General features: G+C 60.5%; 53 protein-coding genes and 4 tRNA genes (1 of these 57 cut by a window edge). 30 read left to right on the top strand and 27 right to left on the bottom strand.

Going from position 1 to position 56,479, the window contains the following annotated elements; genetic code table 11:
• Positions 1 to 90 precede the first annotated feature (90 nt).
• The 6 genes from msrQ to BMZ46_RS25545 all read right to left on the bottom strand — a co-directional run bounded on the left by msrQ (position 91) and on the right by BMZ46_RS25545 (position 6,078).
• Positions 91 to 714: a protein-methionine-sulfoxide reductase heme-binding subunit MsrQ gene (gene msrQ / locus BMZ46_RS25520; RefSeq protein WP_039771606.1), complete on the bottom strand. Its 624-nt coding sequence runs from the start codon at positions 712 to 714 to the stop codon at positions 91 to 93.
• Positions 714 to 1,727: a protein-methionine-sulfoxide reductase catalytic subunit MsrP gene (msrP, locus tag BMZ46_RS25525; protein ID WP_039771607.1), complete on the bottom strand. Its 1,014-nt coding sequence runs from the start codon at positions 1,725 to 1,727 to the stop codon at positions 714 to 716. The genes msrQ and msrP overlap by 1 nt, the downstream gene beginning before the upstream one ends.
• Positions 1,728 to 1,789: 62 nt before the next feature.
• Positions 1,790 to 2,647 carry a CDP-diacylglycerol--serine O-phosphatidyltransferase gene (gene pssA / locus BMZ46_RS25530; protein WP_039771608.1) on the bottom strand — a complete coding sequence of 286 codons (858 nt, stop codon included), beginning with the start codon at positions 2,645 to 2,647 and terminating at the stop codon, positions 1,790 to 1,792.
• Positions 2,648 to 2,794: 147 nt separating this feature from the next.
• Positions 2,795 to 3,811 carry a ketol-acid reductoisomerase gene (ilvC, locus tag BMZ46_RS25535; protein ID WP_007959661.1) on the bottom strand — a complete coding sequence of 339 codons (1,017 nt, stop codon included), beginning with the start codon at positions 3,809 to 3,811 and terminating at the stop codon, positions 2,795 to 2,797.
• Between the two features lie 48 nt (positions 3,812 to 3,859).
• A complete protein-coding gene (ilvN, locus tag BMZ46_RS25540; protein WP_003205610.1) occupies positions 3,860 to 4,351 on the bottom strand; it encodes an acetolactate synthase small subunit in 492 nt (163 codons plus the stop codon).
• A gap of 2 nt (positions 4,352 to 4,353) precedes the next feature.
• Complete coding sequence (locus BMZ46_RS25545) at positions 4,354 to 6,078, bottom strand: acetolactate synthase 3 large subunit (protein ID WP_039771990.1); 1,725 nt, start codon at positions 6,076 to 6,078, stop codon at positions 4,354 to 4,356.
• A 400-nt stretch (positions 6,079 to 6,478) separates the two neighbouring features.
• Here BMZ46_RS25545 and BMZ46_RS25550 point away from each other — a divergent pair, with 400 nt between their 5' ends.
• Positions 6,479 to 6,895, top strand: a complete 417-nt coding sequence (locus BMZ46_RS25550; RefSeq protein ID WP_039771610.1) for a DUF4124 domain-containing protein — start codon at positions 6,479 to 6,481, stop codon at positions 6,893 to 6,895.
• Positions 6,896 to 6,913: 18 nt separating this feature from the next.
• Here the strand turns inward: BMZ46_RS25550 and BMZ46_RS25555 are convergent, their stop codons facing one another.
• From BMZ46_RS25555 to mrcB, 3 genes are read right to left on the bottom strand one after another with little or no spacing between them, the layout of a single operon-like run.
• Positions 6,914 to 7,249, bottom strand: coding sequence for a YqcC family protein (locus BMZ46_RS25555; protein WP_064599443.1), 336 nt, complete (start codon positions 7,247 to 7,249; stop codon positions 6,914 to 6,916).
• On the bottom strand, positions 7,249 to 7,998 hold the full coding sequence (locus BMZ46_RS25560; protein WP_039771613.1) for a tetratricopeptide repeat protein: 750 nt from the start codon (positions 7,996 to 7,998) through the stop codon (positions 7,249 to 7,251). The genes BMZ46_RS25555 and BMZ46_RS25560 overlap by 1 nt, the downstream gene beginning before the upstream one ends.
• A gap of 16 nt (positions 7,999 to 8,014) precedes the next feature.
• Complete coding sequence (gene mrcB, locus BMZ46_RS25565; RefSeq protein ID WP_074691444.1) at positions 8,015 to 10,339, bottom strand: penicillin-binding protein 1B; 2,325 nt, start codon at positions 10,337 to 10,339, stop codon at positions 8,015 to 8,017.
• Positions 10,340 to 10,457: 118 nt separating this feature from the next.
• On the opposite strand from mrcB, the gene BMZ46_RS25570 reads away from it, so the two are divergent.
• The 4 genes from BMZ46_RS25570 to BMZ46_RS25585 all read left to right on the top strand — a co-directional run bounded on the left by BMZ46_RS25570 (position 10,458) and on the right by BMZ46_RS25585 (position 13,752).
• Positions 10,458 to 12,014 carry a bifunctional aminoglycoside phosphotransferase/ATP-binding protein gene (locus tag BMZ46_RS25570; protein WP_074691446.1) on the top strand — a complete coding sequence of 519 codons (1,557 nt, stop codon included), beginning with the start codon at positions 10,458 to 10,460 and terminating at the stop codon, positions 12,012 to 12,014.
• Positions 12,015 to 12,105: 91 nt separating this feature from the next.
• Entirely contained in the window at positions 12,106 to 12,450 is a 345-nt protein-coding gene (locus tag BMZ46_RS25575) for a pentapeptide repeat-containing protein (RefSeq protein WP_007959639.1), read from the top strand.
• 222 nt (positions 12,451 to 12,672) lie between these two features.
• Positions 12,673 to 12,945 (top strand): TfoX/Sxy family protein, encoded by a 273-nt coding sequence (locus tag BMZ46_RS25580; protein WP_003228231.1) that lies wholly within the window; start codon positions 12,673 to 12,675, stop codon positions 12,943 to 12,945.
• A 15-nt stretch (positions 12,946 to 12,960) separates the two neighbouring features.
• Entirely contained in the window at positions 12,961 to 13,752 is a 792-nt protein-coding gene (locus BMZ46_RS25585) for a Crp/Fnr family transcriptional regulator (RefSeq protein ID WP_074691448.1), read from the top strand.
• 224 nt (positions 13,753 to 13,976) lie between these two features.
• Here BMZ46_RS25585 and BMZ46_RS25590 read toward each other — a convergent pair whose 3' ends face one another.
• Genes BMZ46_RS25590 through BMZ46_RS25605 form a run of 4 tightly spaced genes read right to left on the bottom strand, consistent with a single transcriptional unit; the run spans position 13,977 to position 17,523 of the window.
• Positions 13,977 to 14,828, bottom strand: a complete 852-nt coding sequence (locus BMZ46_RS25590) for a ChaN family lipoprotein (RefSeq protein WP_074691450.1) — start codon at positions 14,826 to 14,828, stop codon at positions 13,977 to 13,979.
• Positions 14,829 to 14,849: 21 nt separating this feature from the next.
• A complete protein-coding gene (locus BMZ46_RS25595; protein WP_074691452.1) occupies positions 14,850 to 15,617 on the bottom strand; it encodes a heme ABC transporter ATP-binding protein in 768 nt (255 codons plus the stop codon).
• The gene (locus tag BMZ46_RS25600; protein ID WP_170844944.1) at positions 15,617 to 16,600 is read right to left on the bottom strand and encodes a FecCD family ABC transporter permease; all 984 of its coding nucleotides are present in this window, start codon (positions 16,598 to 16,600) and stop codon (positions 15,617 to 15,619) included. Before BMZ46_RS25600 ends, BMZ46_RS25595 begins: the two co-directional genes overlap by 1 nt.
• A gap of 50 nt (positions 16,601 to 16,650) precedes the next feature.
• Positions 16,651 to 17,523: a heme/hemin ABC transporter substrate-binding protein gene (locus BMZ46_RS25605; RefSeq protein ID WP_074691456.1), complete on the bottom strand. Its 873-nt coding sequence runs from the start codon at positions 17,521 to 17,523 to the stop codon at positions 16,651 to 16,653.
• A gap of 162 nt (positions 17,524 to 17,685) precedes the next feature.
• Between BMZ46_RS25605 and BMZ46_RS25610 the strand changes: the two genes are divergently transcribed.
• A complete protein-coding gene (locus BMZ46_RS25610; protein WP_039771628.1) occupies positions 17,686 to 18,003 on the top strand; it encodes a Rieske (2Fe-2S) protein in 318 nt (105 codons plus the stop codon).
• Here the strand turns inward: BMZ46_RS25610 and sfsA are convergent.
• Both sfsA and BMZ46_RS25620 read right to left on the bottom strand, forming a co-directional pair.
• Entirely contained in the window at positions 18,000 to 18,713 is a 714-nt protein-coding gene (gene sfsA, locus BMZ46_RS25615) for a DNA/RNA nuclease SfsA (protein ID WP_039771629.1), read from the bottom strand. The two genes, BMZ46_RS25610 and sfsA, sit on opposite strands and share 4 nt — an antisense overlap.
• A complete protein-coding gene (locus tag BMZ46_RS25620) occupies positions 18,713 to 19,885 on the bottom strand; it encodes a pyridoxal phosphate-dependent aminotransferase (RefSeq protein ID WP_074691458.1) in 1,173 nt (390 codons plus the stop codon). Before BMZ46_RS25620 ends, sfsA begins: the two co-directional genes overlap by 1 nt.
• Before the next feature lie 334 nt (positions 19,886 to 20,219).
• Between BMZ46_RS25620 and dksA the strand changes: the two genes are divergently transcribed.
• The 14 genes from dksA (at position 20,220) to BMZ46_RS25690 (ending at position 39,599) form a co-directional block, all read left to right on the top strand.
• On the top strand, positions 20,220 to 20,663 hold the full coding sequence (dksA, locus tag BMZ46_RS25625; protein WP_039771633.1) for an RNA polymerase-binding protein DksA: 444 nt from the start codon (positions 20,220 to 20,222) through the stop codon (positions 20,661 to 20,663).
• A 180-nt stretch (positions 20,664 to 20,843) separates the two neighbouring features.
• Positions 20,844 to 21,731 (top strand): tRNA glutamyl-Q(34) synthetase GluQRS, encoded by an 888-nt coding sequence (gene gluQRS, locus BMZ46_RS25630; RefSeq protein ID WP_074691460.1) that lies wholly within the window; start codon positions 20,844 to 20,846, stop codon positions 21,729 to 21,731.
• Between the two features lie 77 nt (positions 21,732 to 21,808).
• Complete coding sequence (locus BMZ46_RS25635) at positions 21,809 to 21,985, top strand: hypothetical protein (RefSeq protein WP_003176118.1); 177 nt, start codon at positions 21,809 to 21,811, stop codon at positions 21,983 to 21,985.
• Complete coding sequence (locus tag BMZ46_RS25640) at positions 21,969 to 24,923, top strand: sensor histidine kinase (protein WP_166742304.1); 2,955 nt, start codon at positions 21,969 to 21,971, stop codon at positions 24,921 to 24,923. Before BMZ46_RS25635 ends, BMZ46_RS25640 begins: the two co-directional genes overlap by 17 nt.
• Before the next feature lie 22 nt (positions 24,924 to 24,945).
• Entirely contained in the window at positions 24,946 to 26,382 is a 1,437-nt protein-coding gene (locus BMZ46_RS25645) for a sigma-54-dependent transcriptional regulator (protein WP_011335968.1), read from the top strand.
• Positions 26,383 to 27,115: 733 nt separating this feature from the next.
• Positions 27,116 to 28,516, top strand: coding sequence for a polynucleotide adenylyltransferase PcnB (locus BMZ46_RS25650; protein ID WP_064599472.1), 1,401 nt, complete (start codon positions 27,116 to 27,118; stop codon positions 28,514 to 28,516).
• Positions 28,517 to 28,519: 3 nt separating this feature from the next.
• On the top strand, positions 28,520 to 29,005 hold the full coding sequence (folK, locus tag BMZ46_RS25655; RefSeq protein WP_074691462.1) for a 2-amino-4-hydroxy-6-hydroxymethyldihydropteridine diphosphokinase: 486 nt from the start codon (positions 28,520 to 28,522) through the stop codon (positions 29,003 to 29,005).
• Positions 29,006 to 29,325: 320 nt separating this feature from the next.
• On the top strand, positions 29,326 to 30,126 hold the full coding sequence (gene panB / locus BMZ46_RS25660; protein ID WP_039771642.1) for a 3-methyl-2-oxobutanoate hydroxymethyltransferase: 801 nt from the start codon (positions 29,326 to 29,328) through the stop codon (positions 30,124 to 30,126).
• On the top strand, positions 30,123 to 30,983 hold the full coding sequence (gene panC / locus BMZ46_RS25665) for a pantoate--beta-alanine ligase (protein WP_007959604.1): 861 nt from the start codon (positions 30,123 to 30,125) through the stop codon (positions 30,981 to 30,983). Before panB ends, panC begins: the two co-directional genes overlap by 4 nt.
• 349 nt (positions 30,984 to 31,332) lie before the next feature.
• Positions 31,333 to 32,997, top strand: a complete 1,665-nt coding sequence (pgi, locus tag BMZ46_RS25670; protein WP_039771644.1) for a glucose-6-phosphate isomerase — start codon at positions 31,333 to 31,335, stop codon at positions 32,995 to 32,997.
• 190 nt (positions 32,998 to 33,187) lie between these two features.
• Positions 33,188 to 35,125: an acetate--CoA ligase gene (acs, locus tag BMZ46_RS25675; protein ID WP_074691464.1), complete on the top strand. Its 1,938-nt coding sequence runs from the start codon at positions 33,188 to 33,190 to the stop codon at positions 35,123 to 35,125.
• Between the two features lie 100 nt (positions 35,126 to 35,225).
• Positions 35,226 to 36,242: a class I SAM-dependent rRNA methyltransferase gene (locus BMZ46_RS25680; protein WP_074691465.1), complete on the top strand. Its 1,017-nt coding sequence runs from the start codon at positions 35,226 to 35,228 to the stop codon at positions 36,240 to 36,242.
• A 109-nt stretch (positions 36,243 to 36,351) separates the two neighbouring features.
• A complete protein-coding gene (locus tag BMZ46_RS25685) occupies positions 36,352 to 39,303 on the top strand; it encodes a DUF748 domain-containing protein (protein ID WP_074691467.1) in 2,952 nt (983 codons plus the stop codon).
• Complete coding sequence (locus BMZ46_RS25690) at positions 39,303 to 39,599, top strand: DUF2845 domain-containing protein (protein ID WP_074691468.1); 297 nt, start codon at positions 39,303 to 39,305, stop codon at positions 39,597 to 39,599. Before BMZ46_RS25685 ends, BMZ46_RS25690 begins: the two co-directional genes overlap by 1 nt.
• 167 nt (positions 39,600 to 39,766) lie before the next feature.
• On the opposite strand, the gene BMZ46_RS25695 is transcribed toward BMZ46_RS25690, so the two are convergent.
• Positions 39,767 to 40,123, bottom strand: coding sequence for a BON domain-containing protein (locus tag BMZ46_RS25695; RefSeq protein ID WP_011335977.1), 357 nt, complete (start codon positions 40,121 to 40,123; stop codon positions 39,767 to 39,769).
• Between the two features lie 295 nt (positions 40,124 to 40,418).
• On the bottom strand, positions 40,419 to 40,850 hold the full coding sequence (locus tag BMZ46_RS25700) for a pilin (protein WP_039771655.1): 432 nt from the start codon (positions 40,848 to 40,850) through the stop codon (positions 40,419 to 40,421).
• 226 nt (positions 40,851 to 41,076) lie between these two features.
• On the opposite strand from BMZ46_RS25700, the gene pilB reads away from it, so the two are divergent.
• From pilB to yacG, 5 genes are read left to right on the top strand one after another with little or no spacing between them, the layout of a single operon-like run.
• Complete coding sequence (gene pilB, locus BMZ46_RS25705) at positions 41,077 to 42,777, top strand: type IV-A pilus assembly ATPase PilB (RefSeq protein WP_074691469.1); 1,701 nt, start codon at positions 41,077 to 41,079, stop codon at positions 42,775 to 42,777.
• Between the two features lie 2 nt (positions 42,778 to 42,779).
• A complete protein-coding gene (locus tag BMZ46_RS25710; RefSeq protein WP_074691470.1) occupies positions 42,780 to 43,997 on the top strand; it encodes a type II secretion system F family protein in 1,218 nt (405 codons plus the stop codon).
• A gap of 1 nt (position 43,998) precedes the next feature.
• A complete protein-coding gene (locus tag BMZ46_RS25715; protein WP_074691471.1) occupies positions 43,999 to 44,871 on the top strand; it encodes a prepilin peptidase in 873 nt (290 codons plus the stop codon).
• Positions 44,868 to 45,491: a dephospho-CoA kinase gene (coaE, locus tag BMZ46_RS25720; protein WP_074691472.1), complete on the top strand. Its 624-nt coding sequence runs from the start codon at positions 44,868 to 44,870 to the stop codon at positions 45,489 to 45,491. The genes BMZ46_RS25715 and coaE overlap by 4 nt, the downstream gene beginning before the upstream one ends.
• A complete protein-coding gene (gene yacG / locus BMZ46_RS25725) occupies positions 45,488 to 45,688 on the top strand; it encodes a DNA gyrase inhibitor YacG (protein WP_011335983.1) in 201 nt (66 codons plus the stop codon). The genes coaE and yacG overlap by 4 nt, the downstream gene beginning before the upstream one ends.
• A 5-nt stretch (positions 45,689 to 45,693) precedes the next feature.
• On the opposite strand, the gene BMZ46_RS25730 is transcribed toward yacG, so the two are convergent.
• Complete coding sequence (locus tag BMZ46_RS25730) at positions 45,694 to 45,909, bottom strand: hypothetical protein (RefSeq protein WP_007959584.1); 216 nt, start codon at positions 45,907 to 45,909, stop codon at positions 45,694 to 45,696.
• 65 nt (positions 45,910 to 45,974) lie between these two features.
• Positions 45,975 to 46,664: an energy-coupling factor ABC transporter permease gene (locus BMZ46_RS25735; protein ID WP_074691473.1), complete on the bottom strand. Its 690-nt coding sequence runs from the start codon at positions 46,662 to 46,664 to the stop codon at positions 45,975 to 45,977.
• A 133-nt stretch (positions 46,665 to 46,797) separates the two neighbouring features.
• On the opposite strand from BMZ46_RS25735, the gene BMZ46_RS25740 reads away from it, so the two are divergent.
• The 5 genes from BMZ46_RS25740 (at position 46,798) to BMZ46_RS25760 (ending at position 50,152) form a co-directional block, all read left to right on the top strand.
• Complete coding sequence (locus BMZ46_RS25740; RefSeq protein WP_007959580.1) at positions 46,798 to 47,424, top strand: DUF1780 domain-containing protein; 627 nt, start codon at positions 46,798 to 46,800, stop codon at positions 47,422 to 47,424.
• Entirely contained in the window at positions 47,421 to 47,948 is a 528-nt protein-coding gene (locus BMZ46_RS25745) for an MOSC domain-containing protein (protein WP_039771669.1), read from the top strand. Before BMZ46_RS25740 ends, BMZ46_RS25745 begins: the two co-directional genes overlap by 4 nt.
• A 51-nt stretch (positions 47,949 to 47,999) precedes the next feature.
• Positions 48,000 to 48,173, top strand: coding sequence for a DUF3094 domain-containing protein (locus tag BMZ46_RS25750; protein ID WP_007909875.1), 174 nt, complete (start codon positions 48,000 to 48,002; stop codon positions 48,171 to 48,173).
• 63 nt (positions 48,174 to 48,236) lie between these two features.
• Positions 48,237 to 49,535 carry an NAD(P)/FAD-dependent oxidoreductase gene (locus tag BMZ46_RS25755; RefSeq protein WP_064599500.1) on the top strand — a complete coding sequence of 433 codons (1,299 nt, stop codon included), beginning with the start codon at positions 48,237 to 48,239 and terminating at the stop codon, positions 49,533 to 49,535.
• Between the two features lie 209 nt (positions 49,536 to 49,744).
• A complete protein-coding gene (locus BMZ46_RS25760; RefSeq protein WP_074691474.1) occupies positions 49,745 to 50,152 on the top strand; it encodes an HvfA family oxazolone/thioamide-modified RiPP metallophore in 408 nt (135 codons plus the stop codon).
• Between the two features lie 75 nt (positions 50,153 to 50,227).
• Here BMZ46_RS25760 and BMZ46_RS25765 read toward each other — a convergent pair whose 3' ends face one another.
• The 8 genes from BMZ46_RS25765 to rluD form a co-directional block, all read right to left on the bottom strand.
• Complete coding sequence (locus BMZ46_RS25765) at positions 50,228 to 51,853, bottom strand: methyl-accepting chemotaxis protein (protein ID WP_074691475.1); 1,626 nt, start codon at positions 51,851 to 51,853, stop codon at positions 50,228 to 50,230.
• A 160-nt stretch (positions 51,854 to 52,013) separates the two neighbouring features.
• Positions 52,014 to 52,090, bottom strand: a tRNA-Pro gene (locus BMZ46_RS25770).
• Positions 52,091 to 52,187: 97 nt separating this feature from the next.
• Positions 52,188 to 52,263: transfer RNA gene (locus BMZ46_RS25775), tRNA-Lys, on the bottom strand.
• Between the two features lie 5 nt (positions 52,264 to 52,268).
• A tRNA-Pro gene (locus BMZ46_RS25780) sits at positions 52,269 to 52,345 on the bottom strand.
• A gap of 9 nt (positions 52,346 to 52,354) precedes the next feature.
• Positions 52,355 to 52,430 (bottom strand) — tRNA-Asn (locus BMZ46_RS25785).
• Between the two features lie 298 nt (positions 52,431 to 52,728).
• A complete protein-coding gene (clpB, locus tag BMZ46_RS25790; protein ID WP_074691476.1) occupies positions 52,729 to 55,293 on the bottom strand; it encodes an ATP-dependent chaperone ClpB in 2,565 nt (854 codons plus the stop codon).
• Positions 55,294 to 55,422: 129 nt separating this feature from the next.
• Complete coding sequence (gene pgeF / locus BMZ46_RS25795; protein WP_074691477.1) at positions 55,423 to 56,145, bottom strand: peptidoglycan editing factor PgeF; 723 nt, start codon at positions 56,143 to 56,145, stop codon at positions 55,423 to 55,425.
• On the bottom strand, positions 56,142 to 56,479 hold the 3' end of the coding sequence (gene rluD / locus BMZ46_RS25800) for a 23S rRNA pseudouridine(1911/1915/1917) synthase RluD (RefSeq protein ID WP_011335991.1). It continues 625 nt past the right edge of the window; 338 of the gene's 963 nt are visible here — the last part of the coding sequence; the start codon falls outside the window, past its right edge — the gene reads right to left on this strand; the stop codon is at positions 56,142 to 56,144. Before rluD ends, pgeF begins: the two co-directional genes overlap by 4 nt.

A 56,479-nucleotide genomic window follows, 5' to 3' on the forward strand; every position in this document is an offset into this window, starting at 1 on the left:
TACTTAACTCATTGAATCTCAAGGAGTTTTCCGTTTCGACTGCGCCGGAAGTGGGGCGAATTATAGAGACTCAGAATCTGCCGTCAACACTTAATTTCGCTTTTCCTGAAAAACCTGCTTTTTACCCATCAAACGCGGGATCCGGCGGGTCAAGGGAGGAATCCGCAGCGCCAAAAGGAAAACACCTATAAAGGCATAGACTGCCCACTCCTTAAGATCGGCGCGCACGATCCACAACATATGCAGCAATCCCAACCCGAGAATCACATACACCAACCGGTGCAGCTTCTTCCAGCGGGTACCTAAACGGCGCTGGCTGTATCGGTTGGAGGTAACCGCCAATGCCAACAATCCCAGAAAACCCAGAGCACCCACAATGATGTAGGGACGCTTGCGCAGCTCGACACCCAGTTGCGACCAGTCGAAACCGAGAATGAACGCCATATAGCTGCAAAGATGCAGAACCACATAGGCAAAACACCAGAGCCCCAACTGACGGCGCACGGCAATCCACCCGGCCCACCCCGTAAGTTTCTGCAGCGGCGTCATACTCAGGGTGATCAACAGCAATACCAATGTCCCAAGCCCTAGCCGATCAACCAGGACTTTCCCCGGATCGGGTCCAAGCAGATCCGCAAAAGCCTGATAGAACCAGAACAGCGGCCAGATCGCCGCAGCCAGGAAAACACCTACGCGCCAGATCGGATATCGCATCAATAGTTCTTCCGCAGATCGAGCCCTGTATATAAAGAAGCGACCTCGTCCGCATAGCCGTTGAACATCTGCGTATCACGCACATTCGGCTTGAACAGGCTGTTGGGCAACCGCCTCTCCCGCGCCTGGGTCCAACGTGGATGGTCGACCGTAGGGTTCACATTCGCATAAAACCCGTACTCATCCGCCGCAATGCTCTGCCAGGTCGTCTTTGGCTGCTCGCTGACCAGACTGATCCGCACGATGGATTTGACGCTCTTGAATCCGTACTTCCAGGGCACCACCAGACGCAAAGGCGCACCGTTCTGATTTGGCAATTCGCGGCCATACATACCTACCGCAAGAATCGCCAAGGGATTCATCGCCTCATCCAGGCGCAAACCTTCAACATAGGGCCAGTCGATCAGGGCAAATCCCGAACGCTGTCCGGGCATGCTCTTGGGATCCTGCAAGGTTTCGAAGCGAATGTATTTGGCATTGGAAGTGGGCTCTACCTGCTTCAACAACGCCGAGATGGGGAAACCGATCCAGGGAATCACCATCGACCACGCTTCGACACAACGAAGACGGTAGATGCGCTCTTCCAGCTGGTAAGGTTTCATGAAGTCTTCCAGAGCATAACGCCCCGGCTTACCCACCTCCCCGTCCACGACAACACTCCACGGTTCGGTTTTCAACGACCCGGCATTGGCCGCCGGGTCGCCCTTGTCGGTACCGAATTCATAGAAGTTGTTGTAATGGGTCGCGTCTTTGAAAGGTGTGATCGCCTCATCCTTGACGTTCACCGCTCCCCATTTGACAGAAGGCAGTTTCTCGGCAAACCAGGCGGGCGCCTTTCCGGCTTCGACATCGGCATAGCGGGCGGCCTCTTCGGCACTGGCCCAGCGCGGCAGACTGCTCATGGCCAACCCGGCCGCAGTTGCTCCGAGCAATTGTCGGCGAGAGAGATAAATGGATTCAGGCGTGACGTCCGACTCATGGCAGTCGGACGCTTTGGGGACTTTGATCAGCATGGCAACTCCGCAGCTTTGGAGGACAGATGCACCATAGACTGCGGAGTATGAGGGAAATTACATCACTCGGCGTGTTTGTGACGACGAAGATGCAACAGATACTGCACCGGGCCCGACGCGGCATAAGCGAGGAACACCAGCAGCAGAATGCGAGGCGGATCGCTGAACACCACGGCAAACACCAGCACCACCGCCAGAATCGCCACGAAAGGCACGCGCCCCTTCAGATCCAGCTCCTTGAAGCTGTTGTACTTGATGTTGCTGACCATCAGCATGCCGGCGGCGGCCACCATCAGCGCAACCAGGAATGACATCTTCGAACCCTGGATCCCGTAATCGCTGAACGCCCAGACAATCCCCGCAACCACACCGGCAGCCGCCGGGCTGGCAAGACCGATGAAGTAGCGCTTGTCGGCGGTCCCCACCTGAGTGTTGAAACGCGCCAGACGCAACGCCGCACCCGCCACATAGATGAAGGCAACCATCCAGCCGACCTTGCCCATGTCACCCAGTGCCCAGCCGAAAGCCAGAAGCGCCGGCGCGACACCGAAAGCAACCATGTCCGACAACGAGTCGTACTCGGCACCGAACGCACTTTGGGTATTCGTCATGCGTGCCACGCGACCATCAAGGCCGTCGAGCACCATGGCGACGAAAATCGCGATGGCGGCAAAGGCGAAATACTTGCTCGCATTCGCCGCGTCCCCGGCACTCAAGGCAGCCTGGGCACTCATCGAGTTGATGATGGAATAGAACCCCGCGAACAGATTCGCAGTGGTGAACAGATTCGGCAGAAGATAGATACCGCGATGCCGGACTTTACGGCCTTCTGCGTCATGCCCTTCTTCGATGTGCTCATCGATGGGCAGCAGGCTTTCGGCGTCTGAAGCCTGGTTCGGCTCTTCGGGACGTTCGCTCATGGACAGTACCTTGCAACGGATTGGACATTTTCGACAGGTGTCTGGGACGACGGTTCGGCCACAAACGATGCAGCTTTATACCAGAACCGCCCGCCCATACGAAAAAACGCGGCCGAGGCCGCGTTTTTTCATACAAGGTTCGACGACTTAGTTTTTGGCTTTGTCGACGATCTTGTTGGCACCGATCCACGGCATCATGGAGCGCAGCTGCTCGCCGATGATTTCGATACCGTGAGCGGCGTTGTTACGACGCTTGGCGGTCATCGAAGGGTAGCCGGTTGCGCCTTCGCTGATGAACATTTTGGCGTATTCGCCGTCCTGAATACGTTTCAGGGCGTTGCGCATGGCCTGACGGGATTCGGCGTTGATCACTTCCGGACCAGTCACGTATTCGCCGTACTCAGCGTTGTTGGAGATCGAGTAGTTCATGTTGGCGATACCGCCCTCGTACATGAGGTCAACGATCAGCTTCAGTTCGTGCAGGCACTCGAAGTAGGCCATTTCCGGCGCGTAGCCAGCTTCAACCAGAGTTTCGAAACCGGCTTTTACCAGTTCAACGGTACCGCCGCACAGAACGGCTTGTTCGCCGAACAGGTCGGTTTCGGTCTCGTCCTTGAAGGTGGTTTCGATGATGCCGGTACGACCGCCACCCACGCCGGCGGCGTAGGACAGCGCGACGTTCTTGGCGTTGCCCGAGGCGTCCTGGTAGATCGCGATCAGGTCAGGGATACCGCCGCCCTTCACGAACTCGGAACGTACGGTATGGCCCGGGGCTTTCGGCGCGATCATGATCACGTCGAGGTCGGCACGCGGAACAACCTGGTTGTAGTGAATCGCGAAGCCGTGGGAGAAGGCCAGGGTGGCGCCTTTCTTGATGTTCGGCTCGATTTCGTTCTTGTACAGCTGGGACTGGAACTCGTCCGGGGTCAGGATCATGACCAGGTCGGCACCGGCAACAGCGGCAGCCACATCGGTCACTTTCAGGCCGTGGGCTTCAGCCTTGGCAACGGTAGCCGAACCTTTACGCAGACCGACGGTAACGTCGACACCGGAATCTTTCAGGTTGCACGCCTGGGCGTGGCCCTGGGAGCCGTAACCGATGATGGCAACTTTCTTGCCCTGGATGATCGACAGGTCGCAGTCTTTATCGTAGAAAACTTTCATGAATTTCCCCTTTATATCCAGGCCGTTCAGGCCATTCGCTAATTTGGTTTAGATGCTGAGTACTTTGTCGCCGCGGGCAATACCGGTGACGCCACTGCGGACGGTCTCCAGAATCGATGCGGTGCCGATGGACTGAATGAAGCTGTCGAGCTTGTCGCTGGTACCGGTCAGTTGAACGGTATACACGCTGGCGCTGACGTCGACGATCTGTCCACGGTAGATATCGGTGGTGCGTTTGATCTCGGCGCGCTGGGCGCCAGTGGCCTTGACCTTGACCAGCATCAGTTCGCGCTCGATGTGAGCGCTTTCCGACAGGTCCACCAGCTTGACCACTTCGATCAGCTTGTTCAGGTTTTTGGTGATCTGCTCGATGATTTCATCGTGACCGACGGTGGTCAGCGTCAGACGCGACAGGGTCGGGTCTTCGGTTGGCGCCACGGTCAGGCTTTCGATGTTGTAGTTGCGCTGCGAGAACAGGCCGACTACGCGAGACAAAGCACCGGGTTCGTTTTCCAGAAGCAAGGAAATAATGTGCCGCATGATTAGGTACGCTCCGTCTTGCTCAGCCACATATCGCGCATCGAGCCGTCTTTGATCTGCATCGGATAGACGTGCTCGCTGGTGTCGACCGAAATGTCGATCACGACCAGGCGATCTTTCATGGCGAACGCCTCTTCCATCTTCGACTTCAAATCTTTCGATTCGGTGATGCGTACGCCGACGTGGCCATAGGCTTCAGCCAGCTTGACGAAGTCAGGCAAGGATTCCATGTAGGAGTGGGAGTGACGGCTGCCGTAACTCATGTCCTGCCACTGACGAACCATGCCCAGAACACCGTTGTTCAGGATGACGATCTTGACCGGCAAACCGTATTGCAGGCAGGTCGACAGCTCCTGGATATTCATCTGGATACTGCCTTCACCGGTGACGCACGCAACATCGGTGTCGGGGAAGCTCAAAGCGATACCCATCGCGGCCGGCAGACCGAAGCCCATCGTGCCCAGGCCACCGGAGTTGATCCAGCGGTTCGGCTTGTTGAACTTGTAGTACTGCGCAGCAAACATCTGGTGCTGGCCCACGTCGGAAGTCACAAAGGCGTCGCCCTTGGTCACTTCGCACAGGGTTTCGATTACGGTCTGTGGCTTGATCTTGCTGCCGTCGCCCTTGTCGTAAGGGAACAGGCCGCGATCACCGCGCCACTCGTCAACCTGCTTCCACCAGCTGGCGACCGCTTCCTTGTTCGGGGTTTCGCCGATTTCCTTGAGGATCGCGACCATTTCAGTCAGGACGCTGTCCACCGGACCAACGATTGGCACGTCGGCCTTGATGGTCTTGGAAATCGAAGCCGGGTCGATGTCGATGTGAATGATCTTGGCGTTCGGGCAGAACTTCGGCGCGCCGTTGATCACGCGATCGTCGAAACGCGCACCGACCGCCAGGATCACGTCGGCATGGTGCATCGCCAGGTTCGCGGTGTAGCTGCCGTGCATGCCGAGCATGCCGATGAACTGACGGTCAGTGCCAGGATAGGCACCCAGGCCCATCAAGGTATTGGTAACCGGCAGGTTGAGCATTTGCGCCAGTTCGGTCAGCGGCGCGGAGCCGTTGCCGAGAATCACACCACCGCCGGAGTACAGCACGGGACGCTTGGCCGCCAGGAGCATTTCTGCCGCCTTGCGGATTTGTCCGGAGTGACCGCGAACGGCCGGGCTGTAGGAACGCAGTTTGGCTTTCTTCGGGAAGATGTATTCGAACTTCTCGGCCGGGTTGGTCATGTCTTTCGGAATATCGACCACGACCGGGCCCGGACGACCGGATTGCGCCAGGTAGAAGGCCTTCTTCATGACTTCCGGGATTTCCGAGGCGTGCTTGATCATGAAGCTGTGCTTCACGATCGGCCGGGAGATACCGATCATGTCGGTTTCCTGGAACGCATCGGTGCCGACCATGGTGCTTGGCACCTGACCGGAAATGATCACCATTGGAATCGAATCCATATAGGCAGTGGCGATACCGGTGATGGCGTTTGTGGCGCCTGGACCGGAAGTCACCAATACCACGCCGGCTTTACCGGTGGCACGGGCGTAGCCGTCAGCCATATGGGTAGCCGCTTGTTCGTGACGAACCAGGATGTGGGTCACTTCCGGTTCTTTGAACAGGGCATCGTAAACATGAAGGAGAGCACCACCCGGGTACCCGTAGATATATTTGACGCCTTCGTCACGCAAAAAGCGGACGAGCATCTCACCGCCAGATAAAAGCTCCACGTTGTTCACCTCTAAAACGCCAGAATACCGTCCACAAAAAGGCGAACGGGTCTTAATAGGTTTACTTCTCGGCAGAGCATGAGCGACGGTGGTCGCCGACTACGTCAGCACTGACTGAGCAAGTATTGGGATCGTCCCAAGTGTTGCGGGCCTTTCCCACCCAGCGCGAGGTAACGCGTTGCGGGTGTAACAGGTCGACGCGGATATGCGCCTCATGATCTGCCGAGAGGGTCTGCTTCTGGCAGTCCCTGTACAGCGGACTTTGGATTCTTCTGTTTCGCCCTCTGCAAGTCAAGCCGTCTATGTGCTTAATTGTGGGTAAGCACATGAGAACGCAAGAAAAAACCTGGAAACCGCTACTCTGTTAGCTTCAATTGCGCAGTTTTGCCAAGGAATCAGCATGCGAACGCTTCTCTTAACTCTGCTAATCGGCGCCAGCCCATGGTGCATGGCCGCTCAGATCTACAAATGGGTCGACGCCCAAGGCGTCACCCATTTCGATCAACAGCCACCACAAGGGCAGTCGTCCACCGCCGTTAAGACGCCCTCCTCTCCCGCACCAATACCTGCCGCATTACCTGGCAGCGGCGCGCTGGGCGATCAGAAAGCCATCGATGACAAGGTCAAGAAGCAAGTGGCCGAACAACAGAATCAACTCAAGGCATTTTGCGAACAGGCGCGCACGAATCTCGCGCAACTGCAGAACAATCCGCGCTTGAGGGAGGAGGTGGAGGGAGAACTGCGGCGGCTGAGCGACGACCAGCGCCAGCAGCGTACTGAAGAGGCAAAGAAACAGATAGCGGAAAACTGCCAGTGACGACTGGCAGCTCCCGGCTCAGCGTGAAGCGGTGATCAGCAGGTCGAACTCTTTGAGCAACACCTGAAGCTGCCGATCCTTGCCCTGCAGGTTGCGTTGGGCAAAAACCATCTCGGCCATTTCCTGAATGCCCGAAGCATTGGGCAACGGCAGATCCTGTTCGAGGATCATCTTCATCCGCGGCAGGAAGATCCATTGCAGCCACTGCTCGAAATCAAGCGTGTCGACCGAAAACGGCTCGACGCTGCTCAGGGCTTCGACCGAGGGCTGGACGTCATCCCACCAGCCCTGGGCGCGCAGTTCGCGCTCGATCAACAGCAATTGATCGGCGACTTTGGAGAAACGACTGTCCATCACAGCGAAACCTTGGCCTTCTGACGGGCCAGAGTGGCGCCGGCGGAATCACCTTGTTTCTCACGCGCCTGAGCGATCAATTCCCACAGACTGGCCTGCAAGTCCGGACGACCATTGGCCATGGTCAGTGCGCGACGAGCGGTCTGCTCGGCTTGTGGCGCATCGCCCTGGGCCATGCGCACCTGCGCCAGACGGTAAAGCACTTGCGGCTCGCGCGGTGCCACACGCTGCGCACGCTCGAGGCTGGAGGACGCGCCGTTGAGGTCGCCACCGGCCTGCTGCTGTTGCGCAGTGGTCAACAGGGCGAGAACCGGGCCATCCAGTTGTTCATCAGCAGACAGACCACCGCCGCTGCTGCTGGCCGAAGGGATGCCGCTCGGCGTCGAAGGCATGCTGTAGCTGCCGGAGCTGATCGGCGCCGACTCGACCGCCGACGGGTTATACGGCCCCGGCGTGATGCCGCCGGACGCCGGGCCCGGAACGATCGGCGAAGTGCTGATCGGCGCCGAAGCCGCTGCGCCGCCCGGCACCATCACCACCACACCGGTATCGCCTTGCGGGATCGCCTGGGTCTGGGCCTGTGCAGGACGTTTCACCGTCGTTTGACGGAAACCGCCATTGGCCGAAATGCGCTCGCTGTTGGACACGGCGGTGCCGGAGTCCACGACAGGAATCGAACCACGCTGTACGGTGGAGCAGCCGCTGAGCAAAGCCACGGCGGTCACCGCTGGAATCAACCACTTGTTCACTTGAAACCCTCTTTGCTTAATTCATCCAGCCCTTGACCCAATCCATCACCGACTCGCCCGAGGCCGGGCTTTCGCTCGCGCAAGAGGCGCCGGGTGGCGGTTCGCTGCCGCGAATATACGGCATCTGCACGGCGCCCGGACAGTTGGCATCGGAGCCTTGGCCGGTACGCGAATCGACCCAGGCCTGCACCACGTTATCCGGCTGCGGCATGTCCAGCGGCAGCGGATCGGCCTTGCGCATGAAACTGGTCCAGACCTGCAACGCACCGGTGGCCCCGGTGAACGGCGTCTTGCCGTTGTCGTCGCGGCCGAGCCAGACCACCGCCAGCAGATCCTGGCTGAAGCCGGCGAACCAGCTGTCGCGCGAATCGTTACTGGTGCCGGTCTTGCCCGCCAGTGTCAGGGTTCTTGGCAACACGTTATAAACCGAACTGCCAGTACCTTCACGCATGACCCGCTGCATGGCGTTCTGGATCAGGTAGATAGAGGCCGGATCGAAGCGCTGCTCGATCTGGAACGGATAACGCTTGAGCGGTTCGCCGTCAGCAGTCAGCACGCTGCGAATCCCGCGCATCGGCGTATTGAAACCACCGTTGGCCAGCGTCTGGTACATGGTCGCGACTTCAATCGGGGTCATGCCGCCCGCACCGAGCAGCATCGAAGGGAACGCCGGAAACTCGCGGGTCACGCCCAGGCGACTCAGCGTCTTGAGGACATTCGGAACGCCAACCGCCAGACCGAGACGCGAGGTCGACAGGTTGTAGGAATGTGCCAGCCCCTGATACAGGAACACCGTACCGTGGGAGCGACGGTCATAGTTCTGCGGTTTCCAGACCTGACCATCCGCACCCTTGATTGAAAGCGGCTCGTCCGAAAGCCAACTGGTCAACGTGTACTGGCTCGGCTTCTCCAGCGCCGTCAGATAAACCGCCGGCTTGATCAGCGAGCCAATCGGCCGCACCGCATCCAGTGCCCGGTTGAAGCCGGCAAAACTCGCCTGACGGCTGCCGATCATGGCCTGGACTTCACCGGTTTCCGGATTGGTCACGACCATCGCCGCTTCCACGTCGTCGGAACCCTTGCGACCGGACAGGCGCTTGAAAGTGTCGTTGACCGACGCTTCGGCCTTCATTTGCAGGATCGGATCGAAGCTGGTGAAAATCCGCAGGCCTTCTTCGGTCAAGTCTTCGTCGCGGTAGTCTTCACGCAACTGGCGTTTGACCAGATCGATGAAGCCCGGAAACGAACTGTCGGCCAGCTTGCCGCGCGTGGTTACGCCCAGCGGCATTTTCTTCGCGGCAGCCACCTGCTCGGCGGAGGCGACACCCTGCTGCTCAAGCACATCGAGCACCAGATTGCGTCGCTCCAGCGCCCGCTCCGGATTGCGGCGCGGGTTGTAATAGGACGGACCTTTGACCATCCCGACCAACAGCGCGACCTGGTGCAGCTTCAGCTCAGACAAAGGCTGGGCAAAGAAAAACTGGCTGGCCAGACCGAAACCGTGCACCGCTCGCTGACCGTCCTGACCGACAAAGACTTCGTTGAGGTAAGCCTCGAGGATTTCCTTTTTGTCGTAATGCAGCTCGAGCAGCATCGCCATCATCGCTTCGGTGAGCTTGCGGGTCAGGCTGCGTTCGTTGGTGAGGTAGAAGTTCTTGACCAGTTGCTGGGTCAGCGTACTGCCGCCCTGGGTCATCTTGCCGCCAGAGGTGTTGACCCAGACTGCGCGGGCAATCGATTTCGGCGATACGCCCCAGTGGCTGTAGAAATCCCGGTCTTCCACGGCGACCAGGGTTTCCAGCAGGTACGGCGGCACCTGATCGAGCTTGATCAGAATCCGGTCTTCAAGATTTTTCGGGTAGATACCGCCGATCATCAGCGGCTCCAGGCGTACCACGGAGAGCTTCGAACCGTTGGTCGCCGAGAGTTCGGCCACGTAATCGCCGGAGAAACGCACGCGCACCGGCTGCGGTTTCTCGAGGCCTTCATAGAACTGGAAGCCACGGGTATTCAGATCAACCGTGTTGCCATTGACCGCCGCCGCGCCGGGACCGTTGCTCACGGCTTCGCGGCGATAGCCCAGGGCATCGAGTTCGGTGAGGAAATCGTCCTTGCTCAGCTTTTGTCCGACGAACAGCTCAAGCGGGCGCGCATACACCTTGGCCGGGATGGTCCAGCGCTTGCCGGAGAACTTCTCCTGCACCACGGCATCGAGGTAAACGGCGAAGCCGGCCAGCACCACAAGGCCGACCAGACTGAGTTTAAGGGCCCAGCCCAACCATGGGCGCAGGCCCCGGGAAGCTGGTTTTTTAGGGGTACGGGGGGATCGAGTACGAGTCATGGCGGCGGATTATACGCACTTTATTCATACTCAACAGGAGCGCTCCGAGGTTTGCGTCGGGCTGGCGAGCGGCCATAATGAGCGCCTTGAATTTCCCCCAGTCTCTGAAGGATCGTCCGTGAGCCAGTCCCTGATCGCTGCCCTGCAAAACCCGGCCCTCTACCCGCATCCCGTCGAAGGGTTCCAGGTCATCGAAACCCATATTTCGTGGGTGCTGCTCACCGGTCCCTACGCTTATAAAGTGAAGAAACCGGTGAATTTCGGTTTCCTCGACTTCACCAGCCTCGAATCACGTGAGCACTTCTGCGGTGAAGAGCTGCGCCTGAACCAGCGCCTGACCGAAGATTTGTATCTGGAAGTGATTCCAGTGACCGGCAGCGCCGAAGCCCCGCAATTGGGTGGCGAAGGCCCGGCCATCGAATACGTGCTGAAAATGCGCCAGTTCCCGCAGACCGGCCTGCTCAGCACCCTGCAAGCCAACGGCGAGCTGACCACTGCGCACATCGACGCGATGGCCGAGCAAATCGCCCGCTTCCACCTCAACGCGCCGAAAGTCCCGACCGAGCACGATGCCGGCACGCCTGACAGCGTGATGGCGCCGGTGCGCCAGAACTTCGAACAGATCCTGCCTTTCCTCAGCGACAAGAACGATCTGCTGCAACTCGACGCTCTGCAAGCATGGGCTGAAAGCAGCTTCGATCGCCTCAAGCCGCTGTTCGCCCAGCGCAAGGCCGACGGCTTCACTCGCGAGTGCCACGGCGACATTCACTTGGGCAACGCGACGCTGATCGACGGCAAAGTCGTGATCTTCGACTGCATCGAATTCAACGAACCGTTCCGCTTCACCGACGTCTGGGCCGACACCGGTTTCCTGGCAATGGACCTGGAAGACCGTGGCCTGAAATCCCTCGCCCGTCGTTTCATCAGCCAATACCTGGAACTGACCGGCGACTATCAAGGCCTGGAAGTGCTGAACTTTTACAAGGCTTACCGCGCCCTGGTGCGTGCGAAGGTTGCACTGTTCAGCATGCCGGCCGATGCGACGCCGGTGCAGCGCGCCACCACCCTGCGCCAGTACCGCAACTACGCCAACCTGGCGGAAAGCTACAGCACCATTCCTTCGCGCTTCATGGCGATTACCCACGGCGTGTCCGCTGTAGGCAAAAGCCACGTGGCCATGCGTCTGGTCGAAGCGCTGGGCGCTATCCGTCTGCGTTCCGATGTCGAGCGCAAACGTCTGTTCGGCGAGCAAACCGTTGCCAATGATGTTCAGGCCGGGATCTACAGCGCCGATGCCAGCATCGCAACCTATGCGCGTCTGCATGAAATCGCCGAAGTGATCCTGCACGCCGGTTTCCCGGTGGTGATCGACGCCACTTACCTCAAGCGCGACCAACGCGACAACGCCGCCAAGGTTGCCGAAGCCACTGGCGCGCCATTCCTGATCCTCGACTGCAATGCTCCGCAGGCAGTGATCGAGAGCTGGCTGGCGATTCGTCAGACGGACAAGAAGGATCCGTCCGACGCGACCCTCGCCGTAATCGAAGCCCAACAGGCCAATCGCGAAGCCCTGACTCCGGAAGAAATCCTGCGCAGCAAACGCGTGCAGACCAATGAATCCGGCACCCTGGACACCGTCGTGGCGCAAATCCGCCAGCGCCTGCCCGGCCTGTAAGAAACTATTTCGGCCGTGAAGCCCTCGCTCGCTTCACGGCCGTCAAATAGTGGCACTATACTGGCGTCATAAAACCAACAGGTGATTTGACATGAGCCAGCCGAAACTTCTCGACACCCCGCTTTATGCCTTGCTGCACAAAGACGACATCACAGGTTTCAACAATGAACGGCCGAAAGATGGCCCGATCGACATGGTCGGCGGTGATTTTCGTGGTCTCGACCTGCGCGAACTGAACGCCGATGGCGTGGATTTCCGGGACGCCTACTTCCGTTCCGCCGACCTGCGCGGCATCGACTTTCGCAACGCTTCGCTGGAAGGCGCGAGCCTGGCCCACGCGCAGATTTCCGGGGCTTACTTCCCGCCGGAGCTGAGTGCCGACGAAATCCTGATGTCGATGAATTTCGGTACGCGCCTGCGTTATCGCACTCGCTGAAGCTTTTAAAAACCTGAACCGTCCAGCGCCCCCGCTTTGCGCTGGACTGCGTGCTATTGGTAATTCCCTCCTCGTCCTCCCCATCCTGATTCATCAGTGGAGAACTGACGTTTCTTAGAAGCGTTTGCGTCGAATCCGACCAAACAACCACGCTTTTCCTACTGATGGCTACACTCCTGAGAAGCTCGCCCACGCACCATTCGGCCGTCGCAAGGAGGCTTGATGAATGATGAACTGCAACACCTGAAGAATCTTGGCAAGACGTCGGCGCAATGGCTGCATGCCGTGGGCATCCATAGCGCCTCCGACTTGCGTCGCCTGGGCGCGGTGGATGCCTACCGGGCCGTGCGTACCCGCGGGTTCCGGGCGTCGAAGGTGTTGTTGTACGCGATCGAAGGGGCGCTGATGGATGTGCACTGGAACGACATTCCCGCCGAACGCAAGGATGCGCTGAACAAGCAATTGGAAGCCATTTCCTCTCGCCACAAGAACTGACGGGCACTGACCGCCATGTACCTGCTCGGGGAACAATCGGCCCAGGCCGATGCATTGATCAACCACTTGCAGAGCTTGCCTGCGCAATGGCTCGAAGCCTTGGCGCCGTGCGGGCCGACGCTGGAACTGGAAGCCACGGATGATTTGCTGACAGGTTTGCCGGACGACCAGCTGTTCTTGCTCACGCAAGGTGTCATCACTGGCCGACTGGGCGGTCGCGGTCTTTTCTATTGGCATGAAGGAGATTTGATCGGCCTGCAGCAGGGGCCGGAATGGGCGGATTGCACGCTATACACGGAAAACCCGCTGACTTTACTGCCCTATCGTCGAAGCGATTTGTTTCAACATGTGTATTCCGATTCATCTCGCTCGGAGCAGTTTCTGCGCTACCTGCTGGGGCAAATGGCGCTGCTGGCCCACGCCGTTGCCGAGTTCAAGCCACGTGAGTTTCGCAGCACCAATGGGTTCAAGCGTTTCGAGGCCGGAGACGTTCTGATACGCCAGGGCGATGTCGCTGACCATGTATTCGTGATTATCGAAGGACACGCCGAAGCCTTTGTTAATGGGCACAAGGTAGGCGATGTGCCCAAGGATGAGATCTTCGGCGCGATGGCTGTGTTCACAGGTGAACCGCGCAATGCGACGGTGATTGCCCGGGAGGCGAGCACGGTGATGCTGATTCCCGGCGATCAGTTTCTGAGCATGACCCGCACCAATCCGAAAATCGCCCACAGCCTGATCGAAAGCATGGCGCGGCGTATCGACCAGCTCAACAGGCAGCTCACGGGATTTAACAGCCAGAACTGAAGCCCTGTTCACGGGGCGTTTACGCCATTGCCGGGACAAAACGACAGAAATGAAAAAACAGCAGTTGACTCGTTAATGAGAATCGCTATGATTATCACAACTGATCGCGAGATCAGTCGATATTCTGAAAAGCCCTTGGTTCGGACTCTCAGATATCTCCTCATCAGGCTAATCACGGTTATTTGACCCGGTTTTTACCGGGTCTTTTTTTGCCTGTGGAAAAGTCATTCCTTGCCGAACTGCTTACGCATCTGCGCGCAATAATCCGGTTTCGGCGTGGCTGAGGTGAGCCAGACATAATCAGCCATCGCCGCCGTAACCCCACTGCCCTGCTCCGCCAGCATCAACACCGTCGGCGCTTGCGGCGCGCCCAGATCCAGCACATGCAGCGGCACCCCGACATCCTTGCGCGCGTGATACGCACCCGCCAATAACAAGGCAGGCGCAGGCGCTGCCAGCAACCGCGAAGCCATGCGCCGATCCCGTTGTTGCTGAACGGCCAGCATCGCCGGCATTTGTGATGACGGCAGCAAGCCGCAGTGAGAATCGCCGATCTGCTCCAACAGCGTCTCTTTCACAGATTTGGCATTGCTGCGCTCACCGCTCAGAACCGGAGGATCGCGATAGAACGCACGGATTTCGATGTTATCGAGGTTCGCCGCCAGCAACGGCCAGGATTGCGTCAGGGCGAACCGCACAATCGGTCCGTAGAGATTCCAGTCCCAACCCTCCTGCCAGGCCAATGCAGCAGGAAGATCGGCCGGTGACGTTGCGGCATGGCGCACGTCATCGACACGCGACTGTTGATCGGGGGTCAGCATTTCCAGCAGGAGACTGCCTTGGGGCCGCGCTTCTTCGAGGTTCTGCAACAACCACAATTGAATGGCATGGTGATCGGCGTTGTCATGCTGTTCGCCAATAATCACCTGCGATGGACTGCTCAACCGAGCCAGTAATTGCTGCGCCGTCAGATGCTCGCCGCTGCGCAGATCACGGATCTCGCCCACGACCGGCGGCGCCGCAACATGCTGGCAACCCGCAAGCCACAACACCGCCAACAGCAAAATCCCGCGCATACACTCACCTCGATGACGAAATCAGCGGGCGATGATCAGCGGATGCCCGCGCTCCGGGTGCGGTTGCACCAGCACTTCCAGACCGAAAACCGCCTTCAGCGATTCCGGGCGCAACACCTGTTGCGGCGTATCCAGTGCGACCGGCCGCCCGCCTTCCAGTAGCAGGATGCGATCACAATAGCGCGCCGCCAGATTCAGATCATGCAGGATCACCAGCACCGCCGCGCCGCGATCGGCAAATTCGCGCACTGCTTGCAGCGTCGTGTGTTGATGCAATGGATCAAGCATCGAGGTCGGCTCATCAAGCAGCAGAGTCTGCCCCGCCTGCCCCGGCCAGAGTTGCGCCAGCACTCGCGCCAGATGCACGCGTTGACGCTCGCCGCCGGACAGCGCCAGATAACTGCGACCGCTCAGATGCCCGGCATCCGCCGCCCGCAAAGCGGCAACGACAATTTCGTCGTCGCGCACCCGCCCGCTCTGATAAGGCAGACGCCCCATGCCGACCACTTCTTCAACGCGAAAGGCAAAATCCAGGGTCGATACCTGCGGCAACACCGCCAGCCGCTGAGCGCGCTGAGTGCCGCCCCAATGGCTCAATGCCTCACCGTCCAGCAGCACCTCCCCTTCGTGTGCGCTCAGCTCACCGCACAACGCGCCGAGCAAAGTGCTTTTGCCGGCGCCATTGGGCCCCAGCACGCCAAGCACTTCGCCCGGTTCGAGTTGCAGGCTGACGTCGGCCAGAACGGTCTTGCGGCCACGGCGGATGTGCAGATTGTGCGCACGCAGCATCAGGCACGCCCTCGCAGCAGCAGATAAAGGAAGAACGGCGCACCGATGAACGCGGTGACGATGCCGATCGGCAGCTCCGCCGGCGCCAGCGCCAGCCGCGCAACCAGATCCGCCAACAGCAACAGACTGGGCCCGGCCAGCACCGATGCCGGCAGCAACACCCGGTGATCCGGCCCGGCGAGCAAGCGCACCAGATGCGGCACCACCAGCCCGACAAAACCGATCATTCCTGCCGCCGCCACCGCCGCACCGACACCCAGCGCCGTGCAAAACACCAACTCGCGCTTGAGCCGTTCGACATCGATTCCCAGATGCCCGGCTTCCGATTCGCCGAGCAGCAACGCATTGAGCGCCTTCGCCCGACGTGGAAGCCAAAGCGCAACACCGGCAGTGATGATCAGCAGCGGCCACAACCGCGCATAGCTCGCGCCGTTGAGGCTGCCCAGGTTCCAGAACGTCAACGTGCGCAATGTCGCGTCGTCGGCCAGATAGGTAAACAGCCCCACCGCCGAACTGGCCAACGCCGTCAGGGCAATCCCCGCCAGCAACATGGTCGCCACATTGGTCTGCCCATTACGGCGGCCTAGTCGATAGACCAACGCTGTTACGCCGAGGCCACCGAGAAACGCGCAAACCGACAGCAGATAGGGCCCGAACCACTCCGGCAATCCGCCAAAAAAAGAACCACCGACGATCGCCACCGCCGCGCCCAACGCCGCGCCGCTCGAGACGCCCACCAACCCTGGATCGGCCAGCGGATTACGAAACAGCCCCTGCATCGCCACCCCGGACAGCGCCAGCACACCGCCGACTGCCAGCCCGAGCAACGTACGCGGCAGACGAATCTGCCCGAGAATCAGTTCAGCCTGTTCCAGCCCGTCCGGCGCCAGCGGCACACCAATCATGCGCAATGCAGCGCGCAAGGTATCGAACAACGGCAGGCTGACCGGCCCCAATGCCAGCGACAGCCAGATCGCCAGCAGACACAGCAGGATCAGGCCGATGAACAAGCCACGGGGTTTGACCAGCGTGGTCATTGGCCGCTCGGGGCCGGATAGAAACCGTCAGACAGAGTCTTCATCGCAGCCGGCAAACGCGGCCCGAGCCCGCCCACCAGCAGCGTCGGATCCAGCTCCAGCACACGGCCGGTCTTGGCCGCACGGCTGGAATTGAGGATCGGGTTTTCCTTGAACAACGCCGCTTTTGCCGCCTCACCGTTCAGCGCACGGTCAGCGAACACCAGCACTTCAGGATCAAGACTGGCCAGTGACTCCACGGAAAACGGCTTGTAACCGGTGTGGGTCGCGAGGTTATGCCCGCCCGCCTGTTGCAGCAGCCAATCGGCGGCGGTGTCCTTGCCGGCGATCAGTGGTTTGCCGCCGGCATGGCCGAGCAGCAACAACACGCCCGGTGCTTTCTGCTTTGATTGCACCGCAACCACACGTGCCTTCTGAGCATCGAGTTGCTGTTGATAACTTTGCAGCAGCTGAGTCGCCTGAGTTTCGGCGCCCAGCAACTGCCCCAGATGAGTAACGTTTTTCTCCAGTGTCGGCAGATCCGGCTGAGCCGAGAACAATTCCACCTGCACCTTGGCGCTGCGAACCTGGGAGATCACTGGCGGCGGGCCCATTTCCTCGGTGCCGATCAGGATGTCCGGGCGCAGGCTGAGAATACCTTCGGCCGACAGGCTGCGCTGATAGCCGATGCTTGGCAGGGACGTGAGGGACTGCGGGTGCTGGCTGGTGGTGTCGACGCCCACCAGTTTCGCCTCACCGCCCAGCGCACTCACCCACTCCGACAAGGCGCCGCCGGCGCTGACCCAACGTTGCGGCAACTCGGCCGCTGCAGCCTGGTGGCTGACCAAAAGTCCGACACACAGCACGGCAACGCGGGTACTCAGGCGCATAGACAGCTTCCTTGAAAGGTTTTCCCGGGCATCGGAACGGCAGGCCAAGTATCCTCGGCAGCGATCACCTCGCCACGGGCGAAGGCGGCCATTTGATAATTGTTTGCATTTGAACGTCAAGCTCGGACATATCCGGACACGAGCCGACACTTGAGGATAGCCATGAAGTTTCTTTGCGCGGGCGCCGATCTGGTTGAGGGCGGCAGTCGCGGTTTCGATATCGACGGGAAAAAACTGTTGGCCGTGCGCCGCGCGGGGCAGGCGTATGTCTACCTCAATCGCTGCCCGCACCGGGGCGTTGGCCTGGAATGGCACCCCGACCAGTTTCTCGACCCGAGCAACAGCCTGATCCAGTGTGCCACCCACGGCGCACTGTTTCTGATCGAGGACGGTGAATGCGTCGCCGGCCCCTGCGCCGGACAATCGCTGACGGCCATCCCTTGCCGTGAAGACGTGCAAGGGCTGTGGATCGACGTTTAACCGTTGAGCAGCACGTCCAGCCGCCGGTCGATCACCATCTCTTCATGGCTCAACCGCACGCCGTACGCCAGGACCTCGACCCCGCACGCCACCGCCTCCCGCAGCGCAGCGGCATAGGCCGAGTCGATTTCCTCGGCCGGGCGCACCGCTTCGACACCCGTGAGATTGACGCAGTACAACTGCACCGCGCGAATCCCGTCCCGGGCCAGATGCGCCAGCTCACGCAAATGCTTGGCGCCGCGCTGGGTCACTGCATCGGGAAATGCCGCAATCGCCGTGCCGTCAAAACCCAGAGTGACGCTTTTCACTTCCACGTAGGCCGAGCCCGTCGGGTAGTCGAGGCGAAAATCGATCCGGCTCTTTTCCTGCCCGTACGCCACTTCACGCTTGAGCCCGGTAAAACCGTTCAGCTCACTGATGACGCCGGCCTGCAAGGCCTCTTCGACCAGTGCGTTGGCGCGTCCGGTGTTGACGCAAAACAGCCGTCCCTGCGGGGTTTCGCCGACCTCCCAGGTGCCGGGTAGCTTGCGCTTCGGATCATTGGAGCGGCTGAACCAGACCTGGCCGCCCTCGACCTGGCAATTGAGCATCGAGCCGGTGTTCGGGCAGTGAATGGTCAGCAATTCGCCGCCAACGGTTTCGATATCGGCGAGAAAACGCTTGTAACGGCGGATCAATCGGCCTTCTTCGAGCGGAGGATGAAAGCGCATCAGCCTTGCCAGCTCTTCAAGCCACGGGCGATACGCTCTACCGCTTCCTGTAGGCGTGGGAGGTTTTGCGTGTAGGCAAAGCGCACGTGATGACCGGCCTGATAGCGGCCGAAATCCAGCCCCGGCGTGAATGCCACGTGTTCGGTTTCGAGGAAGTGCCGGCAGAACGCGAAGGCATCGCCGCCGAACTGGCTGATATCGGCATACAAATAGAACGCGCCTTCCGGCTCCACGGCGATGTTGAAGCCCAGCTCCCGCAATGCCGGCAGCAGGAAGTCACGGCGACGGCCGAATTCGGCGCGGCGCTCTTCGAGAATCGCGATGGTGTCCGGCTCGAAACAGGCCAGCGCCGCATGCTGGGCCATGCTTGGTGCGCTGATGTAGAGGTTCTGCGCAAGCTTCTCCAGTTCACTGACGGCGGCATCCGGCGCCACCAACCAGCCGAGACGCCATCCGGTCATGCCGAAATATTTGGAGAAACTGTTGAGGACAAAGGCGCTGTCGTCCACTTCCAGCACACTGGCGGCGTCGGTGCCGTAAGTCAGGCCGTGATAGATCTCGTCCACCACCAGATGCCCGTGACGCGCCTTGATGGCTGCGGATAACCCGGCCAGTTCATCGCGGGTCAGAATCGTGCCGGTCGGGTTGGCCGGCGAGGCAACCAGCGCACCGACGCTGTCGTGATCCCAGTGCCGCGCCACCAGGTCCGGCGTCAGTTGATAGCGAACGTCCGGGCCCACCGGTACAAGCTGTGCCGCGCCTTCGACCAACCGCAAAAAGTGTCGGTTGCAAGGATAGCCGGGGTCGGCCAGCAGCCAGTGTTTGCCCGGATCCACCAGCAACGCACTGGCCAGCAGCAACGCCCCGGAACCGCCGGGGGTGATGAGAATCCGTCGAGGATCGATGTTCAGGCCGTAGCGCGTTTGATAGAAACCGGAAATCGCCTCGCGCAGTTCGGGAATGCCACGGGCCGCGGTGTAGCGGGTTTTCCCCGCCGTCAGGGCTTGCTGGCCGGCGCGGATGATCGGCTCGGCGGTGGTGAAGTCCGGTTCGCCGATTTCCAGGTGGATCACGTCGTGGCCGGCGGCCTGCAATTCATTGGCTCGCGCCAGCAACGCCATCACATGGAACGGTTCGATCGCACGACTGCGCGCACTGTAGGGCTGAGCCATTGGCCTTCCTTCAACGAGGGAAAAGAAACGATTCTACCCATCTGCCGGAACGAGCGAGAACCCACAGCGGTCACAGCCTCAAGAACACTGGACTGTAACGACCCGCGCGTACGCTCCAGGATTGACTAAAATCAGTGATTGAGCAGGTTTGCAGCACCGCCGGACATGGCTTGGCAAACATTTGCAAGTCCCATCGGCCACGCGCTCGACATCCGGGAGTAGCGCGGGTCGAATTGATCTGGTAAGTTCGCCCGCTTGCAGCCGCAGGGCCGGCAGGTGTCGGTGATGGAGCAATCCTGCGCAATGGATTACAAGAGTAGAGGCGGTCCATTTCATGCCCACCCAAGCAAAGCAACAGGCAAGTCAGACACTCAGCGGTTTCGAACCTTACGTCCCTAAAGAGGGCGAAGAGTACATGGGCGCGCCTATGCGTGCGCACTTCACCAAGATCCTGACCAAGTGGAAACTCGACTTGATGCAGGAAGTCGACCGCACTGTTGATCACATGAAAGACGAAGCGGCCAACTTTCCTGATCCGGCCGACCGTGCCAGCCAGGAAGAAGAGTTCGCCCTCGAGCTGCGCGCCCGCGACCGCGAGCGCAAACTGATCAAGAAGATCGACAAGACCCTGCAACTGATCGAAGACGAAGAGTACGGCTGGTGCGACTCTTGCGGCATCGAGATCGGCGTCAAGCGCCTCGAGGCCCGTCCGACTGCCGATATGTGCGTCGACTGCAAGAACCTGGCGGAAATCAAGGAAAAGCAGGTCGGCAAATAATCCCGGCCTGAACGAAAAACGGAGCGTGCGAACGCTCCGTTTTTGTTCCCGCCTCCTGTAGGAGCGAGCCTGCTCGCGATAGCGGTATAACATTCAACATCATCATTGAGTGGTCTATTGCAATCGCGAGCAGGCTCGCTCCCACCCGAGTGCCCAAGCCCGAACAGCGACAACACTTCCATGACTACCCCCGCCTACATTGGCCGCTTCGCCCCGACACCCAGCGGGCACCTGCATTTCGGTTCGCTGGTCGCCGCCCTGGCCTCTTATCTGGACGCGCGCTCGGTGGGCGGCCGCTGGCTGGTGCGCATGGAAGACCTCGATCCGCCCCGTGAAGAGCCGGGCGCGCAAGCGGCGATTCTCAAGGCACTGGAAAGCTATGGCTTCGAATGGGACGGCGAGATGGTCCGCCAGAGCGATCGGCACGAAGCCTACGCCCAAGTGCTCGACAGCCTGTTCAATCACGGCCTGGCCTACGCCTGCACCTGTTCGCGCAAACAGCTCGAGCCGTACCATGGCATTTATCCGGGACTGTGCCGCAACGCCGGCCATGAGCCGGAAAATGCCGCGATCCGCCTGCGCGTACCGGAGCTCGAATACCATTTCATCGACCGGGTACAGGGCGAATACCGCCAGCATCTGGGCCGTGACGTGGGAGATTTCGTGATCCGCCGCCGCGACGGCCTCTACGCCTACCAACTGGCGGTGGTGCTGGACGACGCCTGGCAGGGCATCACCGACATCGTGCGCGGCGCCGATCTGCTCGACTCCACGCCGCGCCAGCTCTATCTGCAAGAACTGCTGGGCCTGCGCCAACCGCGCTACCTGCATCTGCCACTGATTACCCAGCCGGACGGCAACAAGCTCGGCAAGTCCTATCGCTCGCCACCGCTGGAAGCCGATCAGGCCACGCCATTGCTGCTCCGAGCCTTGCGTGCCCTGGGGCAAAATCCGGGGCCCGAACTGGCCCACGCCTCGCCGCATGAACTGTTGAACTGGGGCAGCGCCCACTGGGATGCCTTGAAAATCCCGCGCACACTGACCCTGCCCGAAGCGCAACTGCTGTGACGACACTTGCAGTGGCGCGCCCATCCGTTACCATCGCCGCACGTTTTCGGGCACGCGCATAAAAAAGAGAGGCCGGGATGTACATCTATCGCTTGGTCCTGCTTCTGGTCGTGGGGATCTACCTGTTTTCTCCTGCCATCATGGATTGGTGGATCGACGCTACGGGCGCCTGGTATCGCCCTTATCTGCTCTGGCTGATCCTGATTGTCGTGACCTTCATCCTGCAGAGCCAAAAAGATGCCGATGAGCTTTAGCCTGACCCAGATGCTGCTGATCAGCGCCGCCTACCTGGCCGCGCTGTTCGGCGTGGCCTGGATCAGTGAACGGGGCATGATCCCGCGGGCGATCATTCGCCACCCGTTGACTTACACCCTGTCCCTCGGGGTCTACGCCAGTGCATGGGCGTTCTACGGTACGGTGGGTCTGGCCTATCAGTACGGCTACGGTTTTCTGTCCAGTTATCTCGGGGTTTCCGGCGCGTTTCTGCTGGCGCCAGTGCTGCTGTACCCGATCCTCAAGATCACCCGCACCTATCAACTGTCGTCGCTGGCGGATCTGTTCGCCTTCCGCTTCCGCAGCACCTGGGCCGGTGCGCTGACCACGATTTTCATGCTGATCGGCGTCTTGCCGCTGCTGGCGTTGCAGATCCAGGCCGTGGCCGATTCCATCGGCATCCTCACCGGCGAACCGGTGCAGAATCGCGTCGCCCTGGCGTTCTGTGCGCTGATCATTCTGTTCACGATCTTCTTCGGCTCCCGTCACATCGCCACCCGTGAAAAGCACGAAGGGCTGGTATTCGCGATTGCCTTCGAATCGGTGATCAAACTGGTGGCCCTTGGCGGCGTCGGCCTCTACGCGCTATACGGCGTATTCGACGGCCCGCAGCAACTTGAACTGTGGCTGCTACAGAACCAGACCGCCCTCGCCGCCCTGCACACACCCCTGCAGGAAGGCCCGTGGCGCACATTGCTGCTGGTGTTTTTCGCCTCGGCGATCGTGATGCCGCACATGTATCACATGACCTTCACTGAAAACCTCAACCCGCGCTCGCTGGTCAGCGCAAGCTGGGGCCTGCCGCTGTTCCTGCTGTTGATGAGCCTGGCCGTGCCGCTGATTCTCTGGGCCGGCCTGAAACTCGGCGCCACCACCAATCCGGAATACTTCACACTCGGCATCGGTATCGCCGCCAACAGCAAATCGCTGGCATTGCTGGCGTATGTCGGCGGTCTGTCGGCGGCCAGCGGCCTGATCATCGTCACCACGCTGGCGCTGTCGGGCATGGCCCTGAACCATCTGGTGCTGCCGCTCTATCAGCCACCGGCCGAGGGCAATATCTATCGCTGGTTGAAATGGACCCGCCGGGCGCTGATCGTCGCGATCATCATGGCCGGTTTCTGCTTCTACCTGATGCTCGGCGCCGAGCAGGATCTGGCCAACCTCGGCATCGTCGCCTTCGTTGCGACCCTGCAATTCCTGCCGGGCGTGCTGTCGGTGCTGTACTGGCCGACCGCCAATCGCCGTGGCTTCATCGCCGGTCTGCTGGCGGGGATTGTGGTGTGGGTCGTGACCATGCTCTTGCCGCTGGTCGGCAATCTGCAGGGTTTCTATATTCCGCTGCTGAACATGATCTACGTGCTGGACGACACCAGTTGGCACATGGCGGCCATCGCCTCGCTGGCAGCCAACGTCCTGATGTTCACGTTGATTTCGCTGTTCACCAATGCCAGCCCGGAAGAGGCCAGCGCCGCCGAAGCCTGCGCTGTGGACAACGTACGTCGCCCGCAACGCCGCGAATTGCACGCAGCCTCGCCGCAGGAATTCGCCACACAGCTGGCCAAGCCACTGGGCGCCAAGGCTGCGCAGAAAGAAGTCGAACAGGCCCTGCGCGACCTTTATCTGCCCTTCGACGAGCGCCGCCCTTATGCCCTGCGCCGCCTGCGTGACCGGATCGAAGCCAACCTCTCCGGCCTGATGGGCCCGAGCGTCGCCCAGGACATGGTGGAAACCTTCCTGCCCTACAAGGCCGGCGGTGAAAACTACGTCACCGAAGACATCCACTTCATTGAAAGCCGTCTCGAGGACTACCACTCGCGCCTGACCGGTCTGGCTGCCGAGCTCGATGCCCTGCGCCGCTACCACCGCCAGACCTTGCAGGAACTGCCGATGGGCGTGTGCTCGCTGGCCAAGGATCAGGAGATCCTGATGTGGAACAAGGCCATGGAAGAACTGACCGGAATTGCTGCGCAACGGGTTGTCGGCTCGCGCCTGAGCACCATCGCCAATCCGTGGAAAGATCTGCTGCAAGGCTTCATCCACCTGCCCGACGAGCACTTGCACAAGCAGCACTTGGCCCTCGACGGCCAGACCCGTTGGCTGAACCTGCACAAAGCGGCGATCGACGAGCCGCTGGCACCGGGCAACAGCGGCCTGGTATTGCTGGTGGAAGACCTGACCGAAACCCAGATGCTCGAAGACAAACTGGTGCATTCCGAGCGCCTGGCCAGCATCGGCCGACTCGCGGCGGGTGTGGCCCACGAAATCGGCAACCCGATCACCGGCATCGCCTGTCTCGCGCAAAACCTGCGCGAAGAGCGCGAAGAGGACGGTGAGCTGACGGAAATCAGCGGCCAGATCCTCGAGCAGACCAAACGCGTGTCGCGCATCGTCCAGTCGCTGATGAGCTTCGCCCACGCCGGCAGCCATCAGCACAGCGACGAGCCCGTCTGTCTGGCGGAAGTCGCCCAGGACGCCATCGGCCTGCTGGCCCTGAACCGGCGCAATTTCGAAGTCCAGTTCTATAACCTGTGCGATCCCGATCACTGGGTCGAAGGCGATCCGCAGCGGCTCGCCCAGGTGCTCATCAATCTGCTCTCCAACGCCCGTGACGCCTCGCCTGCCGGCAGTGCGGTGCGGGTCAAGAGCGAAGCCGGCGAACACACGGTCGATCTGATCGTCGAAGACGAAGGCAGCGGTATTCCGTCGAGCATCATGGATCGATTGTTCGAACCCTTCTTCACCACCAAGGATCCTGGCGAAGGCACCGGTCTGGGCCTTGCACTGGTCTATTCCATCGTTGAAGAGCATTATGGACAAATCACCATCGACAGCCCGGCTGATGTTCAGAGCCAGCGCGGCACCCGTATCCGGGTGACATTGCCGCGTCATGTCGAAGCGACGTCCGCTGTGAACTGAGACCGTCGAGAGTATCGAATCAATGCCGCACATTTTGATCGTCGAAGACGAAACCATTATCCGCTCCGCCTTGCGCCGCCTGCTGGAACGCAACCAGTACCAGGTCAGCGAAGCCGGTTCAGTGCAGGAAGCACAAGAACGCTTCAGTATTCCCACATTCGATCTGATCGTCAGCGACCTGCGTCTGCCGGGTGCTCCGGGCACCGAGCTGATCAAGCTCGGCCAAGGCACACCGGTGCTGATCATGACCAGCTACGCCAGCCTGCGCTCGGCGGTCGACTCGATGAAGATGGGCGCGGTGGATTACATCGCCAAGCCTTTCGACCACGATGAAATGCTGCAGGCTGTCGCGCGGATTCTGCGCGATCGCCAGTCGGCGCCTGCCGCCGGCGAAGCAGCTCCGGCCAAATCGGCCAATGGCAGCGGCAAATCCGCCATCGACAACAGCAATGGCGAAATCGGCATTATCGGCTCGTGTCCGCCGATGCAGGATCTATACGGCAAGATCCGTAAAGTCGCGCCGACCGATTCCAACGTGCTGATCCAGGGTGAGTCCGGCACCGGTAAAGAGCTGGTGGCCCGCGCCCTGCACAACCTGTCGAAACGCGCCAAGGCGCCGATGATCTCGGTGAACTGCGCCGCCATTCCGGAAAGCCTCATCGAGTCCGAACTGTTCGGTCACGAGAAAGGTGCGTTCACCGGTGCCAGCGCCGGTCGCGCCGGTCTGGTGGAAGCGGCGGACGGCGGCACGCTGTTCCTCGACGAAATCGGCGAGTTGCCGCTGGAAGCCCAGGCTCGCCTGCTGCGCGTGTTGCAGGAAGGCGAAATTCGCCGGGTGGGCTCGGTCCAGTCGCAGAAAGTCGATGTCCGCTTGATCGCGGCGACCCACCGGGATCTCAAGAGCCTGGCGAAAATCGGCCAGTTCCGTGAGGACTTGTACTACCGCCTGCACGTGATCGCGTTGAAACTCCCGGCCCTGCGCGAGCGCGGCGCCGACGTCAACGAAATCGCCAATGCGTTCCTCGCTCGTCAGAGCGCGCGCATCAACCGCACCGACCTGAAATTTGCCGCCGATGCCGAACAGGCGATCCGGCACTATTCCTGGCCGGGTAACGTGCGGGAGTTGGAAAACGCCGTCGAGCGCGCGGTGATTCTAAGCGAAAGTCCGGAAATCTCTGCCGACCTGCTGGGCATCGACATCGAACTGGGCGATCTGGAGGACGACGAATTCATCGGCCTGCCGGCGCAACCGGCCGGTAACGCCAGCAACAGCAGCCACGAACCGACGGAAGACCTGTCACTGGAAGACTACTTCCAGCATTTCGTGCTCGAGCATCAGGACCACATGACCGAGACCGAACTGGCGCGCAAACTGGGCGTCAGCCGCAAATGCCTGTGGGAACGCCGTCAGCGTCTGGGCATTCCACGGCGCAAGACCGGGGTCGCCAGCGAGAGCTGAACGTTACCTGTCGAGTGTGCGGGTTACCGTTGAAGATGTGAAAAAACTGTTACCTCAGTCTTTTCACGTAACAGACGCCGGGGTTATCGGTAACGAAACCCCGGCTTTTTTTCGCCCTGCGAAAACGGTTATATCGACCTAACCCCTTGTTTTATTGGGGTTCGCAAAAGTTGGCACGGCACCTGCTATATGTTTGGTACAAGAACAATAACAAGCAATGCACAAGACAATAAAAATAAGACGAATCGACTCACGCACAATAAAAACAAGACGGCGAGAGGCGCAGCTAACTGATTCTTTTGGAGAGGCGTTGTATTTGGGGCTAGCCCCACGACCAGGCCGAGAACAACAAAAACTGTCTTAAGACAGAGCCTGTACTGGTTGGATCGCAAGATCACTGCAACACAGCGACCAAAGCAATCCGTTTGCTCTTGGCTCCCGATTGGGAGGGTCATGAAGGGAAAGCTTCATGACGAGGGCACTCAACAAAAACAAGAAGCCCGAATCAATAATAAAAAGAGCACGCAACTACTTCTTGGGGAGCTTCGGCTCCCCTTGTAGTTTCTCCTTTACGGCAAATCTCTCCTTCACACGCCCCTACACCCCTCTAGCCCGCGGCTTGCAGCGCAAAACGGCAGCGTCCTACACCATCCCTCGACTAAATGCTAGAATCCCGGCCCATCATGCGGTCATTCTCTGGTATGGCCGAACATTCCTTCAAACAGTGCATCCCATGCTGAAGAAGCTGTTCCAGTCATTCCGAACTCCCCTGCGTCGTACGCAACACATCCGTAGCACGCCTGAAGTCCTCAACAGCGGCCAACATTCGCTGCAAAAGGCCCAATTCAGCCGGTACGCGGTCAACATCGTCGAACGTCTGCAGGGCGCCGGCTACCAGGCCTACCTGGTTGGCGGTTGCGTGCGAGACATGCTGCTGGGCATCACGCCCAAAGACTTCGACGTCGCCACCAGCGCAACCCCCGAGCAGGTCCGCGCCGAATTCCGCAATGCGCGGATCATCGGCCGCCGCTTCAAGCTGGTACACATCCATTTCGGCCGCGAAATCATTGAAGTCGCGACCTTCCGCGCCAATCACCCGCAAAACGAAGACGATGAAGACAGCAATCAGTCTTCGCGCAACGAGAGCGGGCGTATTCTGCGCGACAACGTCTACGGCACCCTGGAAGAAGACGCGCAACGCCGCGACTTCACCATCAACGCCCTGTATTACGATCCGGTCAGCGAGCGCATCCTCGACTACGCCAACGGCGTACACGACATCCGCAACCACCTGATCCGCCTGATCGGCGACCCAAAGAAACGTTACCAGGAAGACCCGGTGCGGATGCTGCGGGCCGTGCGTTTCGCTGCCAAGCTCAATTTCGGTATCGAGAAGCACACCGTCCAGCCGATCCGCGAACTGGCGCCGATGCTGCGCGAGATCCCATCGGCCCGCCTGTTCGAGGAAGTGCTCAAGCTGTTCCTCTCCGGTCATGGCGCGATCACCTTCGAGATGCTGGTCGACCTGCAACTGTTCGCGCCGCTGTTCCCGGCCAGTGCCGATGCGCTGGAACACAACCCGGAATACACCCACACGCTGATCAGCGAAGCACTGACCAACACCGACCTGCGGATCAAGCAGAACAAACCGGTGACCCCGGCGTTCCTGTTTGCCGCCCTGCTGTGGCCTGCCCTGCCGGCCCGCGTGTTGCGTCTGCAAGAGCGCGGCATGCCGCCGATTCCGGCCATGCAGGAAGGTGCTCACGAACTGATCGCCGAGCAGTGCCAGCGCATTGCCATTCCAAAACGTTTCACCATGCCGATCCGCGAAATCTGGGACATGCAGGAACGCCTGCCACGCCGCAGTGGCAAACGTGCCGACCTGTTGCTGGACAATCCGCGCTTCCGTGCCGGCTACGACTTCCTGCTGTTGCGTGAAAGCGCCGGCGAGCAGACCGATGGCCTGGGCGAATGGTGGACCGATTATCAGGACGCCAACGACAGCGAACGTCGCGACATGATCCGTGACCTCAGCGGTAAGGGTGATGACGCCAGTGGTGCACCGCGCAAGCGTCGCCGCAGCAGCGGTTCCAAGCGCAAACGCGCCGGCGCACCGAGCGCCACGGGCGAATAAGGCATGGAACGCATCTACATCGGCATGGGCAGCAACCTGGCTGACCCGGCCGAACAACTGCGCAGCGCGGTCGACGCGCTGGGGCAATTGCCCGACACCGAACTGGTCGGCGTCTCCGCGTTTTATCAGAGCGACTCCCTGCTGCCGGGCCAACCGCGTTACACCAACGCGGTTGCCGCGCTCGACAGCGCGCTCGCCCCGCTGGATCTGCTCGATGCCTTGCAGGCGATCGAAAACGATCAGGGCCGCGAACGCCTGGAGCGCTGGGGCCCGCGCACGCTGGATCTGGACATTCTGTTATTCGGTGATCGCCTGATCGATGAACCTCGCCTGAAAGTCCCGCATTACCACATGCAGGAACGCGCGTTCGTTCTTTATCCCCTGGCCGAACTGGCGCCCGATGATCTGCGTCTGGCCGATGGCCGTGCTCTTGCCGATCTTCTCGCCGCCTGCCCGTTCGTCGGCCTCGAACGCCTCTCTCACGCCTGACACAAACCGTTGATGCGGGAGCCTATCGGCTCCCGCTTTTTGCGTTCTTGTAGGACAAAAAACCCGCAGATCAGGCCCGCCGGCCCGCTGAATCGCATCAGTAACGCCGGTAACACTCCCCTCGTAACAATGCGGTAACACATGCAATTGACTTCCTGAGGCCTCATCACGACTATAGGCGTCCCGCTGCCGCCAACCCGGCATACAAGGGCGCAATCCAGGCCTTATAAGCACGACGAAAGAGCGTGCGCCTGAATAGATGACGAATCACGCGCGTTACTCGCAGTAGTTTCCAAAGCGCCTGAACGAGGATTTCTTACATGCCAGCCATCACCCTGACCACGCTCCAGAGCCTCAAGCAGAAAGGTGAAAAGATCACCATGCTGACCTGCTATGACGCGACCTTCGCCCACGCCTGCAACGAGGCCGGTGTCGAAGTGCTGCTGGTGGGCGACTCCCTCGGCATGGTCCTGCAGGGTCACGACAGCACCCTGCCGGTGACCACCGCAGAAATGGCCTACCACGTTGCCAGCGTCAAACGCGGCAACTCTGATGCCCTGATCCTGGCCGACCTGCCGTTCATGGCCAACGCCACCCTCGAACAAACCATGACCAACAGCGCCCTGCTGATGCAGGCCGGCGCGCACATGGTCAAGGTCGAAGGCGCCTTGTGGCTGGCGGACTCGATCCGCCTGCTGGCCGAGCGCGGTGTGCCGGTCTGCGCCCACATGGGCCTGACCCCGCAAGCCGTGAACATTCTGGGTGGCTATAAAGTGCAAGGTCGCAACGAGAATCAGGCACGCCAGATGCGCGCCGACGCGATCTCGCTGGAGCAGGCCGGTGCAGCCATGCTGCTGCTCGAATGCGTGCCGAGCGAACTGGCAGCTGAAATCAGCCAGGCCGTGAAGATTCCGGTGATCGGCATTGGCGCCGGCAGCGACACCGACGGTCAGGTGCTGGTACTGCACGACATGCTCGGCCTGTCGATCAGCGGCCGCGTGCCGAAGTTCGTGAAGAACTTCATGCAGGGTCAGGACAGCATCCAGTCCGCGCTGAAGGCTTACGTCAGTGAAGTCAAAGCCACCACTTTCCCCGGGATCGAACACGGATTCTCTGCATGAACACCGTCAAAACCGTACGTGAACTGCGCGCCGCCGTGGCGCGCGCCCGCAGTGAAGGCAAGCGCATCGGCTTCGTGCCGACCATGGGCAACCTGCACAGCGGCCACATCGCGCTGATCACCAAGGCCACCCAGCGCGTGGACTTCGTGGTTGCGAGCATTTTCGTCAACCCGCTGCAGTTCGGCGCCGGCGAAGACCTCGACAAGTACCCACGCACCCTCGCGGCAGATCAGGAAAAACTGCTGGAAGCCGGATGCGATCTGCTGTTCGCCCCGACCGTCGAGGAAATGTACCCCGACGGCATGGCCGGTCAGACCCGGGTCAGCGTGCCGCAACTGTCCGAAGGCCTGTGCGGCGCCAGCCGTCCGGGGCACTTCGAAGGCGTGGCAACGGTGGTCAGCAAGCTGTTCAACATGGTCCAGCCGGACCTGGCGATCTTCGGCCAGAAAGATTTCCAGCAACTGGCGGTGATCCGCGCGCTGGTGCACGACCTGAACATGCCGATCCAGATCATTGGCGAGCCGACCGTACGCGCCGCCGACGGTCTGGCGCTGTCCTCGCGCAACGGTTTCCTCAGTGAAGAACAGCGCGCCGTGGCGCCGGTGGTCTATCGCACCCTGAGCAGCATTGCCGAGTCGATCAAGCAGGGCGAGCGCGACTTCCCTGCCCTGATCCAGGCGCAACGCCAGCAACTGGAAGCCGCCGGCCTGCGTCCGGACTACCTGGAAATCCGCCATGCCCTGACCCTGCGTCCGGCAACGGCGGAGGATCGCGATCTGGTGATTCTGGTCGCGGCCTTCCTCGGCACCACCCGGTTGATCGACAACCTGCATCTGAATCTCGATACCCCCGCCTGAACACCGGCAGACGCTGTGGAAGCAACCCCGCTTCCACAGCTTTTGCACGCGCTTGCAGACCGTATTGCTGAGCACCTGCCCATCGGGCAAACTTCCCGCCGTTCGACGCCACGCGATAAGCAGGGACTTGCTCGCATTACCCGCCGTCTGTCGGCCCCGTCTGTTATCAATGTTAAAAAAGTACCGAAAACAGGTCAGACAAAGCCAAGACAGATCGCGGCGCTGGGTTTACTGTATTCGCCCTGCGCCAAAGTAATCGTGTCGACGCAGTTGCCCCCTCGCCCAAACATGGCGGGGAGGTCTTTTCAGTGTTCAAAAGGCCGTTCAAGTAAAAAGGAAAACCGCAGCGATGGCGTACTACCGCACTCCTCATGACGTTACCGCTCTGCCTGCCTGGCAAGCGTTGAAAGATCACCGCCAAGCCATGCAGGATTTCAGCATGCGCGAAGCCTTCAACGCCGATCCGCAGCGCTTCAATCAGTTCACTCTCAGCAGCTGCGGACTGTTTCTCGACTATTCGAAGAATCTGATCAACGCCGAGACCCGCAACCTGCTGGTGGGTCTGGCCAATGAAGTCGATCTCAAAGGCGCGATCAAGGCGCTGTTCGACGGCGAAATCGTCAACTCCTCCGAAGGCCGCCCGGCGCTGCACACCGCCCTGCGTCGCCCGGTCGGCGACAAACTGTCGGTCAACGGCGTCAACGTGATGCCTGAAGTACACAAGGTGCTGAACCAGATCACCGATCTCGTGGGCCGCATCCACGACGGTCTGTGGCGCGGTTACACCGAGAAGCCGATCACCGACGTGGTGAACATCGGCATCGGTGGCTCGTTCCTCGGCCCCGAGCTGGTCTCCGAAGCCCTGCTGTCCTATGCCCAGAAAGGCGTGCGTTGCCATTACCTGGCGAACATCGACGGCAGCGAATTCCACGAGCTGACGCAAAAACTGCGCGCCGAGACCACGCTGTTCATCGTTTCGTCGAAATCGTTCAACACCCTCGAAACCCTGAAAAACGCCCAGGCCGCACGCGCCTGGTACCTGGCTCAGGGTGGTTCGGAAGCCGAGCTGTATCGCCACTTCATCGCCGTATCGAGCAACAACGCGGCGGCCGTGGCCTTCGGTATCCGCGAAGAAAACATCTTCCCGATGTGGGACTGGGTCGGCGGTCGTTACTCGCTGTGGTCGGCCATCGGTTTGCCAATCGCGCTGGCCATCGGCATGTCCAACTTCAAGGAATTGCTGTCCGGTGCCTACACCATGGACCAGCATTTCCAGAGCGCGCCGTTCGAACAGAACATGCCGGTGCTGCTGGCCCTGCTCGGCGTGTGGTACGGCAACTTCTGGGGCGCGCAAAGCCACGCGATCCTGCCGTACGACCACTACCTGCGTAACATCACCAAGCACTTGCAACAGCTGGACATGGAATCCAACGGCAAGAGCGTGCGCCAGGACGGCACCGCGGTGTCGACCGATACCGGCCCGGTGATCTGGGGTGGCGTCGGCTGCAACGGTCAGCACGCTTACCACCAGTTGCTGCACCAGGGCACCCAACTGATCCCGGCCGACTTCATCGTGCCGATCGTCAGCTTCAACCCGGTCTCCGACCACCATCAGTGGCTGTACGCCAACTGCCTGTCGCAGAGCCAGGCGCTGATGCTCGGCAAGACCCTGCCGGAAGCCGAAGCGGAACTGCGCGACAAGGGCATGAGCGAAGACCAGGTGCAGAAACTCGCACCGCACAAGGTGATCCCGGGCAACCGTCCGAGCAACACCATCGTGGTCGAGCGCATCAGCCCGCGTCGTCTCGGCGCATTGGTGGCGATGTACGAACACAAAGTCTTCGTGCAAAGCGTGGTCTGGGGCATCAACGCCTTCGACCAGTGGGGCGTGGAACTGGGCAAGGAACTGGGCAAGGGCGTGTATAACCGTCTGGTCGGCAGCGAAGAAACCGCCGCCGAAGACGCGTCCACCCAAGGCCTGATCAACTACTTCCGCGGCCGTCACCGCGGCTGATCCAGCCCCGCAGCTTCACTCTGTGGGAGCGAGCCTGCTCACGATAGCAATCTGTCAGTCAGTCCAAGCGCTGGCTGACACGACGCCATCGCCAGCAGGCTGGCTCCCACAGTCGTTTGTGGATGACTTGAACCTCTTGGACTCTCGGCGCATCTTTATCCTTGTCGCACAACAAGAATAAGGAACCGTCATGTTCGATATCAGCACGTTCCCCAAAGCCGATGCCGTCCGCCGGGCTGCACAGTTGAGTCAGGACGACTACCAGCGCCTGTACCGCGAATCCATTGAACACCCCAGCACCTTCTGGGCCGAACAGGCCACCCGCTTCCTCGACTGGAGCACGCCGTGGCAGACCGTCCAGCGCTATGACCTGAAGACCGGCGAAGCCGCCTGGTTTGCCGGTGGCAAGCTTAACGTCAGCTACAACTGCATTGACCGCCATCTGGAAAAGCGCGGCGATCAGACCGCCATCCTCTGGGAAGGCGACGACCCTGCCGAATCGACACAAATCACTTACAGCAAACTTCATCACCACGTCTGCCGCCTGGCCAACGTGCTGAAAAGCCGTGGCGTGAAGAAAGGCGACCGGGTGTGCATCTACATGCCGATGATCCCCGAAGCCGCTTACGCGATGCTTGCCTGCGCGCGGATCGGTGCGATTCATTCGGTGGTGTTTGGCGGTTTCTCCCCGGACTCGTTGCGTGACCGCATTCTCGACGCCGACTGCCGCACCGTGATCACCGCCGACGAGGGCGTGCGCGGTGGCAAATTCGTGCCGCTGAAACAGAATGTCGACAAGGCCCTGCAGAGTTGCCCGAATGTCAGCACCGTCGTGGTGGTCGAGCGCACCCAGAACAAAGTCGACTGGGTCGAAGGCCGCGACCTCTGGTATCACCAGGCCCTGCGCGACGTCAGTAACGATTGCCCGCCGGAACCGATGGACGCCGAAGACCCGCTGTTCATCCTCTACACCTCCGGTAGCACCGGCAAGCCAAAGGGCGTGCTGCACACCACCGGCGGGTACCTGCTGCAAGCGGCAATGACCTTCAAGTACGTGCTCGATTACCGCGACGGCGAAGTGTTCTGGTGCACCGCCGACGTCGGCTGGGTCACCGGCCACAGTTACATCGTCTACGGGCCGCTGGCCAACGGCGCCACCACCCTGATTTTCGAAGGCGTGCCGAGCTACCCGAGCACTTCGCGATTCTGGCAGGTGATCGACAAACATAAGGTCAACATCTTCTACACCGCCCCCACTGCCCTGCGCGCGTTGATGCGTGAAGGCGCCGGGCCGTTGCAGGAAACGTCGCGGCAAAGCCTCAGATTGCTCGGCAGTGTCGGTGAGCCGATCAACCCGGAAGCGTGGGAATGGTATTTCAACGTAGTCGGCGAACAGCGCTGCCCGATCGTCGATACCTGGTGGCAGACCGAAACTGGCGGCATCATGCTCAGCCCGCTGGTCAGCGCCCAGCGGATCAAACCGGGCTGCGCCACCCAACCGATGTTCGGCGTACAACCGGTGCTGCTCGATGAACACGGGAAGGAAATCCAGGGCGCCGGCAGTGGCGTGCTGGCGATCAAATCGAGCTGGCCGGCGCAGATCCGCAGCGTTTACGGCGATCCGCAGCGCATGGTCGACACCTACTTCAAGCCCTACCCCGGTTACTACTTCACCGGCGACGGCGCCCGCCGTGACGAGGACGGCGATTACTGGATCACCGGGCGCATCGACGACGTGATCAATGTCTCCGGCCATCGCATCGGCACCGCCGAGGTAGAGAGCGCGCTGGTGCTGCACGACAGCATCGCCGAGGCCGCTGTGGTCGGCTATCCACACGACGTCAAAGGCCAGGGGATTTATGCCTTCGTCACTCCGATGAACGGGACCGAGCCCAGCGATGAACTGAAGAAAGAACTGCTGGCCCACGTCAGCAAGGAAATCGGCAGCTTCGCCAAACCGGACCTGATCCAGTGGGCCCCGGCCCTGCCGAAAACCCGCTCGGGCAAGATCATGCGGCGGATCCTGCGCAAGATCGCCTGCAACGAGCTCGACAGCCTCGGCGATACCTCAACCCTGGCGGATCCGAGCGTGGTGCAGGGCTTGATCGATAAACGCTTGAACCAATAGGAGCAGCGGCAAGCGGCGAGCTTCAAGTTTGAAGCTCGCCGCTTGCCGCCAAGTTGCTGCTAAACTCCCGCGCCCCGATTCCCTTCAGCAAGGCGCCCGCATGTCTTCCTTGAACCTGGCGCTGCGCGCCGCTCTCGATCAACGCCAGGATCTGCTCGCCGAGCTGCACCGCCAGGGCACCGACTGCTATCGGCTGTTTCACGGCAGCCAGGAAGGCGCCGGCGGCCTGACCATCGACCGCTATGGCCCGCAACTGATGGTGCAAAGCTTCCACCAGACCCTGGCGCGTGAAGACCTGCTGCAAATGCACGCCATGGTCAACCAGACTCTTGGCCTGGAAACCCTGCTGGTCTACAACGACCGCTCCCGTGGCAACTCGCGGATTGATCGTGAAGACAGCGTCTACCGCGCCGACGACGCCGCGCTGGCCGATCTGGTCGGCCACGAATGGGGACTGAATTATCGTGTGCGCGGACGTCACGCCGGGCAGGATCCGCTGCTGTTCCTCGACCTGCGCAACACCCGCGGCTGGGTTAAGGATCACACCAAGGGCAAAAGTGTGCTCAACCTGTTCGCCTATACCTGCGGGGTCGGTCTCAGCGCGGCGGCCGGCGGTGCGCGCGAGGTGTGCAACCTGGATTTCGCCGAGGGCAATCTGGCAGTCGGCCGCGAGAACGGTCAGCTCAACCCGCACCTGCCGACCATGGAATTCATCCAGTCCGACTACTTCCCGGCCATCCGCCAACTGGCCGGCCTGCCGATCAGCCAGCGTCGCGGGCAGAAACTGCCGAGCTATCAGCGTCTCGAACAGCGCCAGTACGACCTCGTGCTGCTCGACCCGCCCGCGTGGGCCAAGAGTGCGTTCGGCACCGTCGACCTGCTGCGCGATTATCAGAGCCTGCTAAAGCCAGCCCTGCTGACCACCGCCGAGAATGGCGTGCTGATCTGCTGCAACAATCTGGCGAAAGTCAGCATGGACGACTGGCGCGAACAGGTGCTGCGCTGCGCCGAAAAAGCCGGGCGGCCGGTGCGTGAGTGGAGCGTGATGAACCCGGGCCGCGACTTCCCGTCGCTGGATCAGCAGCCACCGCTGAAGACCCTGATCCTTCAGCTCTAAGCGTTGCCAAGGAAATTTCCCACGGAAATATCCGAACAATCCTGAGCATGGGCAATTGCTTCGGAACCGGAATCGCGTGCCATACTCCAAGGCACTCCGATTCAGACAGATGAAGCCGCACATGCCCAAAGGATTGATTCGCGCGATTGGCGCCCTGTTGACTGCCCTGGCCCTCTACAGCCTGCTGGGGTTCCTGATTTTGCCGGGCATTGCGCTCAGGGTGGTGAATCAGCAACTGGCCAACTACGCCACGGTGCCGGCGCATCTGCAACGTATCGAACTCAACCCGTTCAGCCTTGAACTCACGCTGTGGGGCCTGGTGATCGGCGAGCCGGGCAAGGAACAGGTCGGCTTCGAACGTCTGTACGCCAACCTGCAACTCGACAGCCTGTGGACCAAAGCCCTGCATCTGTCCGACATCGAACTGGAAAAATCCAGGACCGAGATCCTGTTCGCCAAGGACGGTCAGCTCAACCTCCTCGGTCTGTTCAAGCTCCCGGCCAGCGAGCCCACCCCGGCCGATCCCGACGCCAAACCGTTTCCGCTGCGCATCGACCGGATCCAGCTGGCCGGCGGCAACCTGCATTTTGTGGATGCGCGGCCCAGCGAGCCGATCGAATTTCTGTACGACAAGCTCGACTTCGAGCTGAAAAACCTCAGCACCCTGCCCGAAGACAACGCCGACATGACCCTCGTCGCGATCGGCCCGGCCGGTGGGCAGATCGACTGGAAAGGCAACTTCAGCCTGATCCCGATCGCTTCCGAAGGCACGCTCAAGATCACCGACGGCCAGATGAAAGCCTTCTGGCCCTACGTGCGTGATGCCGTGCCACTGGTGCTGGAAAACGGGGTCGTCAGCCTGAGCACCGACTACAAGCTCAACCTGTCCAAGGAAACCGAACTGCTGCTGAGCAACGTCGCGGTCAATATCGCGCCGTTCGCCATCAAGGCGCCGGACGGGCGCCCGCTGGCGAAACTCGAGCGTCTCGACGTCAGCGACACCACGGTGGACCTGGCCAAACAGCAAGTGGTGGTCGGCAAGATCCGCAGTCAGAAACTGGAAACCTGGGCAGCCCTGGAAGCGGACGGCCAACTGGATTGGCAAAAACTGTTCGCCAGCCAGCCGTCGAAACCCGCCGCAAAAGCGGCTGCCGAACCTGCGAACACACCGGCGGCAGCCGACTCGCCGAAACCCGAACCGACCGCGCCGAGCAAACCGTGGCAAGTGTTGATCAAGGACGTGCAACTGCGTGACTACAAAGTGCATCTGGCCGACCGTTCGGCGAAGCCGGAAGTCACTTTGGATGTCACGCCCCTGAACGTCGATCTGCAGAATTTCGACAGCCTCAACGGCTCGCCCTTCAACCTCAGGCTCGACACCGGGCTGGGCAAGCAAGGCAAGATCAGCGCCGATGGCGTGGTCAATCTGGCGCCGGTCACCGCACAGCTCAACGTGAAAACCCAGGACATCGACCTGCGGGTCGCGCAGTCCTACATCAACCCGTTCATTCGCCTCGAACTGCGCAGCGGCATGCTCGGCAGCGACCTGAAAGTGAACCTGAAAAGCACTGACTCGCTGGCCCTCAGCGTCACCGGTCGTGCTCAGATCGATCAGTTGCACACCCTCGACACCCTGAAAACCCGCGACTTCCTGAAGTGGCAGCAAGTGGTGGTCGAAGGCCTGAACTATCAGCACGGCGACAGCCTGTCGATCGACAGGGTCAACCTGTTCCAGCCGTATGCGCGGTTCATGATCAACGATGATCGCACCACCAACATCGACGACCTGCTGATTCCGCAGCCGGCCGATTCCGGGGCGAAGACCGCCGCGGCGAAACCGGCGAGCAATGACAAACCGCTGGGTATTCACATCGGCGGCATCGCGATCAACGACGGCTCGGCCAACTTCGCCGACTTCAGCCTGACCCCGAACTTTGCCACGGCGGTCCAGCAACTCAACGGCCAGATCGGCACCATCGACAGCCGTCAGGCGAAACCGGCCAGCGTCGACATCAAGGGCAAGGTCGACCGCTATGCGCCGGTGACCATCAAAGGCGCGGTCAACCCGTTCGACCCGATGGCCAGCCTCGACATCGCCACCAGTTTCAAACGGGTCGAACTGACCACCCTGACGCCCTACTCCGGCAAGTTCGCCGGCTACCGCATCCGCAAGGGCCGGCTCAACCTCGACCTGCATTACCTGATCACCAAAGGCCAGCTCAAGGCCGAGAACAAAGTGGTGGTCGAGCAACTGCAACTGGGTGAGAAAGTCGACAGCCCGGATGCCGTGAGCCTGCCGCTAAAACTGGCGATCGCCCTGCTCAAGGACGTCGACGGCAAGATTTCCATCGAACTGCCGGTCACTGGTGACCTGAACAATCCGCAATTCAGCGTGATGCCGATTGTCTGGCAGACCCTGCGCAACCTGATCGTCAAGGCTGCCGCCGCACCGTTCAAGCTGATTGGCGGTCTGGTCAGCGGTGGCGGCTCGGAAGACCTCGGCACCGTGTCCTTCGCACCGGGTTCCAGCGACCTGAGCAAAGACGCCGAAGCGGCGCTGGTGAAGCTGTCGCAAGCGCTGAAGGAACGTCCGGCCCTGCGCCTGGAAATCGAAGGCACTGCGGCAAAAAGCAGTGATGGCCCGTTGCTCGCCGAACAGCGCCTGGAACGTGAATACCAGTACAACTACTACAAGATGCTCCAGCGCCGTGGCGACAAGGTGCCGGCGCAGGCTTCGCTGATCCAGGTCCCGGATAACGAAAAAGGCCCACTGCTTGAGGGCATCTATCGCACCCGCCTGAAAACCCAGCCACCGGCCGAGTGGAAGGATCTGGGCAAGGAAGAACGCACCGCGAGAATGCGCGCCGACGTGATCAAGTTCTGGAGTTCCAGCGATGTGCTGCTGCGCCAGCTCGGTCAGGACCGTGCCAGCAGCATCAAGGATTACCTGGTAGACAAGGGCCAACTGGCCGACGATCGTGTGTACTTCATCGACGCCAACCTCGGCGAAGCGGAAAGCGACGGCCGGGTGGTGACGCAAATGCATCTGGATGCCGAGTGATGAACCCAAAGTGGCTGGCTGCACTGGGGCTGGTGTTTCTCGCCAGCCAGGCTGCGGCGTCCGATACCTTGCGCTGCGGCAGCCAGTTGGTGAGCCTTGGCGACCGCGCCAGCGAGGTGCTGCAAAAATGTGGTGAGCCGGTCGGTCGCGATCTGCTCGGTTACAAGCGCAGCGCCAACCGTCGTGAAGAGTTTCAGGTCGAGGAATGGACCTACGGCCCGAGCAACGGCATGTATCAATACCTGCGCTTTGAAGGCAATCGCCTGAAGCAGATCAACAGCAAACGCGGCAATTGACCTTCCCCGCCTTTTCCGGCCCCTGAATAGAACAGGCCCCGACATGAATGCCGGGGCCTGTAATGGCCACATTCCGTGTGGCCGGTCGCATGAACTCTAAAGTGCGGCAGACGTATTGCTCGGCCCGCCTGTCGCGTCTTCTCCCGGTCCAGGCGAGAAGTCTTGCCTTACTCGGCTTTCAGGCCGTCAGCGGAGACCGCTTTCACGCCTTTGATTTTCTTGGTGATGTTCACAGCGGTGGTTTTCTGAGCTTCGGTGATCGCGACGTCAGAAGACAGGGAAACCACACCTTTGTTGGTTTCAACTTTGATGTCGGTACCAGGAATGCCTTTTTCGGTTACCAGGTCGCTTTTGACTTTGGTGGTGATCCAGGTATCGGAAGTAGCTTCTTTAGCCTTGGTGACTTCACCGGCAGCCAGGGTCATTGGAGCCTGAGTGGTCTGGGTCGATTGAGCAAATGCACCCGAAGCCATGGTCAGGGTCAGCGCGGTAGCAGCAGCGGCAGTGATAGCGAACTTCTTCATACGAGTAACTCCTGTTTTTCTGGAAAGTCTGCTGGTTGTCTTGTCAGCAGGGTTACTGGAGATATTGCGAACGCTGTGCCAACTTTCAAAATTAGATTAAAACCTTATAAATCAATAACTTATAAATGTCGCATTTTTTCGGAATCATGCAAATTGCATGAGTCGTGAAATATCTACATGCAAGTTGCGGCTTTTCGGAAGTTCCTAACAGCCTGAAATTATTGAAGCTTTTGTGAAGTGTCGCGCAATGAAAAATGCCCCGCATTGCGGGGCATTTTTGTAGTCCATCAACAAATCAGGTACCGCTCGCAGTACAGCCTTTTGGCGAATAATCCGGCGCCACCGTTGTGGCACATGTCCATACACCTGCCCCCGTACCGGAAGAGCGAGTAAGCGTGATGGTTTTGTCCAGTACCGGACCCGGAGCGTTTTTGATCGTGCAAACAATTGAACCGGCGCCCGACGAAGCGGTGCCCGAAGCCGTAACAGAACAATTGGAGGTTGTAACCGTTGCACTGCCCGCCACATTAGTCAGCGTAGGATCGGTGCCTTGGTTAATCACATCCTCGAACGGCACTTTCATTGCCGAGATCTCGGCCAGCCCAGCCGTCACCTTCGACCGCGCCTGATATTTGGAGTACTGCGGCAGCGCCACAGTGGCGAGAATACCGATGATCGCCACGACGATCAGCAGCTCGATCAGAGTGAAACCCTGTTGTTTATTCATAGACACGCTCCATGCATGAGTCGAAATCTCATGATCTGTTCAAGACTCAGCACAGCCCGTGCCAAACGCTGGCAACCCATACCCGCTGGGCGCCATCCGGCTGACATGCCGATTCCTACAACCCGTAACCGCACTATCTGACACTTTTTGTCACCCGCACTCCACGTGTATGGCGCTGTCACTTGACTAGGCTATAAGTCATGAACGGCAAGCACGTGGAAACCCCATGAATGACATCGCTCTGAGCGGTCTGGCCAAACAACTGGTCCAGGCCGAATTGCTCACGGAAAAGAGTGCCCAGCAGGCCTGGCAGCAGGCGCAGCGCAATCGCCTGTCGCTGGTCAGTTACCTGGTGCAGAACAAACTGGTGAAGAGCTGGCAGGTCGCCGAAATAGCCTCGGAGCATTTCGGCATGGCATTTCTCGACCTCAACTGTCTCGACAGGGAAACTCAGCCCAAGGGCCTGGTCAGCGAAAAACTGGTGCGCCAGCACCATGCCCTGCCCCTCTGGCGGCGTGGCAACAAACTGTTCGTGGGGATTTCCGACCCGAGCAATCATCAGGCGATCAATGACATTCAGTTCAGCACCGGGCTGAGCACCGAAGCCATTCTGGTCGAGGACGACAAGCTCACCGACGCCATCGAAAAATTCTTCGACACCCACGCCACCGGACTGGAGGAAATGGCCGATGTCGACCTTGACGGGCTGGACATCGAATCGGTCGACGACAGCAGGCAGGACACGCTCGGCGGAATCGACGCCGAAGATGCCCCGGTAGTGCGCTTCGTCCACAAGATGCTGCTGGACGCGATCAAGAGCGGCTCGTCCGACCTGCACTTCGAGCCTTACGAAAAGAACTACCGGGTGCGGGTGCGCACCGACGGCATTCTGCGGGAAGTGGCCAAGCCGCCGATTCAACTGGCCGGGCGCATCGCTGCACGCTTGAAGGTCATGGCCAGCCTCGACATTTCAGAACGGCGCAAACCCCAGGACGGGCGGATCAAGATGCGTCTGTCGAAAAGCAAGTCGATCGATTTCCGGGTCAACACCCTGCCCACCCTCTGGGGCGAGAAAGTGGTGATTCGGATCCTCGACCCGTCCAGCGCCCAGATCGGCATCGATGCCCTTGGCTACGAGCCGGAGCAGAAAGACCTGTACATGGCCGCGCTCAAACAGCCGCAAGGCATGATTCTGGTGACCGGCCCAACCGGCTCGGGCAAGACCGTGTCGCTGTACACCGGGCTGAACATCCTCAATACCGTCGACATCAATATCTCCACGGCCGAAGACCCGGTGGAAATCAACATGGAAGGCATCAACCAGGTCAACGTCAATCCCCGTCAGGGACTGGACTTTGCCCAGGCCCTGCGCTCGTTCCTGCGTCAGGACCCGGACGTGATCATGGTCGGCGAAATCCGCGACCTCGAAACCGCCGAAATCGCGATCAAGGCCGCCCAGACCGGTCACCTCGTGCTGTCCACCCTGCACACCAACAGCGCAGCAGAGACCCTCACCCGCCTGCACAACATGGGCATCCCCGGCTTCAACATCGCAACCTCGGTGAGCCTGATCATTGCCCAGCGTCTGGCGCGAAAACTCTGCAGCCACTGCAAGAAACCCATCGAGATCCCCCGGGAGACCCTGATCAAGGAAGGTTTCCCCGAGGAACGCATCGGCCATTTCACGATCTATGAGCCCTCTGGTTGCGATCACTGCAACGGCGGGTACAAGGGTCGCGTGGGGATTTATGAAGTGGTGAAGAACACCCCCGAACTGCAACGGCTGATCATGGCCGAAGGCAACTCACTGGAAATCGATATCCAGATGCGCCGGGACGGCTTCAACGACCTGCGCACCTCGGGCCTGATCAAGGCCATGCAAGGCATCACCAGCCTTGAAGAAATCAACCGGGTCACCAAGGACTGAACATGGCGGTCAAGGCAGCGAAAATCAGCATCTACGCCTGGGAAGGTACGGACCGCAAAGGCAGCAAAGTGACCGGCGAGTTGAGTGGCCAGAACCCCGCACTGGTCAAGGCCCAGTTGCGCAAGCAAGGCATCAACCCGGGCAAGGTACGCAAGAAATCCGCCTCGTTGCTGAGCTTCGGCAAGCGCATCAAGGCCCAGGACATTGCCCTGTTCACCCGGCAGATGGCGACCATGATGAAGGCCGGCGTGCCGCTGTTGCAGTCGTTCGACATCATTGGCGAAGGCTTCGAGAACCCGGCCATGCGCAAACTGGTCGACGAGGTGAAACAGGAAGTCGCCGCCGGCAACAGCTTCGCCGCCGCGCTGCGCAAGAAGCCTCAGTATTTTGACGAGTTGTACTGCAACCTGGTGGATGCCGGTGAACAGTCCGGCGCCCTCGACACCCTGCTGGAACGGGTCGCGACCTACAAGGAAAAGAGCGAAAGCCTCAAGGCCAAGATCAAGAAGGCCATGACCTACCCGTCGGCCGTAGTGCTGGTGGCGGCGGTGGTCACCGGGATTCTGCTGGTCAAGGTGGTGCCGCAGTTTCAGTCGGTGTTCTCCGGCTTCGGTGCCGAACTGCCGGCCTTCACGCTGATGGTGATCAGCCTGTCCGAATTCATGCAGCAATGGTGGTGGGCGATTCTCGGTGCGCTGGTGGCCGCGTTTTTCGGCACCCGCCATGCCCTGAAAAAATCCCAGGCCCTGCGCGATCGACGCGACGCCTGGTTTCTCAAGCTGCCGCTGGTGGGCACATTGATGTACAAGTCCGCCGTGGCGCGGTTTGCCCGGACCCTGTCGACTACCTTCGCCGCCGGTGTGCCGCTGGTGGAAGCGCTGGACTCGGTGGCCGGTGCCACCGGCAACGTGGTGTTCAAGCGTGCCGTGCTGCGCATCCGCCAGGACGTCTCTACCGGCATGCAGCTGAATTTCTCGATGCGTTCCACCGGCATCTTTCCGAACATGGCGGTGCAGATGACCGCCATCGGCGAAGAGTCCGGCGCACTGGACGAGATGCTCGACAAGGTCGCAGGTTTCTATGAGGGCGAAGTGGACAACATGGTCGACAACCTCACCAGCCTGATGGAGCCGTTCATCATGGTGGTGCTGGGGGTGATCGTCGGCGGTCTGGTGGTGGCGATGTACCTGCCGATCTTCCAACTCGGCTCAGCGATCTGACATGCCTATCGACGAACTCCTCAGCCTGTATCCGCTGGCCTTTGTCTTCGCCGCGCTGCTGCTGGGGCTGGTGGTCGGCAGCTTCCTCAACGTGTTGATCTGGCGCCTGCCGAAAATGCTCGAGCGCGAATGGCGCCAGCAGGCTCACGATGTACTGGGCCTGCCCGGTGAATCGCCATTGCCCACCTACAACCTGATGCTGCCGCACTCGCAATGCCCGCACTGTGGCCACCGGATCCGCGCGTGGGAAAACATTCCCGTGTTGAGTTACGTGTTCCTGCGCGGGCGCTGTTCAAGTTGCAGCGCACCGATCAGCAAGCGTTACCCGCTGACCGAACTGGCTTGCGGCCTGCTCTCGGCATTCATTGCCTGGCACCTGGGTTTCGGCTGGCCGGCGTGCCTGTTGATCGTGCTGACCTGGGGCCTGTTGGCCATGAGCCTGATCGACACCGAACATCAATTGCTGCCTGACGTGCTGGTGCTGCCGCTGCTGTGGCTGGGGCTGATCGTCAACAGCTTCGAGCTGTTCGTGCCGCTGCACGACGCCCTGTGGGGCGCGGTGCTGGGCTATATGGCGCTGTGGTCGGTGTTCTGGCTGTTCAAACTGCTCACCGGCAAGGACGGCATCGGTCACGGCGATTTCAAGCTGCTGGCGCTGCTCGGGGCCTGGGGCGGCTGGCAGATTCTGCCGCTGACCATCCTCTTGTCCTCGCTGGTGGGCGCCGTGCTCGGGGTGATTTTGCTCAAGCTGCGCGACCAGAAAACCTCGACGCCGATCCCCTTCGGCCCGTATCTGGCAATTGCCGGCTGGATTGCCTTGCTCTGGGGTGGTCAAATAACCGGCTTCTATTGGCAGTTTGTCGGTTTGAAATGAATACCCCTGCGGAAAAACCCTGGATTCTCGGCCTGACCGGCGGCATCGGCAGCGGCAAAAGCGCCGCCGCCCAGCACTTCATTGATCTTGGTATCCACGTGGTGGACGCCGATCACGCGGCGCGCTGGGTGGTCGAACCGGGCCGCCCGGCGCTGGCGAAGATCGCCGAACACTTCGGCCCCGAAGTCCTGCAGGCCGACGGCACGCTGGATCGTGCAGCCCTGCGCAAACTGATTTTTGAAGTGCCGGAGCAACGGCGCTGGCTTGAGGCCTTGCTGCATCCGTTGATCGCCGAAGAAATCGCCCATCACCTGGCGCTGGCAAAATCGCCTTATGCGATTCTGGTTTCGCCGCTGCTGATCGAATCCGGGCAATACGCGATGACCCAACGCATCCTGGTAATCGACGCCCCGCAACAACTGCAGATCGAACGCACCTTGCAGCGTGACCAGACCAGCGAAGAGCAGGTCCAGGCGATCCTCAAGGCCCAGTCCAGCCGCGAAGACCGCGTCAGCCGTGCCGACGACGTGGTGGTCAACGACCGCGACCTCGCCTGGCTGCACAGCGAGGTCGAGCGCCTGCATCACTTTTACCTGACTTTATCCGGAGGCCAATCATGAGCCAGACCCCAACCGTCAACTGCCCGACTTGCGGCGCGCCCGTGGAATTCACCCCGGAAAACAAATACCGTCCGTTCTGCTCGGACCGCTGCAAACTGATCGACCTCGGCGCCTGGGCGTCGGAAGAGCACAAGATTCCGGTGGCCCCGGATGCCGAGGACGAACTGTTTTCCGGCGATTTCGACCCGCGTCACTGATCCCGTCAGGGCCGCATGAAGCCGTAGTCCTGATCGTCGTCGAGGTTTTCCGCCAGAAAGCGCAACTCGTCGGCCAGGTCTTCGGCGTTGCGCACCGCCTTGCTCTGCTGCACCACCGCACTGAGCAAGGCGCGCAGGCTCAGGCCCGGATCGAACCCCACCTCCTGCGCCATCTCCAGACTCTGCCGGGTTTCCTGCCTCGCCCACTCGTACACGCTCATGCCGCTGCTCCTGAAGGAATTTGGCCGAGCATGAAATGCCGCGCACAGAGTGAATTTGATGTGGATCAAGACTTGGGATCGTCGTCCTTCCAGGGCGCCGAAAGGTAGCGGGTACGGTTGAAGGTCTCCAGCCATTCCGGGCAGAACACCACCAGCGCGCTGACCACCATGCCGTTGATGAAGGCTTCGGGAAAAATCAGCAGCCACAGGTAACCGATGAAATCTTCCAGCCATTCCGGCATGGCAAACAGGCCGTCGTACCAGAGCAAGGTCAGGCTCAGCGTCAGGCAGAACAACGCCGATAGCGCGGCGGCGAAAAAGCCGGAACAGAAGATGTACACGAACGGATTGCGCGGCTGGGCGCGCTCGACCAGGATCGCCACGCATTCGGTGATCAGCACCGGCAACAGGATCAGCAAGGTGCCATTGACCCCGACGGCCACCAGATCCTGTCGCCCCAGCAGCACCAGCCCCAGTTGGGCCACCAGTGCGCCGACGATCGCCAGCGGCCAGTCCAGCAGCAGCGTCACCGCTGTCATGCCGATGAAGTGGTAAGACACCCCGGTGTCGAAGTCCCTGCGCACCAGCCACAGCAGAAACAACGCGAACACCGTGCCGAACAGCAAGTGCTGACGGCGGTTGTCGCTGAACAGCTCGACCCACGGTGCGCGGACAATCGCCCAGAGCAACACCGGCAGGTAAATCAGCCAGCCGAGGGTCAGACTTGCCGATGACAGCAGTTCTGCACCGATCATGATCCCATCACCTTCATTCGCACCGCAGACTCCTTTGATTGGCGCTCCTGCGGCGAAGTCTACACCTGCACGGCGGCACATCTGCCGATGCAAAGCTTTCTGCTTGTCGCAATTGAACGCTAAGCTTGGGCCTATGGATGACTCAGATTACTTACGCCTGCTGACCATTGCGGCCGAGCAAGCCAACGCTTTCCTGTCCAATGCCCGCAAATGGGAGCGTGAGCGTTGGGTCTGCCAGCGCCTGCTGCAAGGCTTGAACATTCCTTATCGCGCCGACGAATTCGCCCCGGCCGGTGAGCCGCCGGACGTGCTGTTTCGCGACGCCAATTTCGAGGTGTTTTTCGTCCTCGATGAAGGTCGTCGGCTGAACGACGAATGGCGCGATGAGCTGCAACGTCGGCGCAGTGCGTTTTCCCTCAGCCAACTGGTGCGCCGTGAAGCCAAGCCGCGGCGGATTCCGGCCAATGAATTTCTGCTGAGACTGGCGCCGACCTTGCGCAAGAAAGCGCACAACTACAAGGAACGCGGCATGGATCTCGGCGAGCTGGACATCATTGCCTTCGCCAGCCTCAAGCGCGAAGTGCTCGACCTCAACAGCCACTTTCCGCCGCCCACCGAATACCTGCGCCAGGGCTGGCGTTCGCTGTCGCTGGTCGGACCTACGTTCGCCCGGGTGCTGTTCGCCCATCCCGATGCCCCGGATTTTCTGCGCGGCAATCTGGGGCGCAGCATCGTGTTCGATGTAGGGATCAGCCTGTGACGCCGCTTCAACAATTGATCGCCGAGGTCCCGCAGAGCGGCCGCGTACGCTGGATTGGCGTGCGTCCTGAATCTCGTGGGCCGATGCTCGAGCTCGACGCCGTAGAAGCACGCCTTGAAGCGGGACTGACCGGGGATCATGCCCGCCCCGGAGTACGTAACGCCCGACAGGTCACGCTGATTCAGTTCGAACACCTGGCCGTGATCAGTGCATTGATGGGCCGTCCCCACGAGCATCCGGTCAGGCCTGAAGATCTGCGGCGCAATCTCGTTATCAGCGGGATCAACCTGTTCAGCCTCAAGGGGCGGCGCTTTCGCATTGGTCAGGCGATTTTCGAAACCACGGGCTGGTGTCAGCCGTGCGCGCGCCTGCAGAACAACCTCGGCCCGGGCACGTTCCAGGCCGTGCGCGGGCATGGCGGAATCACTGCGCGAGTGTTACAAAGCGGGATCATTCGCCTCGGGGACAGTGTGTCTGTCGAACCGGTCCCGGACAGTGGCTATGCTGCGTTCAATCCCGGTTGAAAACCGCTGTAGCGTGTTCTCATTCAGTAACGTCTACCTGACGAGGCCTTTATGACCAGCCGCCTGAACCCCGAAGACCAGAAGCATGTCGAAGAGTACCTGCAGTTGTCCCAACACCGTGTCGAGCGCCGGCCATTCCGGCCGTGGATGCTCCTGGTGCTGGTGCTGGCAGTGACCATTGGTCTGGGCCTGTTGAGCCGATTTATCAGTTACCTGACGCTATGAGCTGCATCGCGCTCGCTCGGGTAGCCGTACCGATTTCCTTTAAAAACCTTGCGAGCTATCCCTATGTCCCATCGTATTGTCATTGTCGGCGGCGGCGCCGGCGGTCTGGAGTTGGCTACCCGTCTGGGTAAGACTCTGGGCAAACGCGGCACCGCCAGCATCATGCTGGTCGACGCGAACCTCACGCACATCTGGAAACCGCTGCTGCACGAAGTGGCCGCCGGATCGCTGAACTCTTCCGAAGACGAACTCAACTATGTCGCCCAGGCCAAATGGAACCACTTCGAGTTCCAGCTGGGGCGCATGAGCGGGCTCGATCGTGAGCAGAAGAAGATCCAGCTGGCCGCCACCTACGACGAAAACGGCGTTGAACTGGTCCCGGCGCGGGAAGTGCCCTATGACTCGCTGGTGATCGCGGTCGGCAGCACCACCAACGATTTCGGCACCCAGGGCGCCGCGCAGCACTGCCTGTTCCTCGACACCCGCAAGCAGGCCGAGCGCTTTCACCAGCAACTGCTCAATCACTATCTGCGTGCTCACGCCGGGCAGACCGATGTGGTCCAGCAAATCAGCGTGGCTATCGTTGGCGCCGGCGCCACGGGCGTCGAACTGGCGGCCGAGCTGCACAACGCGGCCCATGAACTGGCGGCTTACGGTCTGGACCGGATCAAACCGGAAAACATGCACATCACCCTGATCGAAGCCGGGCCACGGGTGCTGCCAGCCCTGCCGGAGCGGATCAGCGGGCCGGTGCACAAGACCCTGGAGAAGCTCGGGGTCAACGTGATGACCAATGCCTCGGTCAGCCAGGTCACCGCCGACAGCTTGATCACTGCCGACGGCAACGAAATCAAGGCGAGCCTGAAAGTCTGGGCCGCCGGGATCCGCGCACCGGGTTTCCTCAAGGACATCGACGGTCTGGAAACCAACCGCATCAATCAGCTGCAAGTGCTGCCGACGCTGCAGACCACCCGCGACGAAAACATCTTCGCCTTTGGTGACTGCGCCGCCTGCCCGCAACCGGGTTCGGATCGCAACGTTCCGCCACGGGCCCAGGCTGCGCACCAGCAGGCGTCGCTGCTGGCCAAATCGCTGAAACTGCGGATCGAAGGCAAGACCCTGCCGGAGTACAAGTACACCGACTACGGCTCGCTGATTTCGCTGTCGCGTTTTTCGGCTGTGGGTAACTTGATGGGTAACCTGACCGGCAGCGTGATGCTCGAAGGCTGGCTGGCGCGGATGTTTTACGTGTCGCTGTACCGCATGCACCAGATGGCGCTGTACGGGCCGTTCCGCACAGCGATGCTGATGCTCGGCAGCAAGATCGGACGCGGCACCGAGCCACGCCTGAAGCTGCACTGATGTAAAACACCGTGGGGGCGGGCTCGCCCTCACGGTGTTTTGTTTTCTACTGTATCTGCCCCCGCTTTCCCCACCTTCGCTTACAAACGCCACGCTCCTCGACACAGACGCGATACACCGCCACCGCTTAATGGCCACACCCGAGCACACCTGCTCCGGCTTGATCGCCCTTAACGTGTGGTTGCGCAGTGCAACCGAAGGAGAATGCAATGTCCCGTACTGCGAAAATCGGCAAAAACTCCCTTGGCCTGGTCGGTGCCGTACTGGCCGGCGGCCTGATGCTGTCCGGCTCGGTGTTTGCCGCGCAACCGCTGGCCCAGGGCTACATGGTCGCTTCGGCCGAGACCTCGGTGAAAACTCCGGAAGGCAAATGCGGTGAAGGCAAATGCGGCGATGCGTCGATGGCCAAGACCGACACCGATGGCGACGGCAAGGTCTCCCGCGCCGAGTTTCTGAAAGTTGCACCGAAGTCCGACTTCGACAAGATCGACACCAACCACGACGGCTTCATCGACGAGCAAGAGGCGTACAACAACGTCAAAGCCAATTTCGAAGCCAACGGCAAGAAAATGCCGAAAGGTCTGTTCGAACACCTGAAAGACCAGGACGGTGCCTGATTTTTTTCAGCCTGTCCGACAAAACAAAGCCGCGCTTTCTCTGACAAGAAGCGCGGCTTTTTCACGCCTGCATGATTACAGCTGGAAGCGTCGCACCATGCCCTGCAGGGCATTGGCCAGTTGCGACAGTTCATGGCTCGACGCGTTGGTTTGATCGGCACCGGCCGCCGAACGCACCGACAGATCGCGTATGTTCACCAGATTGCGATCCACTTCCCGCGCCACTTGCGCCTGCTCTTCGGCGGCGCTGGCGATCACCAGATTGCGCTCGTGGATTTCGTGTACCGAAGCCGTGATCGTCTGCAACGCTTCACCGGCCCGCTCGGCCAGCACCAGTGTGGTGGCAGCGCGCGAGGCACTGGCCTGCATCGACTCCAGCGCCAGGCTCGAACCGCTGCGCATGCCCTGCACCATCTGCTCGATTTCCTGGGTCGATTGCTGCGTGCGATAAGCCAGCGCCCGGACTTCATCGGCGACCACGGCAAACCCGCGCCCGCTCTCCCCGGCCCGCGCGGCTTCGATGGCGGCGTTGAGCGCCAGCAGGTTGGTCTGTTCGGCGATCGCCCGGATCACGTCCAGCACCTTGCCGATGTCCTGCGACTGGTTGGCCAGCGATTGCACCAGTTCGCCGGTGTGCTCGACTTCGCTGGCCAGGGCGTTGATGGCGTCGGCAGTTTCGCTGACCCGTTCCTGGCCCAACTGCGCCGATTCGCTGGACTGGCGGGTGGCGTCGGACGTCGACACCGCATTGCGGGCGACTTCCTCAACCGCCGTAGTCATCTCATTGACGGCGGTGGCGGCCTGTTCGATTTCGTTGTTCTGTTGTTGCAGGCCCTGCGTGCTGTCATGGGTGACCGCGCTCAGTTCGTCGGAAGCGGTCGCCAGTTGCGTGGCCGAGCCGCTGATGCCCTGCAGGGTTTCGCGCAGGTTCTGCTGCATGGTTGCCAACGCCTTGAGCAGCCGGCTGACCTCATCGTTGCCGTGAGTTTCGATCGGGCGGGTCAGATCGCCTCTGGCGACGTGCTCAGCGGCGTCGACGGCGGCGCTCAGGGGGCGGACGATGCTGCGGGTCAGCAACATGGCCAGAGCCACGGTGGCCAGCGCCGCCAGCGCGATAAACAGGGTCACGATGGTGCGCGAGGTTTCGTAGTGGGCCGCAGAGTTCTGGCTTTCGGCGGCGACCTGGCGGGCGAACAGATCCGCCAGGTCGTTGAGTTGTTTGCCGGAGCCGTCGACCACGGTTTTCATGTCGACCAGCAGCAGCTTGGTCAGCTCGTCGCGCTTGCCCTGCTCGGCGAGGGTGAACGACTGGGCGATCCCGGTGCGGTAGGCGGCGAAGGTTTTCTTGAACTGTTCATACAACTGCTGACCTTCCGGGGTCGTCACCAGTCGGTCGTAAGCGGCGATTTTCTCGCTCAGTTCCTTGTCGCGGGTGTCCATCTGGCTGCGGTACGTGGCGATATTGGCTGGATCCTGGTCCAGCGCCATGCGCAAGGAGATGGTGCGGATGCGCAGCATGATTTCGCGGATCTCGTCGCCGCCGCGAATGCTCGGCAGCCACTGCGTCTCTACCGCCACTTCGCTGTCGCGGATGCTCGACATCTGCCCCAGCGCGAACACCCCGAGCAACGCCACCAGTAACGCGATCAGGGCAAAGCCCAGAGCGGCGCGGGGAGCAATATTCAACTGACGAAGCAACATGACGAACGCCCTTTTTCTTGTATTGGCAGAATTCAGGGGCGTTTGATTCGGCAGGCCCCTTTCGTTAGCGGGCTATCGGCAAGTTGTATGACGACTTGAATGAAACATTTCCGGAGGGCAAAAAAAATCCCCGTATCTTTCGATACGAGGATTTTTAATATGGTCGGGGTAGGGGGATTCGAACTCCCGACATCCTGCTCCCAAAGCAGGCGCGCTACCGGACTGCGCTATACCCCGGTAAAAAAAAGGCGACCTTTCAAAGATCGCCTTCTTCGATCAGCGCTTTTGGCCTCTGATCTTAAGATTCGATCCCAGTGTTACCTGGTTTCAAAAATGGTGGGTCGTGTGGGATTCGAACCTACGACCAATTGGTTAAAAGCCAACTGCTCTACCAACTGAGCTAACGACCCAAAAATGGTCGGGGTAAGGGGATTCGAACTCCTGACATCCTGCTCCCAAAGCAGGCGCGCTACCGGACTGCGCTATACCCCGGTTTGAAATTGGCTCCGTGACCAGGACTCGAACCTGGGACCCAATGATTAACAGTCATTTGCTCTACCGACTGAGCTATCACGGAACTACACATTTCAATTTACTACGGTGAAACTTGCAGCTTCTCGACATCGTTTTCGCATCGCTGCGTTCGTGTGTCTGAGGCGCGCTATTCTACAACCTAGAACACCTCTGTCAACCCCCTAAATTGCTTTCAAGTTAATGATTTGCAACTTATTTCAGATTTCTGCCCAGTGAGCTGAAACCCTGTTGGTGACTGACTGCGGGGCGCACTTTACAAGCCTTTTCCTTTGAGTTCAACAGCCTGGCGAAAAAAAAGGCCTCGCATTGCGAGGCCTTGATGACGACACCACCGTCGGGCGTCAGTTGAACGTGATCTCGTCGTTCTCCACGACGCCGGTAGCGGTCTCGCCTGGCAGGAAACGTCCCGACAGAATCAACTGTGCCAACGGGTTCTCGATCCAGCGCTGGATCGCCCGCTTCAGCGGCCGTGCGCCATAGACCGGGTCGTAGCCGACGGCAATCAGCTTGTCCATCGCTTCCGGGCTCAGCTCCAGCTTCAGCTCGCGCTCGGCCAGACGGCTGCGCAGACGGCCCAGCTGGATCTCGGTAATGCCCGCGATCTGATCCCGCGCCAATGGCTCGAAAATCACCACTTCGTCGACCCGGTTGATGAACTCCGGACGGAAGTGGGTGGAAATCGCATCCAACACCGCTGCCCGTTGTGCTTCACGATCACCGACCAGTTCCTGGATCTGCATCGAACCGAGGTTGGAGGTCATGACGATCACGGTATTGCGGAAGTCCACCGTGCGGCCATGACTGTCGGTCAGACGGCCATCCTCCAGCACTTGCAGCAGGATGTTGAACACGTCCGGGTGCGCCTTCTCGACTTCGTCCAGCAGGATCACCGAGTAAGGCTTGCGCCGTACCGCTTCGGTCAGGTAACCGCCCTCTTCATAGCCGACGTAGCCCGGTGGTGCACCAATCAGCCGCGCCACGGAATGTTTCTCCATGAACTCGGACATGTCGATCCGCACCATCGCCTCTTCAGTGTCGAAGAGGAACTCGGCCAGCGCCTTGCACAGCTCGGTTTTACCGACCCCGGTCGGGCCGAGGAACATGAACGAGCCGCTCGGGCGATTCGGGTCGGACAACCCGGCACGGGAACGCCGCACCGCGTTGGCCACTGCAACCACCGCTTCGTCCTGGCCGATCACGCGTTGATGCAACAGGCTTTCCATCTTCATCAGCTTGTCGCGCTCGCCTTCGAGCATTTTCGACACCGGAATACCGGTCCACTTCGAAACGACTTCGGCGATTTCCTCTTCGGTCACCTTGCTGCGCAGCAACTGGTTTTCGCTTTTGCCATGCTGGTCGACCATTTGCAGGCTGCGTTCCAGATCCGGGATCACCCCGTACTGCAACTCGGCCATGCGGTTCAGATCGCCTTTACGGCGCGCGGCTTCCAGCTCCTGACGGGACTGTTCGATCTTCTGCTGAATCTGCGCAGAGCCCTGCACCTCGGCTTTTTCCGAGTTCCAGATTTCTTCCAGATCGGAGTACTCACGCTCGTGGCGATCGATTTCTTCCTGGAGTTTCTCCAGACGTTTCTTCGCCGCGTCGTCGCTTTCTTTCTTCAGCGCTTGGGATTCTACTTTCAGTTGAATCAGTCGCCGCTCAAGACGATCCAGCACTTCCGGCTTGGAGTCGATCTCCATGCGGATGCGGCTGGCCGCTTCGTCGATCAGGTCGATCGCCTTGTCCGGCAGCTGTCGGTCAGTGATGTAGCGATGGCTGAGCCTGGCCGCCGCGATGATCGCGCCGTCGGTGATCGCCACCTTGTGGTGAACCTCGTAACGCTCCTTGAGGCCACGCAGGATCGCGATGGTGTCTTCTTCGCTCGGCTCGTCCACCAGCACTTTCTGGAAGCGCCGCTCGAGGGCCGCGTCCTTCTCTATATATTGGCGGTACTCGTTGAGCGTGGTCGCGCCGACGCAATGCAGTTCACCACGGGCCAGGGCCGGTTTGAGCATGTTGCCGGCGTCCATCGAGCCTTCGCCCTTGCCGGCGCCGACCATGGTGTGCAGTTCGTCGATGAACAGAATGATCTGCCCTTCCTGCTTCGACAGCTCGTTGAGCAGCGCTTTCAGGCGCTCTTCGAACTCACCGCGATACTTGGCGCCGGCAATCAGCGCGCCCATATCGAGAGACAGCAGGCGTTTGCCACGCAGGCCATCCGGCACTTCGCCGTTGATGATGCGCTGGGCCAGCCCTTCGGCAATCGCGGTTTTACCCACGCCAGGTTCGCCGATCAGCACCGGGTTGTTCTTGGTGCGGCGTTGCAAGACCTGAATGGTGCGACGGATTTCATCGTCACGGCCGATCACCGGGTCAAGCTTGCCTTCTTCGGCGCGCTTGGTCAGGTCGACGGTGTACTTATCCAGTGCCTGACGCGACTCTTCGTGGTTGGCGTCATTGACCGCCTCGCCACCGCGCAGGTTGTTGATCGCATTCTCCAGCGCTTTCTTGCTCACGCCCTGGCCGAGCAGCAACTTGCCGAGCTTGCTGTTCTCGTCCATCGCGGCGAGCAGCACCAGCTCGCTGGAAATGAACTGGTCGCCCTTCTGCTGGGCCAGACGGTCGGCCTGATTGAGCAGACGTGCCAGATCCTGCGACATGTTGACGTCGCCGGTCGGGTTCTGGATTTTCGGTAATTGATCGAGCTCTTTGGTCAGCTCTTTACGCAAGCTGTTGACGTCGAAGCCCACCTGCATCAACAGGGGTTTGATCGAACCACCCTGTTGTTCAAGCATGGCTTGCATCAGATGCGCCGGCTCGATGGCTGGATGATCGTGGCCGACGGCCAAAGATTGGGCATCGGACAACGCCAACTGCAATTTGCTGGTTAAACGGTCTATACGCATGGGTCACCTTCCTTTTGAGCAGGCCGGACCTGAAAACCATCCTGAATAAAGAAACCTGCCAGATACCGCTATAGATGCGGTCGATTCTGGAAGATTCAAGCGTCAGGGAGTTGATGCAGATCAGAGAGTTTAGCGGGTAAGCCAGACTAAAGAGGCGAAGCGACCAGTGCGAGGCGCACGGCGATAGGAAAAGAAGCGCGGATCGGTCACTGTACAGAAACCGCCACCATAAACAGCGGTGACACCGCGGACTGCCAGACGCAGCCGCGCCAGCTTATAGATGTCAGCCATGAACTTGCCGGCGTTGTGGCTCGGGACAAAGGCTGTCTCGGCTTCGGGCAATTGATTGATGAAGACTTCCCGGACTTCGGGACCGACTTCAAAGGCTTGCGGGCCGATGGCCGGACCGAGCCAGACCAGAACGTCTTCGGCGGACACATCCAGACTGTCGAGGGTGGCTTCCAGCACGCCGGCTGCCAATCCACGCCAACCGGCATGAGCCGCCGCCACGCGAGTACCGGCACGGTCGCAGAACAGCGCCGGCAGGCAATCGGCAGTCATTGCTGCACACGCGATACCGGGCGTTGCCGTCCAGCTGGCATCCGCCGTGGCCACCACGGACGGATCCGCATGCGCCACGGCAATCCCGTGCACTTGCTGCAACCAGGCAGGCTTTATAGAGAAGTGTTCGGTCAGGCGCCGACGGTTTTCGGCGACGGCCTCCGGGCGGTCATCGACATGATCGCCCAGGTTGAGGCTGTCGAACGGCGCCTCGCTGACGCCGCCCTCGCGGGTGGTGACACAGGCCTTGACGCTGGCCGGCGCGGGCCAGTCCGGCGTCAGCCAGTTCATCCGACGAATGCCTCGCGATCCTGCTTGAGCAGGGTCAGCAGCCACACCAGATCTTCCGGCAGCGGCGATTCCCAGCTCATGCGCTCACCGGTGGTCGGGTGATCCAGCTCAAGGAACCGCGCGTGCAGGGCCTGACGCGGGAAGTGCTTGAGGGATTCGACCATGGTCTGGCTCGCGGCCGGCGGAATGCGGAAACGACCGCCGTACGCCGGGTCGCCGACCAACGGGAAGTTGATGTGCGCCATGTGCACGCGAATCTGGTGGGTACGACCGGTTTCCAGCTTCACCCGTACGTGGGTGTGGGAACGGAAGCGCTCCAGCACGCGGTAGTGGC

This window comes from Pseudomonas sp. NFIX49 (genome assembly GCF_900115915.1).
Taxonomy (GTDB): Bacteria; Pseudomonadota; Gammaproteobacteria; order Pseudomonadales; family Pseudomonadaceae; genus Aquipseudomonas; species Aquipseudomonas pharyngis.

What these genes read in the sequence shown, in the direction of transcription:
- msrQ (WP_039771606.1), bottom strand. Translation starts at nt 714, where the DNA reads ATGCGATATCCGATCTGGCGCGTAGGTGTTTTCCTGGCTGCGGCGATC.
- msrP (WP_039771607.1), bottom strand. Translation starts at nt 1,727, where the DNA reads ATGCTGATCAAAGTCCCCAAAGCGTCCGACTGCCATGAGTCGGACGTC.
- pssA (WP_039771608.1), bottom strand. Translation starts at nt 2,647, where the DNA reads ATGAGCGAACGTCCCGAAGAGCCGAACCAGGCTTCAGACGCCGAAAGC.
- ilvC (WP_007959661.1), bottom strand. Translation starts at nt 3,811, where the DNA reads ATGAAAGTTTTCTACGATAAAGACTGCGACCTGTCGATCATCCAGGGC.
- ilvN (WP_003205610.1), bottom strand. Translation starts at nt 4,351, where the DNA reads ATGCGGCACATTATTTCCTTGCTTCTGGAAAACGAACCCGGTGCTTTG.
- BMZ46_RS25550 (WP_039771610.1), top strand. Translation starts at nt 6,479, where the DNA reads ATGCGAACGCTTCTCTTAACTCTGCTAATCGGCGCCAGCCCATGGTGC.
- BMZ46_RS25555 (WP_064599443.1), bottom strand. Translation starts at nt 7,249, where the DNA reads ATGGACAGTCGTTTCTCCAAAGTCGCCGATCAATTGCTGTTGATCGAG.
- mrcB (WP_074691444.1), bottom strand. Translation starts at nt 10,339, where the DNA reads ATGACTCGTACTCGATCCCCCCGTACCCCTAAAAAACCAGCTTCCCGG.
- BMZ46_RS25575 (WP_007959639.1), top strand. Translation starts at nt 12,106, where the DNA reads ATGAGCCAGCCGAAACTTCTCGACACCCCGCTTTATGCCTTGCTGCAC.
- BMZ46_RS25580 (WP_003228231.1), top strand. Translation starts at nt 12,673, where the DNA reads ATGAATGATGAACTGCAACACCTGAAGAATCTTGGCAAGACGTCGGCG.
- BMZ46_RS25585 (WP_074691448.1), top strand. Translation starts at nt 12,961, where the DNA reads ATGTACCTGCTCGGGGAACAATCGGCCCAGGCCGATGCATTGATCAAC.
- BMZ46_RS25590 (WP_074691450.1), bottom strand. Translation starts at nt 14,828, where the DNA reads ATGCGCGGGATTTTGCTGTTGGCGGTGTTGTGGCTTGCGGGTTGCCAG.
- BMZ46_RS25595 (WP_074691452.1), bottom strand. Translation starts at nt 15,617, where the DNA reads ATGCTGCGTGCGCACAATCTGCACATCCGCCGTGGCCGCAAGACCGTT.
- BMZ46_RS25605 (WP_074691456.1), bottom strand. Translation starts at nt 17,523, where the DNA reads ATGCGCCTGAGTACCCGCGTTGCCGTGCTGTGTGTCGGACTTTTGGTC.
- BMZ46_RS25610 (WP_039771628.1), top strand. Translation starts at nt 17,686, where the DNA reads ATGAAGTTTCTTTGCGCGGGCGCCGATCTGGTTGAGGGCGGCAGTCGC.
- sfsA (WP_039771629.1), bottom strand. Translation starts at nt 18,713, where the DNA reads ATGCGCTTTCATCCTCCGCTCGAAGAAGGCCGATTGATCCGCCGTTAC.
- BMZ46_RS25620 (WP_074691458.1), bottom strand. Translation starts at nt 19,885, where the DNA reads ATGGCTCAGCCCTACAGTGCGCGCAGTCGTGCGATCGAACCGTTCCAT.
- dksA (WP_039771633.1), top strand. Translation starts at nt 20,220, where the DNA reads ATGCCCACCCAAGCAAAGCAACAGGCAAGTCAGACACTCAGCGGTTTC.
- gluQRS (WP_074691460.1), top strand. Translation starts at nt 20,844, where the DNA reads ATGACTACCCCCGCCTACATTGGCCGCTTCGCCCCGACACCCAGCGGG.
- BMZ46_RS25635 (WP_003176118.1), top strand. Translation starts at nt 21,809, where the DNA reads ATGTACATCTATCGCTTGGTCCTGCTTCTGGTCGTGGGGATCTACCTG.
- BMZ46_RS25640 (WP_166742304.1), top strand. Translation starts at nt 21,969, where the DNA reads ATGCCGATGAGCTTTAGCCTGACCCAGATGCTGCTGATCAGCGCCGCC.
- BMZ46_RS25645 (WP_011335968.1), top strand. Translation starts at nt 24,946, where the DNA reads ATGCCGCACATTTTGATCGTCGAAGACGAAACCATTATCCGCTCCGCC.
- BMZ46_RS25650 (WP_064599472.1), top strand. Translation starts at nt 27,116, where the DNA reads ATGCTGAAGAAGCTGTTCCAGTCATTCCGAACTCCCCTGCGTCGTACG.
- folK (WP_074691462.1), top strand. Translation starts at nt 28,520, where the DNA reads ATGGAACGCATCTACATCGGCATGGGCAGCAACCTGGCTGACCCGGCC.
- panB (WP_039771642.1), top strand. Translation starts at nt 29,326, where the DNA reads ATGCCAGCCATCACCCTGACCACGCTCCAGAGCCTCAAGCAGAAAGGT.
- panC (WP_007959604.1), top strand. Translation starts at nt 30,123, where the DNA reads ATGAACACCGTCAAAACCGTACGTGAACTGCGCGCCGCCGTGGCGCGC.
- pgi (WP_039771644.1), top strand. Translation starts at nt 31,333, where the DNA reads ATGGCGTACTACCGCACTCCTCATGACGTTACCGCTCTGCCTGCCTGG.
- acs (WP_074691464.1), top strand. Translation starts at nt 33,188, where the DNA reads ATGTTCGATATCAGCACGTTCCCCAAAGCCGATGCCGTCCGCCGGGCT.
- BMZ46_RS25680 (WP_074691465.1), top strand. Translation starts at nt 35,226, where the DNA reads ATGTCTTCCTTGAACCTGGCGCTGCGCGCCGCTCTCGATCAACGCCAG.
- BMZ46_RS25685 (WP_074691467.1), top strand. Translation starts at nt 36,352, where the DNA reads ATGAAGCCGCACATGCCCAAAGGATTGATTCGCGCGATTGGCGCCCTG.
- BMZ46_RS25690 (WP_074691468.1), top strand. Translation starts at nt 39,303, where the DNA reads ATGAACCCAAAGTGGCTGGCTGCACTGGGGCTGGTGTTTCTCGCCAGC.
- BMZ46_RS25695 (WP_011335977.1), bottom strand. Translation starts at nt 40,123, where the DNA reads ATGAAGAAGTTCGCTATCACTGCCGCTGCTGCTACCGCGCTGACCCTG.
- BMZ46_RS25700 (WP_039771655.1), bottom strand. Translation starts at nt 40,850, where the DNA reads ATGAATAAACAACAGGGTTTCACTCTGATCGAGCTGCTGATCGTCGTG.
- pilB (WP_074691469.1), top strand. Translation starts at nt 41,077, where the DNA reads ATGAATGACATCGCTCTGAGCGGTCTGGCCAAACAACTGGTCCAGGCC.
- BMZ46_RS25710 (WP_074691470.1), top strand. Translation starts at nt 42,780, where the DNA reads ATGGCGGTCAAGGCAGCGAAAATCAGCATCTACGCCTGGGAAGGTACG.
- BMZ46_RS25715 (WP_074691471.1), top strand. Translation starts at nt 43,999, where the DNA reads ATGCCTATCGACGAACTCCTCAGCCTGTATCCGCTGGCCTTTGTCTTC.
- coaE (WP_074691472.1), top strand. Translation starts at nt 44,868, where the DNA reads ATGAATACCCCTGCGGAAAAACCCTGGATTCTCGGCCTGACCGGCGGC.
- yacG (WP_011335983.1), top strand. Translation starts at nt 45,488, where the DNA reads ATGAGCCAGACCCCAACCGTCAACTGCCCGACTTGCGGCGCGCCCGTG.
- BMZ46_RS25730 (WP_007959584.1), bottom strand. Translation starts at nt 45,909, where the DNA reads ATGAGCGTGTACGAGTGGGCGAGGCAGGAAACCCGGCAGAGTCTGGAG.
- BMZ46_RS25735 (WP_074691473.1), bottom strand. Translation starts at nt 46,664, where the DNA reads ATGATCGGTGCAGAACTGCTGTCATCGGCAAGTCTGACCCTCGGCTGG.
- BMZ46_RS25740 (WP_007959580.1), top strand. Translation starts at nt 46,798, where the DNA reads ATGGATGACTCAGATTACTTACGCCTGCTGACCATTGCGGCCGAGCAA.
- BMZ46_RS25750 (WP_007909875.1), top strand. Translation starts at nt 48,000, where the DNA reads ATGACCAGCCGCCTGAACCCCGAAGACCAGAAGCATGTCGAAGAGTAC.
- BMZ46_RS25755 (WP_064599500.1), top strand. Translation starts at nt 48,237, where the DNA reads ATGTCCCATCGTATTGTCATTGTCGGCGGCGGCGCCGGCGGTCTGGAG.
- BMZ46_RS25760 (WP_074691474.1), top strand. Translation starts at nt 49,745, where the DNA reads ATGTCCCGTACTGCGAAAATCGGCAAAAACTCCCTTGGCCTGGTCGGT.
- BMZ46_RS25765 (WP_074691475.1), bottom strand. Translation starts at nt 51,853, where the DNA reads ATGTTGCTTCGTCAGTTGAATATTGCTCCCCGCGCCGCTCTGGGCTTT.
- clpB (WP_074691476.1), bottom strand. Translation starts at nt 55,293, where the DNA reads ATGCGTATAGACCGTTTAACCAGCAAATTGCAGTTGGCGTTGTCCGAT.
- pgeF (WP_074691477.1), bottom strand. Translation starts at nt 56,145, where the DNA reads ATGAACTGGCTGACGCCGGACTGGCCCGCGCCGGCCAGCGTCAAGGCC.